The following is a 55,064-nucleotide window of genomic DNA, read 5'->3' on the forward strand; positions in this document are numbered from 1 at the left end:
TCGTCCAGTGACAGCTCCCCCGCGTCGGCGCCGCGGTGAGTGAGCACCGGCAGAACGCGGCCGCTCCGCAGCTCGAGCTCGTCGTCCGGCAGCGTCGCGAGCAGCCGACGTTCCCGGACGGCGAACCACATCAGCCCCTCGACGGGCGGCGCGTCCGGCATCTGGGCCCAGTCGCCCTCGGCCGGCGCATGGATGAGAGGCCGGAACCGCTGGTCGCGCTGGAACCGGCGCCGTCGGATGGTCAGGTCGTCGGTGTCGAGATCGGACCCCGTGGGCGCGAGGATTACGCCCCACCCGGAGCGGCCACAGTGCCGGCAAAATAGCGCGGGCAGTGCCGGCCCCTGTTCGGTGGACGTGGCCTCCTCGATGTCGAGGCTCTCGAGGTCTCCGTCGTCGCTCCAGTGGTAGCGCGGAGTTCCGCTCGCCGTGCGGTCGATGCGGGTCAGCTCCCGCACCCAGAGATGCAGGTCCACGGACGCCGCGTCCCGCCCGACTTCCGACCGAACATGACTGAAGGCGGCCAGCAGCGCGACGACGCATTCCCGCCACCTCTCCGGTTCGGCCCGCTCGGCTCCAGGCCCGGGCTCTGCTTCTCCGGCGAGCGCGCCGGCCAAGTGCTCGACCGACACGGCCGCCGCTGCGGCATCCAGCAGAAGCGGAGTGACCGGGTGCGCCTTCAGCAGGTCGAGAAGAGTCGCGGCATCCACCCCGGCGAGGTCCGGGCTCCCATCGCCCTTGCTGGGTGCGGCGTAGAGGTTCGCCAGTACCGTCTCGGCGATCGCTCGCCCTTCCGCACGCTGGCCTAGGCCCGCGACCGATTCGGTGACGCGGATGACGGCCTCGTCGTCGAGATCGAGAGGCGTGTAACCGAGCGCCGCCACGACGCTGGGGGCGTCGGCGATCCAATCCAGGGGGTCCAGCCGTGTCTCGGTGATGACGCTGCCGGCCGGAAACTCCTCGCCGAAGACGGTGTGAGCAAACTCCAGCATTGCCGCGGGGTCGCCCTTGTCGCCGAGGGTGGCTGACGTGGCAACGGGGGTGATGCGTCCCAGCGGCCGAGTCCAGTCTTCCGGCGTCAGGCCGGGGGCGTCAGCCGCCCAGTGGCTCTTCAGCGCGAGACCGAGACGCCGTAGGAGCATCGACACGTCGGTGCCCTGGGCGCCGTCGTAGGTGTGGAACTCGTCGAGCACCAGGTACTGCAGGCTGCGAGCGCTCTTCTCCCACAGCCCGGCGTCCTCATGCCGTAACAAGAGCTGGTCGAGCATCTTGTAGTTCGTGAGCAGGATGTCCGGCGGGTCGCTGCGGATGACCGCCCGCTCGGTGATCAAGCCCTCCGAAGTCACCTTCGTGCGGCTGGCCCCCTTCTCACCGGTGTAGAGGGCGGCGGTGACGCCGGCCAGGGCATCGACGGACGTCAGCAACTGCGTCAGCCGCTTCGCCTGGTCGTTGGCGAGGGCGTTCATCGGATAGAGGACGATCGCCTTGGTCCCGGTGACGCCGGCGCGCTTAGCGCGCAACACATGGTCAAGGATCGGGTTAAGGAACGCTTCGGTCTTTCCCGAGCCAGTACCCGTGGTGACGAGTGTCGGCAGCGGACGCGACTTGTCCGGCCCGAGGTCGGCGCTGGTGAGCCGGGCGAAGGCTTCGGCCTGATGCCCATACGGCGGGAAGCCCTCGTACCAGTCGAGCGACGACCGCCACCCCGGCTCAGCCGGGCGGAACGGCAGCCTCAGTCGGACGTACGGCCCCTTGAACAAGCCGTTCTTCGGATCGCCGAGGAACTCCGCGAGCGCAGAACGGGCATCGTCGTCGGTGAGGGCGAACGTCGTGGTCAGGTAGTCAAGAAGACTGTCGCGGATGTTCTCCGCCTGCACCGTGGGCAGGAGTTCGCTCACGAACGATCCTTCAGCAGCTGCTCGAAGTGGGCGTACGCCTGCCGCATGTCGGCCTCGCGATCGAGCGTCAGGAACGGCAACTCGTACGTGTAGGTGTTCCCGGCCGGGTTTGTAGCAGTTCGTTCTTCCTCAGAGATGCGCCCACCCTTGGACCGCCAGGTGGTCAGCACAGAGTTCGGGACGAGGCGACCATTCGAATCAAAATAATCACGATTGCGGTCGTACCCGTAGAGAATTGGGAACTGAGTTTTGTAGATGGTTGACAATTCATCAATCGAGAGCCCAAGAACGACAGCCACGATCGCGTCGATCTCCAGAAGCGCTTGACGCCGATCCGCAGCGACACGGAGAGGCGTATTTTCGCTCCACTGCGGAGCAACGTCCCCCAGATGGATCTGATCGGCCCCCGAAGCCGGTTTAGTCCATCCATCCTCATAGAAGTTGGTTGAGAAGCAAGACTCCCAAAGATCGCTATAGGCGCCTGTTACGGCATTAAGCCGCAGGGCGCGCAGCAGAAGCTCGCCCCTTAAGGCCGAGTCGACGTATGCGAGGCGACGGATAGTGGAAGGCGAGATCGTTGACTTAGGCGCCACGCGGACTGCGAAGTCAGAGATCAAGGAGGACAGAAACGCGGAGACCGCCACGACTAGACTCGGGTCAGCCTTACTGGACCCAAGCGATGCAACGCCGTGCACGTGCGCGGCGCCCGGAGGGATTATCGCAGGGATAAGGGACCGACTCCCGCTATTGTCGGTCATATTGCGCCAGGCTACTCGATAGTAGTCACGCGCAGGCTTGGGGTTGCCGCTATCGCCCCACTCGGTGTAACCGCAATCGTAGTCGTATCGGTCGCCCGACGGCTTGTATGCCGTGACCGGGATCGCGTTGGCAGGTAGTGCCTCAAAGTCTGTCGCAGACCAGTCCTGCTTGTTCAGCATGGTCTTATTGGGCGTCTTGTAAAATGGAGTGGCGACAAAAAGGTGTGGCCCTTGCAGAATGACGTCATTCCACGAGTTTGGCGCGCCCCATGCTAGTTCAAAGTAGCCCTTTTTGCGGTCGATGCTTTCATCCCATCCACGCGAGAACTCCAGCCCAAGTTCCGCGATGCGACTGCTTTGCGAAATCTTCTCGAGGACGGAGACAGTCGACCGGTTAACTGCGTACACCATGCGAGTGCGACGCAGGGGGACTTCAGGGCCCTCGAGGACGGCGCGCCAGGTTGCGAGGGTCTCGTCAGTAGCTGTGACTATGCGGTTCCGATGGGGCCGGAGATCCCACTGACCATCAGGGTCCTTGAGACCCGGCTCCGTCCCGGACCCATCCTGCGATAGGGACCGAACCACGGTGTCGGGGTGATAGAGAGAGGACGCAACAATGAACCGCGTGTTCCCAGGGTTGGCGTAGACATGCACTCCGTACGGGACGAGGGTGCCGATGTCGAACAGTCCAAGCCGGTTAATGAAAAGCCAGCACCGCCTCAAACGCTCATACGCGGCGGCCCTCAAGAGGCCTGCCTTTTCGTCAGTGAAATGAGAGTCCGGGTGAATTAGCGCAATGGCCCCATGATTGGAATTGTGCCGCCAGGCCTGCTCCATGAAGCAGCGATAAAGGTCTGGCTGTAGCCCGGCAAGATGGGGGTACTGCTGGGCCGATCCCACAAACGCTGCGGTCGCAGCAACGTCCGCGGTCCCATCTACCACCAGGTCGGCGATGCCAGGCAGGGTGAGAGTCTCTGCCCTCTTCACCGCACGGAGCGTCTCCGAAGGTTTAATCGCGAGCTGCCACCAAGGGTCCCCCTCAGCAAGGAGCGCATCCACGTCCGAGCGCGGACGGACCCACGGAGGGTTACCGACTTGGAGCGAAAAACCGCCTCGAGCGAAAACCGCGGCGAAGTCGAGCTCCCAGTGGAAGAAGCCCTGCTGGGCAGCCACGTATTCGCACACCCGGAGCCATGGGTGCTTGTCCAACACTGCGGACACGGAATACGCGCTGGCGAAGCCAAGGTCGTTCGACTCGAAGTCCCCGAGTTCGTCCCACGTGCTCCCTGCGGCGATGGTCTGCTGACCGGCCGCGACTCGGCCCTTGCCGGCATGCCGGCCGAGCAGCATCTGCAGCGCGTCGATCCATTGATCGAGCGTGGGCGGATGGACGTGCTCACGCCGTCCGTCGACGAGGCGCGTTGTAAGAGTGTCGGTGAGCGGCCAGAACCACAGGGCACACCAGGCGTCCATGACCCGGCGCAGGCGGCGATAGGCGCCGGCGGCGTCAGCGAGTGCTGCCTCGATCTGCTCGCGCTGGACCGCACCGCCTTCGGTCGGCAACTCACTGCCCCACACCGGAATGGCCCGGCGAATTTCGCGCTCGGCGATCTGCAGGCGGCGGAACGCGATCTGCCACAGCGCCTCGACGCGGTAGCCCAGGTCGACCAGGGCGTCGACTTGCTTCGTCGTCGGCTTGGCCTGGATGTCCTTGCGCCAGGTCTTCAGCCGGTCGAGCGCTTCAGGAGCGAGCGCCTTGGCCTCCTTGGCATCCACCGCCGCGCCCCACCCGGCGGACGGCACCAGGAAGTGGTGCACCTGTCCCCCGACGCCGGATGCGAGAGTTTCATCCTCGACGTCCTTCGCCAGCGAGGTGAGAGGCGCGTCCGTCGGCACGTCGTTGAGCCAGGTCTTCTTGGTTACCTGGTCACGACGGAACATCGCTCGTCGCGCACCGATGAGGGAGTTCCCGCGGCGCAGGTGCAGCCCGAACCAGGGAGCGTCGAGCCCCTCGACCATGGTGTCGAGCCACAGCGAGATCTCGGCGAGTTCCACCGCAGTGGCATTGAGGTCAACGCCGTACACCTGGTGCAGGGCGAGGTAGGCCTTGACCTCCTGCAGCCGCCGCGGGTACTCGTCGGGCTCGATGCGCTCGCCGAGCTCCTCCTGCCGTCGTCGCAGGTACTGCTCGGCGAGCTGCCGGACCGCCTCGATCGCAAACGCGCCGGAGCCGAGAGCTGGCTCGCACACGGTTAGCCCGAGAATCTCCTCCGCCGGCGTGGTCGAGCCGTCCTGGTCCAGCAGCTCCTCGAGCGCCTGCGAGACCACGAACCGGGTCAGCACCTCCGGGGTGTAGTAGGAGGCCGACTGCTGGCGCTCACGGCCGGCGAGCCGAAAGACGAACGTGCCCCGCTCGTGCAGCACGGGGCGCAGCTCGCCAGTGACCGGGTCCTCAGCTCGGACGAAATCCGTCGGTGAGATGTCGTCGGCCCGGTCCACGGGCACGACCCACGAGCCCTTGCTCGCGTCGCCGCCCTTGGCGACCTCGAAGAGGTCGGTCTCGGCGAAGAAGCCGGTGTAGCTCATCAGGCCCTCGTACACGGCGCCGAGCTGGTTGATGCCGAGCTCCGCGTACGAGATGAAGCCGCGGTCCTTGCCGCGTGACTCCTTGCTCAGCAGGAGGTGGCGCAGCACCTGTTGAAGTGCAGCGTTGCCGAGGCCGACCTCGTCGATGTGGGCGGTGGCGGCCGGCCGGAAGAGATCGGCCCGCAGGCTGCGGAACTCCAGTCCCTCCGGCGGCCGCCCGTCGTCGGCGATGGTCTTGGTGTCCCGGTCGACCAGCCGAAAGAGCACGGCCAACGAGTCGTACAGGTGAGAGCCGTCCTGCGCGCTGTGGCCGGCGAGCTCGACGAGGGTGAGCTCGCGCAGACGGTCGAGGCTGTAACCACGCTCGTACTCCGGGGAACCGACCGGAAGCACACCGAGCTCGGGCGAGGCCTCGGCGTAGAGCAGGAAGAGGATGCGATAGAGGAACCGCAGAGACTGGATGGCCAGCGGCTGCGCCTGATCCGCCGGCAGCGGCGGCAGGCCCTGACGGGCGCGCCGGCGCACCACCTCGTTGGCCAAGATCTCGATCGAGAGCCGCACGCCTTCGCGGAGGTCCTTCGACACCCCGACGGTGTGCTTGATGGAGTCCCCGAACGTCTGGTCCCACCAGATACCCCCCTCCGCATCGGGAGCCAAGGACTCGGCGCTGACGCAAGTGAGGGCGCGGTCGACCTCTCCGCCGCGGCGGTCGTCGTTGCGCTCGCAGACGAGCTGCAGGTCGACCGCGAGGTACCGGCCCTCCGCCCAGCGGGCCTTCTCGGCGACGAGCAGGAACCGCCCGCCGAGAACCAGCGCGTAGTCGGGGGCCTCGTCGGCGACGAACAGCGCGGAGAGGGTCCGCGCCACCGACGGCAGCTCGGTCTCGTCGTCCAGCCGGAACGGTGCGAGCAACGTGTCGGCGTTCTTGTTGAGCAGCGTCTCGACCGACCCGGTCGCGGCCGCCTCCACGATCGCCAGCGGCGAGCGCTCCGTCATCCCCGGTGCGCTGACCCGAAGCACGGGTCCGGTGCGCTCGATTCGCAGGCCGATGCCGCCGTACCCCAGAACCTCGAGCACGCGCGCGTACACCTGGGGGAGCACTTCGTCGGGGTCGGGGATCAGGTCTGTCTCATCGTCTGCCACACCGAGCCCAGACAGCCGGTCCAGGAGCCAGCGCCGGGCCTCGATGAATCGGGTCCGCGTCGTGCCGGCGTCCTTGGCCTCGTCCCATGCCTTACGCCGAGCAACCACCAAGGCCTGGAACGACTGAGAGGTGGCGTCGGTCGTGAAGAAGTGCTCGGAAATCCAATCCTCACCGATGAGGATGGCGTCGCTGCCGGCCATCAGTTCTCCCCCACCATTGCGCGGATATCGGCGTCTCGTGGGACGACCACCAACAACGGCCGCACGAGCCGACGCTCGGGCAGCATCGTCATGGCCATGTCCCGCTCCTCCTCGACGCGCAGGCGCCGGTCGCGTACCTCGGAGCGCTGGACCAGCACGTCCGCCTCGTCGTCCCATCGATTGGTGCGTTCCGACCACCGCTGGACCCGGTCCCGCGTGGCCGTCTCGGCTGCCTGCACGACGCCACCCATCAGCTGATCGGCAGCCTGCACCGCAGGCCTCACGTATCGCGTCAGCAGGTCGGCGTCCGCGGAGCCGCCGGCATTGATGGCCGGGCCAGTGAAGCCGATGGCCGTGAGCGCGTCTTGCGCCGAGGGGAACGGCTCCACCAGGGCGAAGGAGGGGTTCGCCGGGTTCGGGAACGTCGCGAGCAGGAAAGAGGCCGCGACGACCTGGCCGCGACGGTTGGTGAGGGTGCCGTGAAGCAGCACCGTGAGCTCCGCCGCGTCACTGCGAACCGCGAAGACCTGATTGCGTCCCAGGCTGGCAAGAGCGCGGTCGCTCGCCCATTCGACGACCGGATGGAGGGGAGCCAGAAAATGGGCCTCCGGCCACAGCGAGCTGGACTCGTCCGCGAGGGCCTGGGACAGCTCTGCCTTGCCCCGCTGAACCGTGGTCGCCAGCAGCATCCTCTGGGCCACCCGGCGGGCGGCGAGGTAGGACTGCGGCAACACCTCCAGGCGCTGCCGCAGGTCGGCCGGGGGCACGAACTCGACGATGGAGTGGCCGGGGTGCTCCTTCCAGGAGACGCCATTGGGCGGCGTCGCACCGGGGGTCGGCAGGAACTCCTCCAGGGCCTCGCGGAAGAACTCCAGCTCGTCGGCAAAGACCCCTGCGGGGCCGCTGCCGGTCGAAGTGGTGGGTGCATCGGCGGGCTTCCCGGCGGTGAGCCGGGCGAAAATGCCCGCGATGCCGCCGGACGCAGCCACCTGCTCGACGGTCTGCACCTCGTCGTCGAGGTCGCGTCCTTCGGCGAGCACGCGGCGAATCGCCTCCTCCTCGGCCGCGACGTCGTACTTGCCCATCAGCGAGGCTGAGTCACCGAGTGCGCGATGCGCCTCGTGCTCCTTCTCGACCAGCTTCTTGAGCACCCGGACGTCCCCGGCGAACTGTTCGCTGTCGGGGTTCAGCAGCAGGGTGGTGATCTGCGGCGGGAACTTCTGTCCGTAGCGGTCGATGCGGCCGTTGCGCTGTTCGATGCGGATCAGCGACCACGGGATGTCGAAGTGGATGAGCTCGTGGCACTGGGCGTGCAGGTTCACCCCCTCGGATGCGACGTCACCGGTGACCAGAACCCGGATCGGTGACGACGCCTGCTTGAAGGACTCCACCACCTCCTGCTGCTCGACGTCGCTGAGGCCGCCGTGGAGCAGCCCCACCTGTTCGTCGGCCAGCCCCAGGTCGTCGCGCAGCGCCTTCTGCAGCCATTTCAGCGTCGCGACCCGCTCGGCGAAGACGACGGCCCGCATCTGCTTCCTCGGGCCGACGCCGATCTTCTGCAGGTACTCGACGAGTGCGGCGTACTTCCCGGAGGTCTTCGTGTCCGCCGCGGCCGCCAGACGGTCGAGTTCCTTCAGTGCGTCGATCTCTCGCTGCTGATCCGCCGTCGGGGACGTGCCGAGGCGCCGGATCCGCTCCTTGATCGACTCACGCAGTGCGGCGGGCGAGGAAAGGAACGCCTTGGCGAGGGTCCAGGGGAAAAGACCCGCGTTCGCACCGGAGTAGGGCGAGGACCCGCTAGCCGGATACAGCCAGGTGTCCTCCAGCTCCTGGGCGATCTCGTTCTCTGCCTGGGAGGCGGCCACGAGCAGGTTCTGCGGCTCTTTCCGCTCGGCCCAGTCGCCGCCGACGACGCTGGCGACATCGGGGCTGTGCCGGTGGCGCCGGATGACCAGCCGCCGCACCTCGTCCTCGATCACGGTGCCGTCCGGGCGGACAGCGCTCGGGTCGAGCATCCGGACGAGTTCGGCGAAGGACTCGGCCTTGCCGTTGTGCGGCGTGGCGGAAGCCAGGATCAGCGCGTCGGTGCGCGAGGCGAGCAGGCGGGCCAGTCGGTTGTTCTGCGACGTGGAGTTCGTGACGTTGTGGGACTCATCGATGACGACGGCGTCCCACCGCTGCTTCTGCAGGTGGGCCAGGTACCGGTCGGACTTCAGCGTGTCGATCGAGATGATGACGCGCTTGTAGAAGGTGAACGGGTTGCGGTTGGCCGGCAGCTTCTGGCGAATGCGCTGGATGCCGAGCGAGTCGAGCCGCACGAACGGCAGCGCGAAACGGGTCCAGAGCTCGGACTGCATCTGCTCGAGGACGTGGCGGGGAGTGACCACGAGGATTCGTTCGCCGCGCCCGCGCCGGACCAACTCGGCGAGGATCATGCCGATCTCGAGCGTCTTGCCGAGGCCGACCGCGTCGGCCAGCAGGATCCGCGGTCGCAGGTTCTCGGCGTCGAGGGCCTTGCGGACGGCGGCCTGCTGGTAGCCGAGGGCGTCGGCCAGGCCGCGGGTCGCGACGGTGAGCTCGGGGTCGGTCAGCGGTACCGGCGACTTGCGCAGCATCGCCTCGAGCCAGAGTCGGCTGCGGCGGTAGCCCGGGGAGTCGTCGGCGACGACCTTGGCATCGGCCGGGTCGACGACGTTCACCTTGTCCAGGACCGTGGCGAACGTAGCGGTGGTATCGCGCACCAACTCGGTGAGCCCCTGGACGTCGACCAGCCAGCCGTCGCCGGCCCGCTCGACGTTGGTGACGAGCCACTGCTCGTCGCGGACCTCCACGACCGAACCAGGGGCGGCCGTGAAGTCCTCGGCCGTGCTGGGCATCGTCGCCGTCATGTCTCCCCGTTCCCAGGACTTGGCACTGGGGACGCGGAAGGAACCATCAGGTCGATGGGCTTCCGCCGGTCGCGTCGAAGCCTTCGACCCTTCCGGGAACCAGTGGTTCAGTCCCGCAGGCTGACCTTACATAGGGGAGGCGACCGATCACTAAGGGCACGGGGACGCGTAGCCCAATGGGGCCACTGTGGTCAGTGAGTCGCCGATCCGGGCATCCTCTGCGGCGGCACGATGCGGAGCTAAAGCCGTGGGAAGACGCTCTTCCTCCTCTTGACTTTTCCGCGACCTCATGGCATCTCAGCGCTTGGCGATGAAGAACACGGCGTCTCCGCGACCGCTTGGGCAGACGCTGCATCGGACGCAGGACGCCCCCCCTCTCGATGGACCAGGGAAATATCCGTCGTCTCTTCTCGGAACACGGGTCGGGGCCTGCCGCGCAGGTCCGCTCGCCCGTCGGCGAACGTCTCCGCTGGGTGGGCCGACCGGACCCATGGGCGACACTTCCGGGCCGCCTCCTGGTGCGAGGGATCAACCGGCGCATCAAGGACGACGGCGTCCCCATCAAGCCGGACCTGGTCGTCGCGGACGGCTAGCACGTCCTGGCGGTCGCCGACACGACATACAAGTTGCTCGACGACGACGGCGCCTTTCCGAATGCCAACGTCTACCAGCTGATCACCTACTGCCTTCGGCTCGGACTACCGGCCGGCCATCTGGTCTACGCAGGCGGGTCCCCGACCAGACCGGATACGTACGTCATTCGACAAGCAGGCATCTCGCTGCACGTTCACGCCATTGACCTCACGCAAGACGTGAGCGGCATCGAGACCCAGGTGCAGGTGCTCACCCTTCATGGACATCTCGCAAGTGCCATGGGAGGTCAGGCATCAACCGCCTGAGCAGGCCGCTGGCACCATCTGATACTCCCCAGGAACGGGGAGAACGGCCCTGTCGACTCAAGTCGATCCTACGTCGAACCGAATGTGCCCCTATGTGCCGGCCTTGAGCAGACCCGGCGAGGCTCTGTAAGGGGTGTTCGATGCTCTGGCTCGTCGTAGCGGTCGTCGTGTTGGTGGTCGCCGCCGTGAGCGCGGCCGGCTTGGTTCGGAGGACGCGCGGGTCGTCGATCGGCGAAGTCGTGCCGGGGCGCTTCGCTGCGATGGCGACAACGGCGCTCCGCCCGCAGTCCGAGCTCCTGGACGGGCTCTCGACGTCTGAACCTTCACGGACGGGTCCCGACAGGAGCGCCGACCGGGGACGCTCGGCGAGGCCGGAAGCTGAGTCGAAAAGGGAGCCACGGCCCGCCGGGCGCCGGTCGGCTGTCGACGACGCGATGGTCCCGGGTGCGATCGCGGGCGCCGTCGGCGTCCATGACTGGCTGACCCCGAACCAGAGCGTCCTCGAGGCGGTGCACGCCCTGACCCACGAGCAGGTGTCGAACAGCCTCGATTTATGGGGCACGGTCCAGGAGAACGGCTACAAGCTGTGGACCGAGCAGTCCCTTCTCAAGTGGCGCGGGCACGTCGGCGAGCAGCAGGTCATGGACCAGCTCACCCCGTGGCTCGGTGACCGTGCCCAGCTCGAGTCGCTCAGCAACAACCCCGGTTCCGACCTGTCGATCGACGGGCGCGATTTCAACGTCAAGGTGACGAAGGACTTCGACGGCGGCACGTCCGACCACTTCGCCGAGAACCCAGGCATCCCGGTCATCGTCAACTCCGACGCGGCCGACATCCCACAGGATGCCCTTCACGTCGACCTGTCCGAGCCCTTCGACGTCGCCATGCTCGACGGCCACCACGTCATCGTGGCCGAGGGCCTGACCCTCTCGGGTGCGGAAGACGCTCTTGCGGATGCGTTCGGCCCGGCGGTCGGCCGGATCAACGACGCGGGCGACGTTCTCGATGCCGCATCGTCGGCACTACCCGACGCCACGCTGCCCGTCCTGGGGTCGGCCATCCGAGTTGTGCGCAGCGGCATGAAGGAAAGCGCCCTCCTCAAGCACCACGGAGACACGGGGCGCCTCATCAAGAACGTCACCACCGACGTCGCCGTCACGGGTGGCGGCGTGGCGGCCGGTGGCACCGTGGGCCACATCGTCGGCGGCGGGATCGACGTCCTCACCGGTGGCCTCACCCTCGGCGCCGGTACCGTCCTCGGAGGCATCGTCGGGTCGGCGCTGGGCGGCCTCTTCGGGTCCAAGGCCGCCCAGACCATGAAGTTGGCTCCCTTGCACGAGGCTCGGGCCGACTCGTTGGCCAAGCTGGAGGCGTATTCAGGCAAGGTGGCCGAGGTCGAAGAGCGCACCAACCGGACGTGGCGCGCCCAGATCCTTCCGGCAGCGCGGCGGCGTGCAAATGCCGCGGCCACGGACCTGCAGAAGACGGCCACGACCGCCGTCGCCGCGGCCGACGCCGAGCTCCGCGCAGCGACGACGCTCGACCGCGAGTCGCGGACGCGGCTGCTCGGCGATGCTCGTGGCCGGGTCGAGGCGACCCTCGCTCGGGAGGCGTCCTCGCTGGCCCGCCGGCGCGCGGCGTCCTGGTCGTCCGCGGCAGATGCGGCATGGGAGACGGCGGACGTCTTCGACGTCGTCCTGGCCTCGCCGGGGGGTGAGCGGGTCACCCGAGACTGGCTCGAGGACGCGGCTGCAAGGCACGAACTCGTGCTCGCCGCCGCAGCAGAGACGGCAAGACTGATCGGGGCGACCGCCGTCCGCACACGTGCGGCTCTGGCGTCCTCGCTGGCGGACTCTCGTGCGGACCTGTTCGTCGATGCGCGGCGGCAGCTCGACGGGCCGTTACGCGCGCTGGAGCGGGCGAACGCCAAGGTCCGGCACGAGCTGGTCGCCACCGGGCTCGTGAAGCCGGAGGACGTCGCCAGCGCGCGGTGACCCCACTCGCCGCCGCCGCCGCGCCGGGCATCACCTCTTCGCGATGGAGAACACCACGTCTCCGCGACCGCTCGGGCAGATGCCGCAGCGGATGCAGGCCGACCCCTTCTCGCTGATGAGCGGGATGCGCTTCCCGTTCTCCGGGCAGGGGTAGCGCTTGCCGGGCAGCTCCGCCAGGTCCGCCCGTCCGTCGGCGAACGTCTCAGCCAGGTACGCCCAGTGGACCCACGGATTTCGCTGTTTCGCTGCGCTTGCCGCGGCCAGGTTGTCGGGGTCGACCGACAGGTAGACGGTCAGGTTCGGCAGGCCGGCCAGCACCGGGAGGACGTCCAGGCTCGCCGGGTCGAAACTGCGGGTGTACACCCAGAAGCGGATGTCCGGGCTGGCGCGGACTACGTCCGCCCATGCCTCCGCGTAGGTGAGTGAGAAGAAGTCTCCGTCCCAGTGGATGCGGAAGTCGCGGGGGACGACGGCGCCTCTCTTCTCCGCCCGCTCGCAGTCGGCCCGGAAGCCCGCGATCATGTCGATCAGCAGCGCTGCCATGCCGGCCCGGTCGAGCCCGGTCAGGGTCTCCAGGTTGCCGACCAGGACCTCGCGCAGGCCCCTGTAGAGCTTCTCGAGCTTGCCCGCGTAGCAGACCCGCACGCAGGTCGCCGTGGCTCCTGGGCAGGAGTGGGCACGGCCGGCGGGCAGCCCAAAGCTGTTGGCGATCCTGGGCGTCTTGCCGTTGGGGGACGGCAGGTTGGTGACCTTGCGATCCGCGGACCGGCGCAGCACGCCCGCTGCTCGACCAGCGGGTGCACTCCGGGCAGGTGACCCGCGCCCGTTCCGTACGGACCCCGCGGCAGTGCGCGGCTCCGCTCCGGCCGAGGGCATGGCCGGACCCGGTCACACCGCCGGGGGGCTGTGGCCTCTCCTTCCGGGCGCCCGAACGCTCGGTCGCCGCGCTGCCGCGAGCTGGAGTGCTCGTTCGCTGGCCTGGTGATGACGAACGTCCGCGAGCCCCGTGCCGGCTTCGTCGATGTGAGTGCCGTCCATGGCTGTCCCCTCGACTACGCGAGGAAAACGGTCCCGGCGGCTGGGCAGCAGGACAATGCCGGTCGGCACGCGACACGCCCGCCGGGTTCGGTTGCGGACGGTCTGATCTCACGCCGTGACTCGGTGCGGCGGATGAGCCATGCCATGCGGAGCGGTCGAGAACCGAGCTCACCGGCCCGCTGCCCGCTGCGCTCAAGATCGGCGCCTCGATGGCCGAGAAGTCTTGAGTGCCGGCGCTCCATCTCGTTGATCTGGGCGGCTGACTCGTGCCGCGTCCGCTCGTCGCCCGGGTCCTGCAGCAGCTACTCGCCGAGGAAGCCGGTCAGCACAAGCGCCAGCTGCTCTCCGGGCTGACCCAACGCGGCGTCTCCGGGCTGACCGTCTCGGACGTCAACCGCGTCCTCTACCAGCGGCGCGAGCTGTTCGCACCGGACGGGAGCACGCCGCCCCGCTGGTACCTCGTCGAGGGAACCCACGCCGGTATTCCCTCACCGAGGAAGCCGCCAGCCAGCGAGGCCCTCCCGCGGTGCTACGCGGGCAAGGAGCCCCGGGCCTGGCAGAGGGAGGCTCTTGCCGTCTGGGAGCGCAACGGCCGCCGCGGCGTCGTCGAGGCGGTCACGGGGACGGGCAAGTCGACCGTCGGGGTGCTGGCGGCGGCCGCGGCCCTCGAGGCCGGGGAGAAGGTGCTGATCCTCGTGCCCGGCCTGGAGCTCATGCACCAGTGGCACGGGATCCTGTGCCGCGACCTGCCGGGGATCTCGGTAGGCCGTGGCGGGGACGGCTCCTCGGACGACCTGCGTCGCCATCAGATCGTCGTGTCGACCATGCACCACGCCGGCCGCAACTACATGCTGCCGCTGGGGACGCGAGGTCTGCTCATCGCCGACGAGGTGCACCGCTGCGGAGCCGAATCGTTCGCTTTGGCGCTCGAACCGGAGTTCAGCGGCCGGCTGGGCCTGACGGCCACCTTCGAGCGCAACGACGACGGTCTCGCCGTCCACGTCGAGCCCTACTTCGGCGACGTCATCGCCGGGTGCGACTACCGGCGCGCGCTGGACGACGAGATCCTCGCTCGCTTCCGTGTCGGGCTGCTGGGCGTCGACTTCTCCGCCGAGGAACGCGAACGGCACGACGAATACGACGAGAAGGCCAGGACTCTCCGGCGCCGGCTCGTCAACGACCACGGCTGCGTCGACGAACCGTTCGGTGAGTTCATGATGGAGGTCAGCACCCTCAGCACGGGACGTCACGAGGACATGCGCGCGACCAAGGACGCGCGCGCCTACCTCAACGCCTTCAGCAAACGTCGTCAGCTGCTGGCCGACTGCCGTCCCAAGATGCAGGCCCTGGCCGATCTCGCGCCGGTGCTGGCTGCCGCCGAGCGTGGCCTCGTCTTCAGCGAGACCAAGGACAGCGCTGTCGCAGCCGCCACGGTCCTGCGAGCACACGGCGTCGCGGCACTGGAGTTCACCAGCGGCCTCAGACGCTGGCAACGGACGCAGCGGCTGGCGGACTTCAAGAGCGGACGGGTGCGGGTCCTGGCGGCGCCGCGGGTCCTCGACGAGGGCATCGACGTCCCTCAGGCCGATGTCGGCGTCATCCTCGCGACCACCAAGACCCGGCGGCAGATGATCCAGCGCATGGGCCGGGTGATCCGCCCGAAGGCGGACGGGCGCCCGGCGACCTTCATCGTCATGTACGTGCGTGACACAGCAGAGGACCCGGCCACCGGCGCACACGAGGCCTTCCTCGACCAGCTCACCGGCATCGCCGACGAGCAGATCGACTTCCCCCGTGGGACGACCGGCGCCGAGCTGTTCGCGTGGCACCTGGGCTGGCAGGCGTAGGGCTGCTCCACGGCGGGTGACGGTGCCGGCTGTCGCGGTCGAGCCCTACTCCGCCGTCCGGCCCGACCGGACAGCTGCTTGCCACTGGCCCCGGACCCCGGCGAGGGCTTCCGCGGCGGACACGCGGACGACGCCCTGATGACCGAGGGCGGTCTGCCAGGCCTCCTCACCGGGAGCCCGATCGAACATCCACGGCGCGACCTGGCCGCCGGTGGGTCCCAGGCGGGCGAGCAGGTCGGCGGCCTCGGCGTCGATGTACCCGTGCTCGCTGAGCGCCCAGAGGTCGTAGAGGTCGCGCTCTGCGTGCCGATCGATCCAGCCGACGGTCTTCGCCGCGGCGAACGCGGCGGCGGTGAGGGTGCTCAACGTCGCGGCGGGTGCGTCGGAGTAGCGCTGGACCAGCTCACGCCGCTCGGTCGGCCAGGGGCGGGTAGCGGTCCGCGCTCAACAGCTGCACGCGGATCTGGATGCGCTCCTCGATACCGAGGACCGCCGCCTCGGATCCGGCGGTGTCGGCCGGACGAGGCATCCACGTCACCTCCCCGTGCGATCGGCGCAGGCCACGCGCGACCGCACGCTCGATCCGGCCCGCCACGTCCGACCGACGACCGTGGAACTGCAGATCGATGTCCTCGCTCAGCCGCAGGGTCGGCAGTAACGTGCGCGACAGCGCGGTTCCACCGAAGAAGACGAGGTCATCGGCGCCGTCCATGCCGGCGAGCGCGCCGAGCACGTGGCTGACGGCGTGATCGCGCAGGACCTGCTCGGTGGCGACGCCGAACGCCGACGCCACCCGCGCGACCTCGCCGGGTTCCAGGCTGCGCCGGCCGGGCCTTCCCTGCCGGCGTGCTGCTTCGTCCTCCGCGATCCGCTGCGCTTCACCGCGCAGCAGTGCGGTGCGCAGCCGCGCGGCTGCCGCGACATCGCCGGTGGCCGCCGCCTCGTCGGCCTCGGCGCTGAGTCGCTCTCGTCCCTCGGGTGTGCTCGCGTACGCGCTGGCGGCGGCCAGCCAGCCCGGATCCGAGAGCTCGAGCGCCTCGTAGCGCGTGCGGAGGGGTGCCTCGCTGCCGTCGTCCACCGCGTGCGCCCTACGCGTTCTCGGCGCGCAGCCGGTCGAGCGTGCGCAGCATCCGCTGCGCCTTCGCGATCTCCTCGAGCCGCTCCGGGTCGCAGCGCGGCAGCAGCACCCGTGCGGCGGCCCGGCAGTCGTCGGGCATGCCGCCCAGCCGTGGGCGCCTGGTCAGGTCGAGCGCCGTCTGCTCCGGGGTCGTGACCAGGGCACGGCCGAGATCGGTGGGGTGCAGGACCGCGTCGAGCGCGTCGACGTCGCGGGCGACGAAGGTGACCGTGGCGGCGGGCCGGTCGGTGAGGTGCAGCGGCGCACGCTGCCGCGGGACGGCGACGAACGCCTGCCCGATGGCTCGCGGCAGCGCGCCGAGCAGCCGGGCAGCGGTCAGGTGCATCAGCACCGGGACCCGCTCCCCGAAGATGGCGGTGCCGACCCCCGCGGCGACCGCCTCGAGGGTCGGCATCCAGGTGGGGTCCTGGTCGTCGGGGACGGTGTAGTAGAGGCCGTGCGCGGCCTTGCGCACCCGGGGATCCCGGATGAGCCGGTGCAGCTGCACGCTCGGCTGGCTGTAGACCTCGGCGAGGTCCTGCGGGCGGAAGGTCCGCAGGGGCGCGCGCGTCATCTCCCCGGGCAGTCCGGCCACGTCGCCTCCCCTCTCGCTACGCGGAAACTTATCTCACCGATAAGGATTCGGCTAGTGAAGACCGGAGCTCGAGAGACCCGGGGTCAGCGTTGCCCGGGCGCCGCCATCTAGCCGCAGGTCGGAAGCCGAGTGCGCCGCCGTACCGCCGGGTCACCAGCCGGGGCGGTTCCGTTCGAGCCCGTCGAGCACGAGGTCGAGCCCGATGAGGAACTCCTCGGCGTAGGCGTAGCCCGGCTGCAGCGCGTGCTGCTGGATCAGCTCGGTCAGGTGCGGGTACTCCTCCCGCATCGCCTGCATCACCGCGTCGGCGACCTCCTCCATACCGCCGCCGGCGGGGTCGAACGGCAGGTTCGTCTCCTGCAGCACGAAGCCGTAGACGTAGCTGTCGACCGCCGAGATCGCGTGCGCGGCGCCGGCCAGGCTGAAACCGCCGGCCCGCAGGCACCCGAGCACCGCGTCGTGGTGCCGCAGCGTCGCCGGACCGGGCGCGGTGCGGGAGTCCATCAGGCCGACCGCCCACGGGTGGCGCCGCAGCACCTCCCGGGCCGACTCGGTGCGCCGGCGCATCGCGCCGCGCCAGCCCTCCCCGGCGGCGGGCAGCTCGATCTCGGCGAAGACGAGGTCGACCATCCCGTCGAGGATCGCCTCCTTTCCGGCGACGTGGTGGTACAGCGACATCGCCTCCACGCCCAGCTCACCGGCGAGCCGGCGCATTGACAGCGTCGCGACCCCCTCCCGGTCGGCGAGCTGCACCGCCGCCGTCAGGACGGCGTCGCGGGTGAGCGCCGCGTGCTGCCCGGCTCCGCGGGCGGCGCGTCGAGGCATGTCGTCGTCCTCCTCAGGTCTTGACCTGCCTTACAGCGTAAGCCATCCTTACGGTGTAAGGCAGCCGACGGACGGAGAGAGCGATGCAGTACTCGAGCACGACCGGGTCGACGAGGAGGCGGGTCTGCGTCGTCGGCGCCTCCGGCAAGCTGGGCCGCCACCTGGTCCAGCTGTCCCTGGACCGCGGCTTCGAGGTCGTGGCCGTGTGCCGCGCGCAGAGCGTGGGCAAGCTGGCCGACCTCGCCGACCGGATCACCGTCGTCCCCGGCGCCACCGACGACCGCGACGTCATCGCGCGGGCGGTGGCCGGCTGCGACGCCGTGCTGACCGTCCTCGTGCCGTGGGGCATGCAGCACTACGCCTCCGGCACCGCGCAGGCGGTGCTCGACGCCGCCCCCCGGCACGCCCGCCTCGTCTTCTCCTGCGGCTGGCACATCACCCGGGACGGCCGCGACGTCTACCCGCTGCGGCTGCGGGTGTTCGTGGCGGTGTTCGGCCGGCTGGCCCGCCTGGCCCGGGTGGTGGACGTGAACGACCAGGTCGAGGCCTGCCGGCGGGTCTTCGCCAGCGACACCCGGTGGACCGTCGTCCGCGGCAGCGACCTGGAGGACGGCGAGAGCCAGGGCCTGCCGCGCTGGAGCCGCCACGTCGGCGACCCGGTGCTGGCCAGCAACCTCACCCGCCGGGTCGACTTCGCGCTGTTCATGGTCGAGGCGATCGGGGACGACGCCCTCGTGCAGGAGGCCCCGGCCATCGTCGGCCGGCTCACCCCCTCCGCACTGGCCCACGCCGAGGAGGTACCGGCATGACCACGACGCTGACGGACGCCGCCCCACCGCGGGAGTTGTCCCCGCAGCGGCTGGCCCGGCTCACCGGCGTCCTCTACCTGCTGCTCGTCGGCCTCGGGATGGCCGGCCCGCTCACCCTCGAGGCGCTGCTCGTCCCCGGGGACGCGGCCGGCACCGCCGCGGCCGTGGCCGGGTCCGCGACGGCGTTCACGCTCAGCATCGGCGCCTGGGTGGCCGTCGTCGCGGTCGACGTCGCCATCTCGCTGACCCTCTACCTGCTGCTCGCGCGCTTCGGCCGGGGGCTGGCGATGGCCGCGGCCGCCTTCCGGCTGCTGTACTCGGCCACGGTGGCGGCGCTCCTGGTCGAGCTGTTCACCGCTCACCGGCTGCTCGTGCTCCCCGGCGGCGCCGTCGCCGACCCCGGGGCGGCGCAGCGCGGCCTCGACGCCCTGCAGACCTTCAGCGACGGGTTCCTCGTCGCGCTGGTCTTCTTCGGCGGCCACCTGGTGCTGCTCGGCGCCGCGCTGCAGCGGTCGGGGTACGTGCCGCGGGTGCTGTGCTGGTTCGTGGCCGCCGCCGGCGCGGGGTACGTCGTCGACAGCCTGGCCAGCCTGCTCGTCGACTCCTACGGCGGAGCGGCCGCCGTCGTCGCGCTGACCCCCACCCTGATCGGGGAGGTCGGCCTCGCGCTCTGGTTCCTCATCCGGGGCGTCCGGCGGACGGCGTTGACGCCCACCCCGCGTGCCTGACGTTCGGGAAGCGCCGCACGCGGTCGGGCTGGCCCGACACCCGATCGGCCTGCTGGCGGGATCGGCGAGGGCGCCGCCGGCCAGCAGGGTGGTGCCATGACCGCAGACACCGCCGTCCTCCCCACCGTCCCCGCCCATCCGGCCCCGGCCGCCGCCCGCCCCCGGCGGCTCCGGCAGCTGCTGGTCGACTCCGGCTACACGCTGGCCGCCTTCCCGCTGGCCGTCGCCGCCCTCACCGTCGTGGTCACCGGGCTGGCCGCCGGCGCCGGGCTGGCCGTCGTCTGGATCGGCGTCGCCGTCCTCGCCGCCACCCTGGGCGCCGCCCGCGGGCTGGCCGAGGTCGAACGGGCCTGGCTGCCCGCCGTGCTCGGCCGCGCGCTGCCCCGCCCGGTCTACCGGCCCGTCCCGGCTGGCGGTCTCGCCCGGCTGACCGCGCCGCTGCGCGACCGGCGGTACTGGCTCGACGCGCTGTACGCCCTCGTCCGCTTCCCGGTCGCCGTGCTCGGCTTCGCCGTCACCGTCACCTTCTGGGCCGGCGCGCTCGGCGGCCTGACCTACGGCGCCTGGGACTGGGCGCTGCCGCACCGGGCCGGCGACGAGGACCTGCTGCAGATGCTCGGCCTCTCCACCGGCGCCGGCGCGCGGATCGCCCTGTACACCGGCCTCGGCCTCGTCTTCGCGCTGCTGCTGCCCGTCGCCGTCCGCGCCGTCGCCACGCTGCAGGCCCGCCTCGGCGAGGCCCTGCTCGCCGGCCGCCCCGGAGCGCGGTGACCCCCCGCGGGGGCCGGTGCGGCTCCCGGCGAGCCGACCGGAGAGTGTGAACAGCGGCGGCCAGGCCTGGTCCGGCCGGACGGGGAACAGGCTGCCGGGTGCCTCGCCGCGGCGGCCCAGCGTGCCTCGTCGGGCAGGCCGCGGCGCCCTACGCTGCCCGCCGTGGCCGCTGACCGGCGCGCGCGGGTGGAGGACGTGCACGAGATCGCGCTCGGCCTGCCGCACGTGACCGTCGTCCGCGGCGGGCGTGGCAACCCGGTCTACCAGGTGGGCGGTAAGTCCTTCGTCTTCTTCCGCACCCCGCGGCCGGACGCCGTCGACCCCGGGACCGGGGAGCGGCTGCCCGACGTGATCGTCCTCTGGGTCGAGTCGGACGCCGACAAGCAGGCGCTCGTCCAGGACCCGACGACGCCGTTCTTCACCACCCCGCACTTCGACGGACACGACTCGGTGCTCGTGCAGGCGAGCCGGCTCGGCGAGCTCACCCGGCAGGAGCTGGCCGAGGTGGTGCAGGACGCCTGGCTCGCCCGGGCCTCCGCCCGCCGCCGGGCCGCCTGGCTCGCGGCGCACGGCTCCCCACCGGCGAGCAAGCCGAACCGCGGCGCGCGGACCGCCCGCTGAGCGCAGGCCCGGTTCAGGCCGGGGCCGCCCTCCGCTGCGCGTCCTGCTCGTGGATGCGGTGGGTCAGCGGCGAGGTGTCGAGGACGACGATCCCCACCCGCACGACCACCACGCCGACGCCGGCGACCGCCAGCCGCCACCCGCCGGCCAGCTCCTCCCCGGAGAGGAACAGTCCGATCAGGATGCCCACCCCGGGCTCGACGGCGTCCATCACCGGCGTGCACGCCGACAGCGGGATGGTCTGGCCGGACGCCGTCCCGGGCGCCGGGACGACTCCCGGGACGGCCTCTCGGTCAGGAACGCCGGCTCCGAGGACGGACCCGGCGTCCGTCATCCATGGCCTACTGCTGCTCGTTGTAGTCCACGGCGGCCTGCAGGACGGCGGCCCCCTGCTCGATGTCCAGGACCGGGTACAGCTCGAAGTCCAGGAACGGGCTGAAGATCGCGCAATCCTTGGCCAGGGCAGCCGGGTCGTCGGTCTCGGCGACGGCGAATCCGCCGCGCCCGTCGACCCGGCCGACGAACTGCAGCATGTTCGCACTCGGCGTCCACTTGCTGAACACCTCGAGCGAGCGCTTCATGGACGCCAGGTTCTCCTGCCCCGATCCGCGGGGCCGGGTGGTCCACTGGAGCACGTACTTCATGTCGGCCTCCCCTCGTTCCGGTTGGGCTCGGGGCACCGCTCGAACCGCGTTCGTCACGGACGCCGGCGCGGGGCCGGGAGCGGTGGCGGCGAGCACCGCCAGGTTCCCAGCGCGGTCACGGCCCCTCAAGGTCGCTCCGCGCCGGATCCGGCACGCCCCGGCGATCCTCCGTCCTCGTCGAGCAGCTGCTACGGACGGTAGGACGCCGCACCGCGCCCATGGTGTGCCGCTCCCGCGCCCCCCGTGCGGCGCCGTGGCGTCAGTCGTTCCAGTGCACGAACTGGGCACCGCCGTCCTCGGGGCCGAGTTCCGGGGCCTCGACCACGACGCGGAAGCCGCCGTCCCTCCGCGCTTCGAACGACGGCAGGAACTCCTCCAGCAGGCCGCCGACGTCCGCCGCCATGACCACCGCGCACTCACACACGTACATGCCCGATCGCTCGCACGCTCGTGTTGAGATTGCGGCATGCGGACGACGGTGGAGTTCGACGACGACACCGCCCGGGCCATCGCGGCCCTGCGCCGCGATCGCGGCCTGGGCGTCTCCGAGGCGGTGAACGAGCTGATCCGCCGGGGCCTGCTCGCCCAGTCGACCCCGCCGCCGTTTCGGCAGCGCACCGCCCCCCTCGGGGTGACCATCGACGTCTCCAGCGTCGCCGACGCCCTCGAGGTGCTCGACGGCGCAGCGACCCCCTGATGCTCGTCGACGCCAACGTCCTGCTCTGCGCCGTCGACGAGCGGTCCCGCGCGCACGCCGCCGCCGCCCGGAGCCGGCTCGAGGAGCGCTCAACGGCTCGCCCCGGGTCGGGCTGCCGTGGCAGTCGCTCCTGGCCTTCGTGCGCATCGCCACCCACCCGCGGGCCATGTCGGCTCCGCTGCTCCCCGCCGACGCGTGGTCGTTCGTCACCGACTGGTTCGATGCCCCCGCCGCGTGGGTGCCGCAACCGGGCCGCGGGTACGGCGACATCCTCGGCAGGCTGGTGCGCGACCTCGACCTGCGCGGCAACCTGGTCAGTGACGCGGCGCTCGCCGCCCTCGCCCTCGAGCACGGGCTGGCCGTCGTCAGCGCCGACTCTGATTTCGCCCGGTTCCCCGGGCTCACCTGGCTCAACCCCGTCGCGCCCTGACCTGGCACCGGATCGGCGCCTCCGTCGTCCGCGTCCGGTCACGAGGGCTGCCTCCCACCGTTTCCCCGCTGGCAGCGCGGAGCGCGGCTCACCGTCCCCCGCCGAGGAGGGCCGACAGCCGCTCGCCCACCGGGGCGACGGTGGGCAGCGGAGCCCGCGCGACGTGGTCGGGCTTGAGCGAGCGCAGCAGCTCCTCCCCGTCCCTGGCCCAGTCGAACCGCGGTCGCTTCATGAGCCGGCGGACGACGGTGCTCGCGGTCTCCGGGTCCCGGTCGGCCAGCCGGCGCAGCACCATCGGCGCGACGGTGTCGTCGTGCAGGTACGACAGCACCGTCTCCCGGTGCCGCCGGCGGCGCAGCAGGTCGGGGTTCGCGAACGCGTCGGCGACCAGGCCGAACTCGGCGAGGAAGTCCATCCCGTCGTCCTCGTCGTAGATGAACGCCACGGTCTCGCACTCGACCAGGTCCGGCGGGAGCTCGATGACGGGGGCGGGAGCCCCGCCCGCCCGGCGCGCCGCCTCCGGGTGCTCTCGCAGGATCTCCTCCTGCCGAGCCCGGTAGAACTCGTCGAGGCGCTGCTGCGCCTGCTCCCCGGGCACGACCACCAGGTCGGTGCCGAAGAACCGGATGAATCGCTGCCGCTCCTCGCGCTGCAGCTCCCACGCCTGTGCCAGCTTCTCCGGGTTGCGCAGCGCCACCTCCGGTGAGCGCAGCGACATGTCCAGCGCCACGTGCGCGGCGAGCGCCCGCTCGGCGGGTCGCAGCACGTCCACCGGCCCGCTGAACACCCACTCGTCGCCGACCGCGACCAGGCGGGCGAGCAGGAACGACCGCTTCGGCGTCCGGCGGAACACCGACGGGCCGCTGGTCGACCGCACCCGGTAGGTCAGGTCGTCGACGAGGTTGACCACGGTCAGCGCGTCCCGGTCACGGAGCTCCACCTCGAACACGCCGGGGACCACGTCGCGCCAGCCGAGCAGCATCTGCCGTTCCCCCGGCGGGAGGTCGGGGTGGGCGTCGACGAAGTGCTCGACCACGGTGCGGCCGTCCTGCAGCCGGTGCTCGAGCAGGAAGGAGTCCCACAGCAGGACCAGGCCGTTCTCGTCCCCGGCCACGACGGGCTCGTCCTGCTCGGCGATCATGGCGCTGAACGCCCGGGCGTAGCGCGGCCGCTCCGAGAACTCCACCAGCTGCCGCTTGAGCTCACCGGCGCGCTCGACGAGGTCTTCCACCATGAGCAGCCTCCGCGCAGGTGGACGTCCGCGGTCGCGCCCACCGCAGGCCCGACCGCCCCCGCTTCCCGCCGCCCTCCCGCGCGATCATGAAGTCCGGGAACCGACATCCCGAGCGGGCCCGGCGTGTCGCCTCACGAGGTTCATGATCGAAGCGCGGTCGTGCCGCGACGTCGACCGGGCGCGAATCGACGTGGTCCTCCCCCGACCAGCGACCCGGCGGCCTCTCCCACCACCTCACCTGCCGGGAAACTCAGCGCAGCAGCTCACGGACCCTGGCGCGCAAGGATGTCGGCCGAACTGCGGTCATCCGCCATACCGCGTCCTCGTCGATGTCGGGAAGCCGCTGGTGGGCGAGCTCGTTGCGCAATCTTGGCAGGGCGCTCCATGTCTGGTCGTGCGTCGACTGCTCGAGAACGGCGGCCTCGTTGCCGGCAGCGATCCACAGCCGGTGGATCACCCAGCGGTACCGCTCGTCCGCGTCGTAGAGCTCCCGATCACCTTCGGCGGCCAACTGTTCGAGCTTCTCGAGCAGTGCATCGAGCTCGAGCAGCGTCCGTCGCTCAGGCCGGATCGGGCCCGTCACAAGGAGCGAGCGTTGAGCAGGTCAGCAGAGACGTTCGGCTTGCTCAGCACGGCGTCGGACAGCAGCGACACCTCGGCGCCGAGCAGGTGCCCGGCCGCGACCGCGAACTCGGCCATGTCCAGGGCGTCGCGGTCGGGATCGACCCGGCCGAGCAGGCGACCGGGCGAGGCGAACCGCAGGTCGTGGATGCCGTGCTCGGCGGCCAGGGCGACGAGCTCCTGAGCATGGGCGCGCACCAGTTGCTCATCGGCGCCGACCGGCTCGGGCGCAGGGGTGCCCATGGGGGGATCGTACGTGTCACCTCAGCGGGAGAAGGGTGAGAACCTCGCCGACTCCCCCCGGCTGACGCCCGCGGCGCCCGCGTGGGTGCACCACCCGGGATCAGGCCGCTTCGAGCCGGTACAGCGCGGTGTGGTGGACCTGCAGCACCGGCTCGTCGCCGGCCAGCACCAGCGCGTCGTAGCGGACCTCGTCGTGGCTACCTCGGCGGCCGACGGTGGTGACCCGCCCGTGCGCGGTCAGCTCCGCCGGCAGCCGGGCGAGGCCGAGGAAACGGCAGTCGCTGGAGGTGTGGATCCACGGCCCCAGGGCGACGTTCTGCATGAGCAGCTCGTTGACCAGCCGCAGCAGCAGCCCGGGGTGGGCCAGCGCCTCCTCCCGGTACAGGTCCAGGGGCTCGCCGATCGCCTCGATGTACCACTCGTTGTGCTCGACGGTGCCCGCCTCGGAGACGCTGCCCAGCGGGCCGACGACCGGGTCGGCCACCACCTCGGCCGGCGCGGGCACCGGCCGGTACCCGCTGAGGTCGGGACGGTCGACCTTCGGATCGGCCGAACCGACGCAGCGCACCTCGCCGGCCGGGTCGCTGACCGTGAGCCGGCCGTCCGCCAGGTCGACCAGCAGCTCGTCGCCGTCGTAGGTGGGCCGCCGGAAGCGCAGGTCGATCCGGCCCCGGGAGAGCCAGTCGGCTCCCCAGGCCGCCACCAGCGGCGTGGTCGTCCGGGCGAACAGCTCGACGCCGGGGACCAGCGCCCCCGAGAACCCGTACCGCCGGGCGACGTCGTCCTCGTGGATCTTGTTGGGTGATTCGTCGACGACGTGGGCGACGAAGCGGTGCGGCGCGGGAGCGGTCACGTCGCCGGATGCTGCCCTGCCGCTCCCCCGCTGTCGACGCCGCGCCGATCCGGACGCGCTTCGAGCCTCCTCATGGCGTCGCCGGGCAGGCCGGGTGGGCGTCCACGGCGCCCCGCCGTCCTACTCTCGGGCCGTGCCCGTCGCCGACTCCCTGGAACGACTGCGTGCCGCCGCCGACGACGGCCGGCTCGACGAGCTCGCACGCCGGTACGGCATCGGGCTGATCACGGTGTTCGGCAGCGCCGTCCGCAGCCCGGAGCTCGCCCGGGACCTCGACGTCGCCGTGTCCCTGCCCGGTGGCACGCGGGAACTGCTCGCCCTCGTCGGTGACCTCGCGGACCTGACCGCCAGTGATGACGTCGACCTGCTGGTGCTCGACGGTGCCTCCCCGACGGCGCGGTTCGCCGGGCTCGTCGGCGCGCAGCCGCTGTACGAGGCGTCGCCCGGCGTGTTCGCGCGCACCCAGATGGCCGCGGCGCTGGAGTTCTACGAGACGGCCTGGCTGCGCGACCTGGAGCTGCAACGGATGGCGGAGTCGTGACCCCGCGTCCCTTCGACGCCGCCTCGGTGCAGGCGAAGCTCCGCTCCCTCGACGAACTCGGTGGCGCGCTCCGCCTGGTCGGAGAGGTCGAGGGAGACCGGCTGCGGCAGGACCTGCTCCTCCGCCTGGCCGTGGAGCGGGCCCTCACCCAAGCCGTGGACCTCGTCGTGGCGGTGTGCAGCCACGTCCTGGGCGCCGAGACGGCGGCGGTTCCGACGACCTACCGCGATGCTGTTCGCGGTGCGGCCGAGCACGGCCTGATCACCGCCGATCTGGCCGGGTCTCTGGTGGCCGCCGTCGGCCTGCGCAACATCCTCGTGCACGAGTACACCCGTGCAGACCTCTCGATCGTCGCTTCGGCCGTGCCGGTGGCACGGCGGGACGTGGAGCAGTTCATCCGGCAGGTCGCGGACTGGGTTCAGCACCGGAGGTGATCGCAGGATCGGAAAGCCACGTGCTCCCGTAGGGCGGGCCCGGCACCATCCCGGCATGACCATCGAGCCCCGCCCTCGGCAGTGGTCGCCGCCGACACCCGAGCAGCGGGCCGCTGCCCAGGCGTCGGCCGCGGCGTTCCGTGCCGAGCAGGCGGCGCGCCGTGCGACCGAGCGACCGCTGCGGGAGGCGATGGCCGCCGCGCTGGCCGAGCACGGCATCGTGCTGCGCGATCCGGTGGCCGCGCTCGACTGCGTGTGCGGCTGCCATCCGCGGCTGGACCTCGCCGTGCACGGCGGTGCGGGGCAGGCCGGCTGCGGCTGCCAGCAGACGCCGGAGGAGCGGCAGGCGGCGGTGCAGCGGCTGTTCGCCTCGCCGGCCGAGACCCGCCCCGAGCTGGAGCAGCTACGGGCCGAGGAAGAGCAGGCGCTGGCCGCCCGGGCGGCGGAGCTGGGGGTGCAGGTCCGGATCGCGGTCGGCGCCGCCCCGTTCGTGCTGGCCGGACGGTCGACGGGCGCGGCTTCTACCTGCGGGAGCGGCACGACGTGTGGCGCGTGACGGTCGCGCCGGACGACGACCCCGGCATCGACCCGTGGACGGCCGACCCCCCGGTGCCGGTCCTCGACATCGCAGACGGCGACTCCGACCGGCTGGTCGCCGACGGGAAGTTCGGCGTGGTGCAGGCACTGGACGTGGCGATCGGCGCGGTGCGGTCGTTTCTGCGGCAGCGGGCGTGCGACCACGCGCGGGCCCAGGCCGGCGACCGGTTCTGGCCGGCCTGCGGGGCGGCCCTCATCCCCCCGGAGTCGCCCTCGAGGTCGACACCCTGACCGCCATGTCGAGCCCGGCGACCGGAGGCCGCAGCGCCACACGCGACGAGGTCAGCCGCCGGTCCGGGTCCTCGACCGGCCGGCGTGGAACAGCGTCGAGGCTGCATCCGTGGCCGCCCTTGCCGCCGCGGTGGTGATCGGCTGGGCGTTGCAGCGCTGCCGATTGCGCTCCCGACGCATCTGGTCGACGTGCCGGGACGCGGCGTTCTCCGGCGGGGTGTCGAAGACGGCGGCCAGGAAACGACCGAGGGCGTCGTGCTGGCCAGGACCGTGCCTGGTGCGGTAGCCGTACGCCGCGAGCATGGCCTCGCCGACGTCGTGCGTGGCGTCGTAGGCGAGGTTGTACCTGTTCTGCGCGTGAGTGACGTTGGGCGGGTCGCTCAGCGCCGTCTCCGCCTGGCCCAGGAACGCGGCGCAGCGCTGCTCGTCGACCGGGACCCGTTCGAGCCGGCGCGCCGCCACCAGTTCCTCGACGGCGCGCTGCTGCGCGGTCGTCAAGGGCGTCACCGCCACGGCAGGTCCCCGATGATCGGCACGGTCGGGCTGCGCCGGACCTGGGTGAGGAAGCCGCTGGGCTCCTCGATCTCGTCGGGGGTCATGATCGTCGCGTTGACCTCCCGGCCGACCTGGTCGCCGACCCGCCGGCAGGCGTCGTAGACCGCCATCGGGTCGGGGTCGCCCACCACCATGACGTCGATGTCATCGGGCGCCGGCCCGGGTTCGCCACGCATCCGGGCGGCGAACGAGCCGTAGAGGAACGCGGCCCGCACGCCGGCGATGTCCCGCAGCTCGGCGGCCAGCAGCGGGACCGGCCCCGCGGCGACCAGCAGCAGGTCCCGGACCGGCCGGGTCAGCGGGGACGCGGGGTCGGGCCGGACGAGCCGGGCCTGGCCGACCCGCCGCTCGCTGAGCAGCCCCGCCTCGAGCAGCCGACCCACCTCCCGGTGCACGGTGGCATAGGCCAGCCCGGCCCGCGCCGCGAGCTCGTTCAGGTTGAGCTCGTCGACTCCGGACAGGAACAGTTCCGCCAGGAGACGGGCCTGCCCCTCCGAGCGGAAGAGACAATGGTGGAAACTACTATCCATTGTAGGGATAGCAAGGTGGTGGCCGCATTGCAGGCACGGGCGGCACCGCGCCGGACGGTTGGGAGCTTGCCTCGCCCGCGCCCGGACCCGTTGACCGCCCTGCGACCAGCGACGAGCCTGCCGACGTGGACGCCGATCCACGGACGACGATCGCCGCGCAGGCCCGCTCCATCGCGGCGGCCTGGTCCCCGCCGGGCGCGCCGCCGAGCTGGTGGCTGACCGCCGCCACCTTCACCGCGATCGCCGAGGACGACGCCCTGCTCGACCTCGCCGCGGCCATCCCGCCCGACCGGCTGCCGCCGCTGCTGCTCAGCGCCGCGATCCGGTACCACCTCGACGACCGCGGTCCGCCGGAGCTCACCAAGTACCACCCGAGCCCCGGCGACGCCCAGCCCCTGCCGGACGGCGGCTTCCGCCCCGCGCTGCACGCCTTCGCGACCGGCGAGGCCGAGGCCCTGAGAGGCCTGTGCCGGCAGCACCGCTACCAGATGAACGAGGTCGCCCGCTGCCTCGACCTGCTCCCCGCCCTGAGCACGATCGCAGAGGACGATCCGCGGCCGATCGCCCTCGTCGACCTCGGCACCGGCGCCGGCCTCGGCCTGCACCCCGACCGCTACCGCTACACCTACCGCCTCCCCGACGGCACCGAGCTCACCGCCGGCGACGAGCGCTCCCCCGTCCACCTCTCCTGCGACGTGCGCGGCGAGCTGCCCCGGCCACGGATCCCCGCCATCGCCGCCCGGCTCGGCGTCGACGTCGAGCCGCTCGACCTCGCCGACGAGGGCACCGCCCGGTGGCTGGCCGCCTGCGTGCCGCCCGAGGTGGACGCCGTCACCCGGTTCGCCGCCGCCGTCGACATCGCCAGGCAGAACCCCGCAACCACCCTGCGCGGCGACCTGGTCGACGTCCTGCCCGCCGTGGTCGAGCGGACCCCGCCCGACGCGCTGCTCGTCCTCGTCGACACCTACGTGCACGTCTTCCTGCCGCCCGACCGGCTCGCCGCCTTCCGTGCCGGGGTCGACGAGGCCGGCCGCAGCCGAGACCTCGAGTGGCTGTCGGTCGACCCGCTCGTCCTCCTCGGCCCGGCCCCCACCGGCACCGTGCAGGGCCTCGACGTCCCGCCGTCGTGGCTCGAGGAGGAGCGCGTCTTCGGCGTGCTCGGCCGGGTCGGCTTCCGCGCCGGCGAGCGCCAAGAGCAACTGCTGGGCCGCGCCCACCCCGGCGCCGCCTGGCTCGAGTGGACCCCCGACGGGAGGCAGCGATGACCGAGGGCACGCGGGAAGCGGTCGAGCGCTTCAACGAGGCGTTCGCCCGGCACGACGTCGACGCGGTCATGGCCGCCATGACCGACGACTGCGTCTTCGAGTCCACCTCGCCACCCGACGGCGAGCGCCACGAGGGCCGGGCCGCGGTCCGCACGGCGTGGGAGGAGCTGTTCACGAGCACCCCCGGCGGCCGGATCGACGCCGAGGAGGTGGTCGTGCTCGGCGACCGCGCCGCCGTCCGCTGGGTCTACCGGTGGCCGGCCGGCGACGGCGGGGAGGGGCACGTGCGCGGCATCGACCTGTTCCGCGTCCGCGACGGCCGGATCGCCGAGAAGCTGTCCTACGTCAAAGGTTGACCGGGCCCGACCGTTGTCCCCCGAGGGGCACCCGAGGACCCTGGACCGTGCGGCGGGGCCGCAGGGGCGTCGCCGCCGACAGGAGAGGAGCGGTGGTATGCACGCCCGATCCACCACCATCCGGGGCAACCCGTCGGCCATGGACGACGGCATCGCCTACATGCGCGACGAGGCCATGCCCGCCATCCAGGGGATGGACGGCTGCATCGGCCTGTCGATGCTCGTCGAGCGCGGCACCGGCCGCTGCATCGCGACGTCGGCCTGGCGCGACGAGGAGGCCATGCGCGCCAGCGCCGAGCGCATCCACCCGATGCGCGAGCGCCTGGTGCAGACCTTCGGCGGCGAGCCGGAGGTGCAGGAGTGGGAGATCGCCGTCCTGCACCGGATGCGCCCCACCGGGGACGGCGGCGGCGCGCGCCTCACCTGGGTGCTCATGGACCCGTCGCGGATGGACGAGCTCGTCGACGGGTTCCGGATGAGCCTGATGCCGAGGCTGGAGGAGATGCCCGGCTTCCGCGGGACCAGCCTGATGGTCGACCGGCGGAACGGCCAGGCGGTCGGCACCGTCGCGTTCGAGAGCCCGGCGGCCATGGAGGCGGCCCGCGAGCAGGCCCGCGGCCTGCGCGGGGAGTTCACCGCGGCGATGCGCGCGGAGGTCGCCGACGTCGCCGAGATGGAGGTGGCGCTGGCCCACCTGCGGGTGCCGGAAACGGTCTGACGGACGGCGGCGGCCCGCCGGACCCGGCCTGGGTGCCGGCGGGCCGGACCTCCTACGCCGGCAGGTCCGCGGGCTCCACCACGTGCAGGACGCCGCGGCCGCGCTCCTTGGCGCCGTACATGGCCCGGTCCGCCGCCGAGAGGGCCTCCTCCAGCGTTCTCCCGGCCGGGGCCATGGCCAGCCCGATGGACGCCGACACCCGCACGGTCCGCCGCCCCACCTCGACCTCCTCGACGAGCGCGACGGCCAGCCGGGTCCCGAGCGCCTCGGCCGAAGCGGTGTCCACCCCGGGCAGGACGGCGGCGAACTCGTCGCCGCCCAGCCGGCCCACGACCGCCCCGGGGACGGCGTCCACCACGCACCTCCGCAGCCGGCCGGCCAGGCGGGTGAGCAGCTGGTCCCCCACCGCGTGCCCGCCGCGGTCGTTGACCTCCTTGAACCGGTCGACGTCGACGAACAGCACCGCGCCCCCGACCGACAGCGCGGCACGCCCGGCGTCGAGGAGGTGACCGCGGTTGGCCAGCCCGGTCAGCGGGTCCTGCCGGGCCGCCCGGAGCAGCGCCTGCCGCGAGCCGTCGGCCTGGGTGGCGACCGCGGTCAGCCGGTCCACCGCCTCCTGCAGGCGCAGCTGCTGCTCGTCGGAGGCCTCCGCCGCCAGCCCGCGCACCGACTCCGCGAGCACGTCCAGGACGTCCTCGAGCGGCAGCCCGGTCGCGACCGCCTCCAGCGTCCTCCCCTGCGCGGCCAGCAGCCCGACGTCCCAGCGGTGCGCGGCCACCTGCCGGCGCAGGGAGAGCACGCTGCGCACCAGCCGGACCTGGACCTCCAGCACCTCCTGGTCGGCGGGGGTGAACTCCCGCGGGGCATCGTCGAAGACCCCGAGGGACCCGAGGACGAAACCGTCCTCGTCGATCAGCGGCACCCCGAGGTAGGACCGGATCGCGCCGGCCACCACGGCCGGGTTGTCGCGGAAGACCGGGTGGTCGGCGGCGTCGGGCACCTGGAGCGGCGCTCGCAGGGCCACCACGTAGGCGCAGAAGGAGAGCTCGTCGGGGACTGTCGAGTACGGCGCTCCCACGCCGCGCTCGGCGGGGAAGCACTGCTCGTCCGGCCCGACGAGGTTGATCACCGCGATGGGGGCGCCGACGGCGCGGGCCATGTGGACGACCACGGCGTCGAGGTCGGAGAGGCCGGCGTGGCCGCCGAGCCGGTAGCTGCCGATCGCCGCGAGCCGAGCCGGCTCGGCGACGGCGGGTCGGGGGTCGGGCAGGAGGGGCGTCGGGACGGCGCTCACACGGGCGGACGCTAGCTGCCCTATGTCACGAACGGAACACGCAGCGACACAAGCGGGATCGACGACGGATCGGGACCGGACGTGTTGATCCTCGGGCCGGGTGCGAGGACGCTTCGAGTCGGCCGGGCGACGTCGCCCGACGCCGCAGGGCTTTCCCGCCGTTCGGGGGCGTGGCCCGGTCACCTCGGGTTCTGCGTTGGAGAGCGAGGGAGGACCAGCGATGGCCGGCATCGAGAGCAAGAACGTGGACCGTCCCGACGAGTCCCGGACCCCGGAGAAGACCCGGATGGACGTCGTCCAGCTGGGCGACGCCACCGTCGGCCGCATCACCCTGCAGCCGGGCTGGCGGTGGTCGGACTGCATCAAGCCGGTGGTCGGCACGGAGAGCTGCCAGGCCGCCCACCTCGGCTACGTGATGTCGGGCCGCATCCACATCAGGGCCGACGACGGCACCGAGACCGACCTCGGTGCCGGCGACGTCTACCGGCTGGAGCCGGGCCACGACGCCTGGGTCCTGGGCGACGAGCCGGTCGTGGCGCTGGAGTTCGAGAGCAAGACGGCCGAGACGTACGCCCGCGCCTGACGCCGCACCCCGGCCGTGAGCGGCCGGCACCGGGCCGGGGCGGCGGGCCCCGGCCCGGACGGCGTCAACCCTGAGCGGAGCGGCGCATCGACCACATCTGCGCCGGGCGCTCGAACTGGGAGGCGACCTCCCAGCTCACCGCGCCGTTGACCGTCTCCCTGCGGAAGTTGCCCACCGCCACCCGTGCCAGCTCCGGGTCCGCGGCGGCGCGGGCGGCCAGCTCCACGGCGCGGTCCTCGACGGCGGCGTCGTCCACGGCCTCCCACGCCAGCCCCAGCTCGGCGGCGCGGGTCCCGTCGACCTCCTCGCCGAAGATCGCCATCGCCGCGGCGGCCTCCCGGCCGATCAGCCGGGAGAGGATCACGAAGTGCCCGCCGCCCGGGTGCATGCCGCGCTTGAGGAACCCGCACAGCAGCCGGGCGTCGCGGGCCACGATCCGCAGGTCGGTCGCCAGCAGCATGTTCATCCCGGCACCGACCGCCGAGCCGCGCACCGCCGCGACCGTCGGCACCCGCACCTGCCCCAGCCGGTAGAAGGAGTCGTAGATCGACGACATCCCCTCGTAGGCGGCCGGCTCGGCCGGGTCCTTGCCGGCGGAGGTGAGCGTCCCGATGTCCCCGCCGGCGCAGAACGACCTCCCGACCGCCCTCACCACGAGCGCGCCGACGTCGGACCGCGCGTCGACCTCGTCGAAGAGCCCGATCAGCTCGCGGGCCATCCCCGGCGTCAGCGCGTTGCGGCGGTCCGGCGCGTTGAGCGTCACCACCGCAACGCCGCCGTCCACCTCGAGCAGCACCTCACCGGAACCGGAACCAGCAGCCACGCGCCCACCTCACGTCGAGCGGCCGGCGCCGTCGCCGGCCGGCGGAGAACCATCCGCAGGCATTCCACCACGGCCCCCGGAAGTCCCACTCCCCGGTAGCCTGTTTCCCAGCCGTTCCGGTTCCGTTTACCCGCCGGTCGGATGGGGGAGAGTGGGCCCGTGTTCCGCGGTCTGCGCAGCGCTGCGCGGGACGCCGTACTCCTGGGGGTCGGCGCCGCGTCCCTCGCCGCTGCGCCCGTCGTCTCCGGCGCCGGCCTGCTGACCGGGACCACCACGCGGGCGGCCCGGGGGACCCTCCACGTCGCGCACCGGGCGACCGTCGCCGGCACCCGCGCCGTCGGCACGCTGGTCACCGGCGCGGACCCGCTGCCGAACGGCCACCTGCACGACCTGCTCGACGCGGCCCGGGGCATGGTCGAGTCGCCGACGACCCGGCACACCCGCCGGGTCTGGGCCGACCGCGACCGCGTCCAGGTCGAGATCGCGGAACCCGCCGACGAGCAGCCGGACGAGGCCCGCCGCTCCCTGCTCCGCCACCTCGAGCGGCTCGAGGGCGTCCAGTGGGCCACCGTCAACGACGTCGTCGGCCGGGTCCTGGTCGCCGTCGACACCAAGCGGGTCGGCCTCGAGGACGTCGTCGGCGTCGTCACCGAGATCGAGCAGGCCCGCGGCGGCACCGGCGTCTTCCCCCAGCGCCCCGACCACCCCGCCGACCTCGAGCCGCTGCTGGCCGCGCTCGTCGCCGCCGGCATCGACCTGGCCTCCGTCGGCGTCTCGCTGGCCGGCCGCTACCTGCCGATCCCGCCGCTGCCCCGGCACGTCACGCTGCTCACCGCGCTGCTCGACACCCAGCAGTGGCTCAAGCGGGGGCTGGCCCACCGCATCGGCCCGATCGGCACCGACCTCGTCTTCGCCGGCACCAGCGCCCTGCTGCACGCGCTCACCCAGAGCCCCACCGTGCCGGCGCTCAACGCCGTGTCGGCGGTGCAGCAGGCCCTCGAGGTGCGCGAGCGCCGCCGGGTCTGGGGCCGCCGCGAGCGCGAGCTGTGCCTTCCCGAGCCGGACGACGACGCCGCCGAGCCGCTCCCGCCGCCCCGGTCGCGGCCGGTCCCGATGTCCCCCGGGCCCGTCGAGCGCTACCGCGACCGCCTCGACCCCACCGAGCTCGCCCTGGCGCTGGCCCTGCTGCCGCTGACCCGCAGCCCCGGCCGCTCGGCCGACCTGCTCAAGGCGCTCACCCCGCGGGCGGCCGTCCAGGGCCGGGAGTCCTTCGCCGCCACGCTGGACCTGCTGCTCTCCCGGCGGGGCGTCCTGCCCATGGAGGGCTCGGCCTACCGCCGGCTCGACCGCATCGACGCCGTGGTCGTCGACGCCGCCGCGCTGTGCACCGGCCCGCCCGCGGTCGTCGAGGCCACCGCCGAGGCCGACGGGTGGGACGACGCCGCCGTCTGGACCGCCGCCACCTCCCTCCTCTCCACCGGCGACCGGTCCACCGGCGACCGGTCCACCGGCGACCGGGACGACGGCCTCCGGCTCGGCCCGCCCCGGACGTCGGACGGCGCACCCGGCGCCGAGGTCCGCTCGCTGCTGCAGGGCCGCCGCCGCGTCGGTACCGCGATCATCGCCCAGGGGCTCGACCCGCACGCCGAGGCGCTGCTCACCACCGCGGCGGACGTCGGCGCCCGGCTGGTCCTCACCCGGCACGCCGGCGCGGCCGACCTCGCCGGGCTCGCCGACGAGGTCACCGACGACCCGCTCGTCGAGACCGTCCGGCGGCTGCAGACCGAGGGCCGCGGCGTCCTGCTGGTCTCGGCGACCGACGGCCCCGCGCTGATCGCCGCCGACGTCGCCGTCGCCCCGGTCATCGAGGGCCGCGCGCCGGCGTGGGGCGCCGACCTGGTGACCGCGCCGGGCCTGGCCGACGCCTGCCGGATCGTGGCCGCGACCGCCGACGCGAAGGCGGCCAGCCGGCGTTCGGTCGCCACCGCGCTCACCGGCAACGTGCTCGGCGGCCTGCTCGCCGCCGTCGGCAGCCCGACCTACGGCCAGGAGCGGGCCACCACCCCCAGCAAGTGGGCGACCCTCACGACGATGGTCACCGGCACCTGGGCGGGCGCCCGCGCCGGCCGCCGCCCCGCTCCCCCGCCGACCGTGCACACCCCCTGGCACGCCCTCGAGCCCGACGAGGTGCTGCGCCGGCTGCCCGCGGCACCGGGACCCGACCACCGCGACTCGCGCCTCCGGCACGCCGGGGCCCGGGTGGCCGCGCTGCCCGTCGTCCGCCTGCCGGCCCGCTTCGGCCGGACCGTCGCCGCCGAGCTCGCCGATCCCCTCACCCCCGTGCTCGGCACCGGTGCGGCGGCGACCGCGGTGCTCGGCGAGAGCGTCGACGCCCTGCTCGTCGGCGGCGTCACGGTGGTCAACGCCCTGGTCAGCGGGCTGCAGCGGCTGCGCGCGGAGACGTCGCTGGAGGCGCTGCTGCTCGAGCAGGACCGCTGCGTGCGCCGCGAGGTCCGCGGCGGGGCGCAGGACGGCGGGGTCGAGGAGGTGCCCGCGACCGCGCTGCGGGTCGGGGACGTCGTCCACCTCGAGCCCGGGGACGTCGTCGCCGCCGACGCCCGCCTGCTGGAGGCGGTGGACCTGGAGGTCGACGAGTCCGGGCTGACCGGGGAGTCGCTGGCGGTCGCCAAGTCGGTCGAGCCGACGCCGGGCGCCCCGGTCGCCGACCGCACCTGCATGGTCTTCGACGGCACGACCGTGGTGGCCGGCTCCGGCCGGGCGGTCGTCGTCGCGGTCGGGGACGCCACCCAGGCCGGGCGCGCGGCCCGCGCCGCCGGGGGCGCCGCCCCGCCGGCCGGCGTCCAGGCGCGGCTGGCCGAGCTGACCCGCTCGGTCCTGCCGCTCACCCTCGCCGGCGGCGCGGCCGTCACCGGGCTCGGCGTGCTGTGGGGCCGCCCGCTGCGGGAGGCGGTCGCCTCCGGGGTCGCCGTCGCCGTCGCCGCGGTGCCCGAGGGGCTGCCGCTGGTCGCCACCGTCGCCCAGCAGGCCGCGGCCCGGCGGCTGTCCCGGCACGGTGCCGTGGTGCGCAGCGCGCGGGTGCTGGAGGCGCTCGGCCGGGTCGACACCGTCTGCTTCGACAAGACCGGCACGCTGACGGAGAACCGGCTGCAGGTCACCCGGCTGGTCCCGCTGGACGGCGGCGGCGAGGAGGACCTGCTCCGCCTGGCCGCCGCCGGCATGGGCAACGGCCACGACGACGCGCACGAGACCGACCGCGCCGTGCTGGAGGCCGCCGGCGACGCCTGGACCGGCCCGCCCGACGCCGGCCTGGCCTTCGCCACCGGGCGCGGCTTCTCCGCGGCGGTGCGGGACGGCCGGCTCATGGTCAAGGGGGCGCCCGAGGTGGTGCTGCGCCGCTGCGAGGGCGCCCCGGACGACGTCCGCGACCGGGTGCGGGAGCTGGCCGCCGACGGGCTGCGGGTGCTGGCCGTGGCCGACCGCGACGTGGACGGCGTGCCCGACGACCTGGAGGAGGTCGCCGGCGGGCTGACCCTGCGCGGGCTGGTCGGGCTGTCGGACACGCTGCGGGAGTCCTCGGTGCGCGCGATCGAGCAGCTGCGGGCCGCCGGGATCCGCGTCGTCGTGGCGACCGGCGACCACCCCGAGACCGCCGGCGCCATCGCCGCGCGGGCCGGGGTGCCGGACGCCGACCGGGTGGTCACCGGCGCCCAGCTGGCCCGGGCCTCGGAGTCCGAGCGGGCCGGGATGGTGCGCGACGCCGCCGTCTTCGCCCGGCTCTCCCCCGAGCAGAAGGTCACGCTGGTCTCCGCGCTGAGGCGGGCCGGGGCGACGCTGGCGATGACCGGCGACGGGGTCAACGACGCCGCCGCGATCCGGCTGGCCGACGTCGGCGTCGGTGTCGAGGGCGCCGAGTCCCCGGCCGCGCGCACCGCCGCCGACCTGGTGCTCACCGACCTGGACCTCACCCGGCTCGTCGACGCGGTCGCCGAGGGCCGCGCCATGTGGTCGCGGGTCCGCGACGCGGTGTCGGTGCTGGTCGGGGGCAACGCCGGCGAGGTGGCGTTCACCGTGCTCGGCGCGGCCGTCGGCGGCCGGTCGCCGGTGAACACCCGCCAGCTGCTGCTGGTCAACCTGCTCACCGACATGTTCCCGGCGCTGGCCGTCGCGGTCGCCGCCCCGCGTCGGACCGCCAACGGCAACGGGCGCGGCGGCAACGGCAACGGCTCCGACGACGGCCCGCTCGCCGACCACCCGCTCGCCGCCGTGCTGCGCGCCGGGCCGCACCGCGGGTTCACCGGCGCCGTGCGCCGCATGGTGCTCGTGCGTGGCGCCGCCACCGCGTTCGGCGCCACGGGGGCGTGGGTCGTCGGCCGGGCGACCGGTCTGGTGCTGCCCCGGCGGGCGAGCACGATGGGCCTGGCCGCGCTGATCACCACCCAGCTGGCGCAGACGGCGTGGTCGGGACGCCGCAGCCCGCTGGTGCTGGCCACGGTCGCCGGGTCGCTGGCCGTGCTCGGGGTCGTCGTCCAGACCCCAGGCCTGAGCCGGTTCTTCGGCTGCACCCCGCTGGACCCGGTGTCGTGGGGGGTCGTGCTCGTCTTCGCGCTGGCCGTCGCGGCCGGCGCCGAGCTGCTGCCCCGGCTGGTGGCCCGCTGGACGTCCGCGGCCGCGGTGTCCTGACCCGCCGGGCGCGCGGCTGCAGGGCAGCGGAACCGTGATGGTCGCGGCATCCCCCTGTACGGCTACAGATGTGCTACGGTCGTAGCCGTGAAGGTCGCGTCACGGGAGCTGCGGAACGACACCGCCGGCGTGCTGCGCCGCGCGGCGGCGGGTGAGTCCGTGCAGATCACGGTCAACGGCGAGCCGGTCGCAGAACTCGGGCCGCTCCGCGCGCACCGTCCACACTGGACGAGGAGTTCCCTCCTCGTCGAACGGCTCAGCACCATCCAGGCCGATCCCGCGCTCGGCGACGAGCTGCGCGCGCTCTCCGGCGGAACGGACGAGCTCGGGCCCATCGAGTGACCCGCGGCCTGCTGGACACCAGCGTGTTCATCGCCCGTGAGGACCGGGGGCTCGACGTCGCACGACTGCCCGACGAGGTCGCCGTCTCGGTGATCACCTACGGGGAACTTCGCGCGGGCGTCCTGGCCGCCGCCGACCTGTCGGCGCGGTCGCGCCGCCTCACCACCCTGCAGACCGTCGCCGACCTGAATCCCCTGCCGATCGACGCAGCCGTTGCCGACGCATGGGCGGAGCTCCGTCTTCGCCTTGCCCGATCGGGCCGGCGGGTGGACGTCAACGACACGTGGATCGCCGCCACCGCGCTCGCCCACGACGTGCCGGTCGTCAGCCAGGACGCCGACTTCGACGTGCTCGCCGACCTCAGCGAGCTCCACGTCGTCCGGGTCTGAGGCACACACCCCTCTGCTCCGTGCCTCGCGAGCCCGGCGCGGTCACCTGCAGAGGGCCGCCGGCAGGTTCAGGCGAACAGCCCGCGGATGTCCTCGGCGGTCAGCGCACCGGACATCGCGCCGTCCTCGTCGTCCATCACCCGGGTGAACAGGTCGCGCTTGCGCTCCTGCAGGGCCAGGACCTTCTGCTCGATGGTGTCCGCGGCCACCAGCCGGTAGACCATCACCGTCCTGTCCTGGCCGATCCGGTGCGTGCGGTCGACGGCCTGCGCCTCGGCCGCCGGGTTCCACCACGGGTCGAGCACGAACACGCAGTCGGCCTCGGTGAGGTTGAGCCCGAACCCGCCGGCCTTGAGGCCGATGAGGAAGACGGGGGCGCGCCCGTCGCGGAACCCGTCGACCACCCGCTGCCGGTCGCGAGTGCGGCCGTCGAGGTAGGCGTAGGGCAGCCCCGCCGCGTCCAGCCGGCCGCGCACCGTGCCCAGGAAACCGGTGAAGGAGCTGAACACCAGCGCGCGGTGCCCCTCGGCGACCACCTCCTGCAGGTGCTCGAGGAAGGCGTCGGCCTTGCTCGACCGGATCCCGGCGTAGGCCTCGTCGACCAGCGACGCGTCGAGGGCGAGCTGCCGCAGCAGGGTGAGCGACCGGAAGACGGTGAACCGGTTGCGCGGCAGGTCGTCGACGAGGCCGAGCACCTCGCGCCGCTCCCGCTGCAGGTGGGTGTCGTAGACCTTGCGGTGCCTGGGGTCGAGCACCACCTCGAGCACCTGCTCCTGCTCGGGCGGCAGCTCGGCGGCGACCTGCTCGTCGGTGCGGCGGCGCATCAGCGGCCGGACGCGGCGGCGCAGCGCGGCCAGCCGCTCCTGGTCCCCGCCCCGCTCGATCGGCGTCCGGTAGTGCTCGGTGAACCGCTGCGGGCTCGGGAACAGCCCGGGCCGTCGCGCTGTCCACAGCCGGCAGACCGGCGGGGTCGGCGGGCCGCAGTAGCGTCCGCCCGGTGCCGAGGAGCAGGAAGCGAGCCGTGCCCCGCCGACCGCAGCAGAAGCAGGCGTCGACCGGGACGGACCTGCTGGCCGTCCTGCGCGAGGGCGTCGACTCGCCCACGCCCGGACTGCTCCTGGGCTCCGTCGGTCGGCTGCTCGCGGTAGCGGCCGGTGCCGACGACCCGGCCGCCTCGCTCGACGAGATGGTCCGCGGCCTCTCCGCGGCCGACCGGGTCGAGACGTCCGCCGCGCTGCTGGCGATCGCCACGCTGACCGTCGACATCGACCTGCGCCGGCGGGTGCGTCGCGAGATCGCCGACCGAGGGCACGTGCTGCCGCGGTGGCTCGCGGAGCTCGACCGCACCGAGCCGGTAGACCGGGCCATCGAGATCGGCACGGTGTTCCGGGGCGCCGACGACCTCCTGATCGGCGCCACCGTGCCCGGCGGTCACCCCCTCACCGCCGTCGTCCGCATCAGCGACGACCTCGGCGCCGTCGCGACGGGTTCATCGCCCGGCGCAGCCCGCATCGGTGGTCCCGATGCTGGTCGAGGACGAGGACCCGGACGCCCGCGTACGCGACATCCCTCCCGCCGACGCCCGTGCCCGCATCACCGCGGCCCTCGCCGCGCTGGACCGTGGCCTCGTCCCGGTCGGGTCCGAAGCCCTCGCCGGATCGCGCCCACTGGTCGAGTGGATGCTGTCGCTGCTGCCCGCGGGCGGTCAGGACCGCGTGCTCCGCGACCTCTCGGAGGAGGCGCTCGACGAGATCGCGACCGCTTTCCTCGCCGTCCCCTTCGGGGCCGCCTGGACGGACGGCGACCTGCGCCCGCTCCTCGACGAGGTCCTCGCGGCAGGCATCGCGAACGGCGCCGGAGACCCGCTGGTCTGGAGTCGCCGCAACGTCCGCCGGCTGCTCGATCCGCGCCTGCGGTTCGTCCACGACGCGACGCCGCACCTCGACCGCGCGCCGGACCTGCTGCGCGACCTCATCCGCCACGGGCACGCCGAACGCGGTCTCCGCAGGGAGCTCACGGATGACGCGCTGGCCGCGGTCGACGCGTGCGCCGATGCCTTCCGCGCGGCCGTGCGCGCGGTGGACGACGTCTGACCCGGGACCGCGCTGACCTGCGGGAACTGTCGGTGGTGCCGGTTAGCGTGCGGGCATGGAGGACGGAGGGCTGCCGCGGCCGCCGGTGGAGGGCGAGCCGGTGCCCGTCCTGCCCGCGGACGTGGTGTCGCGGCAGTCGGCCGAGCTGGAGCTGGTCTGCGACATCTGGTCGGCCGACGCCCACGTGGCCCGCGAGCACGCCCGGCAGGCGGCCACGATCGCGGAGCTGGCGCGCCGGCGCTCGGTCGAGCGCGACACCGCCTTCGGGCCGCGGGGCGGGCCGGGGCCGGACTCCCGGGCGATGCGCCCGGCCGCGCTCGCCGACGTGTCCGACGACTTCGTCACCGAACTGGCGCTCATCCGGCACTGCTCGGAGGCCGAGGCCGGCCGGCTCGCCGCCGAGTCGCTGCTGCTCACCACCAAGCTCACCGCGACCTGGTCGGAGCTGTACGCGGGGCGGCTGACCGTGCGCAAGGCGCGCATCCTGCTCGACCTGCTGGAGGACGCCGACGACGAGGTCGCCGCCGGGGTCCAGGCCCGGGTGCTGCCGGGAGCCGAGCAGTGCCCGCCGGGCCGGCTGGCCGACCGCGCCCGCTACCACCTGTACCGGCTGGACGCCGACGCCAAGGAACGCCGCCGGAAGGAGGCCGAGCGTCGGGCCGACGTGCACGTCGAGCGCACCGCCGACGACCTCGGGCGGCTGGTCGTCGAGGGTCCGCTGCCCGCCGTGCACGCGGCCCGCGACGCGGTCGACCAGTACGCCCGGTGGATGCGCGCCGACGGGGACGACCGGCCGATGGGCGTGCTCCGCTCGGCAGCCGCGCTCGACCTCGTCCTGCGGCCCTGGGACACCAGCCGGCCGCCCGTGACCGCGCAACTGCACATCCACGCCGCGCTGCCCTCGCTGCGGGCCGACGCGCCGCCCGGCGCGGCGCCCGCGGAGCTGGACGGGCAGTGGATCTCGGCGGCCCAGTGCCGCGAGCTGCTCGCACAGCTGGACGTGCTCGGCCTCGGCTCCGCCCCGGCCGGCGGCGCCGTGCACGTCGCGATCGACCACCCGGCCACCGGGGAGACGCTCGCCGTGGCCACCCGCGCCGAGCTCCGGCGCGCAGCCGGGCGGGGTCGCCGCTTCCGCCGCCGGGACCGGCGGAGCGGCGGGGGCTGCCCGGGCCGGGGTCAGGAGGAGCGCACCCGCCCGGAGGGGGCGGGCGGGAAGACGGGCACCGACGACGGGACGCGCACAGCAGGCAGAGCAGGCGGAGCGGGCGACGGGCCGGGCCTGCGCCGTCCGCCACCGACCCGCGGCTACCGGCCGACCGCCGCCCAGCGCCGCCTCGTCACGGCCCGCGACCGGCACTGCCGCATGCCCGGCTGCCACCGCCGGCCCGGCCGCCACGACATCGACCACGGCCAGGCCCACTCCGCCGGCGGGCCGACCGACTGCTGGAACCTGTGCTGCCTCTGCCGTCGGCACCACCGGATCAAGACCTTCGCCCGCGGCTGGTCCTTCACCCTGCTGCCGGACGGCCGGCTCGTCGTCCGCACGCCGTCGGGGGTCTCCCGGACCACCCGCCCGCCCGGCTGGTACCACGACCCCGAACCCGACCCGCCGTGGCTCGACGGGCTCGCGCCACCGGATCCGCTGCGCAGCTGAGGGCTCGCCCGCCCGACCAGCAGGACGGCGGCGCGCCCGCCCGGCGCACCGCGGGGAACGCGCCACGAGCGCGCCGACGGGCCGCCGTCCCTGGTTGCGGCTAGGTTGCCGGGGAAGTGACCGGCGTCACCCCCGACGAGCCGACAGGCAGGACGATGCTCTACACCGCCTACGAGATCAACCGCCGGGTCGGCGCGCCCGTCGTCGCGGCGTCCGGGCTGACCGCCCGGGCGCTGCACGCCCTGCCCGCCCCGCTGTCCCGCACGCCGGCCGTGCGGCACGCGCGCGCGGCCTGCGAGATCCTCGCCAAGGCCCGCCCCACGCACGACCGCCCGGCCTTCGGCATCGGGACGGTGCCGGTCGGCGGCCGCGACGCCGAGGTCGTCGAGCGCCCGGGCCGGACGACGCCGTTCGGGACGCTGCTGCACTTCGCCAAGCCGTCGGTGACCGGTCAGCCCCGCGTGCTCGTCGTCGGCCCCATGTCCGGCCACTTCACCACGCTGATCCGGCCGACGATCCGCACGCTGCTCTCCGAGCACGACGTGCACGTCATCGACTGGCACAACGCCCGCGACGTCCCCGCAGACCACGGGCCCTTCGGCCTGGACGAGTACATCGAGCACGTCGTGGACGCGCTGCGCCACCTCGGCACCGGCACCCACGTCGTGGCCGTGTGCCAGCCCGCCGTCCCGGTCCTGGCCGCCGTCGCGCTGCTCGCCGCGGAGGGCGACCCGGCCGAGCCGGCCAGCGTCACCCTCATGGCCGGCCCGGTCGACACCCGGGTCAACCCCAACCGGGTCAACACCTCGGCCGCCGGCAAGCCGCTGACCTGGTTCGAGCGCCGGGTCGTCGACACCGTGCCGCGCTGGTACCCCGGCGCCGGCCGGCGGGTCTACCCGGGCGTCGTGCAGCTGACCGCGTTCATGTCGATGAACCCGAAGCGGCACGTGGGCGCGCACGCGCAGATGTACCGCGACCTGGTCACCGGCAACGAGGCCGCGGCGGCGACCACCCGGGCCTTCTACGACGAGTACGGCGCGGTCATGGACGTCCCCGCCGAGTTCTACCTGGAGACGGTCGGCCGCATCTTCCAGGAGCACCACTTCGCCACCGGGCGCTTCACCTGGCGGGGACGGCGCGTCGACCCCGGCGCGATCCGCAGCGCCGCGCTGCTCACCGTCGAGGGCGCCAACGACGACATCTGCTCCCCCGGCCAGACCGAGGCCGCCCACGCGCTCTGCACCGGGATCCCCGACGAGCGCAAGCGGCACCACCTGCAGCACGGCGTGGGCCACTACGGCGTCTTCAGCGGCTCGCGCTGGGAGGCCGAGGTCTACCCCGTCGTCCGGGCGCACATCGAGGAGGCCGCCGCGGCCGAGCGGACGGCGTAGCGAGCGGGCCCGCATCCTCCGTCCCGGCCCTCGACCTCGGCCCCGGTCGAGGGCCGGACGACCCTGGCGTGCGGCGGTGCCCCGAGGACCATCGGGGACGCCACGGGCACCTGAGGTGAGGAGGCGCGCCATGACCGGGACCACCAGCGCAGCGATCACGAAGGACCGGGCGCACGAGGCGATGACCCGCTTCGTCGCCGCCTGGGAGCAGGGCGACCTGTCGGCCGTCGACGAGGTCTTCGCCGAGGACGTCGTCTACCACGCGCCCCCGTTCCCGGACATGGGCCGCGGCGAGCTGCGGGAGTTCATCGCCGCCTTCAGGGCCGGCTTCTCCGAGATGCACGTCCAGGTGCAGGAGGACCTCGTCGACGGGAGCACCTCGGTGCACCGGTGGACGGTCGGGGCGGTCCTCTCCGGGGCGACGCAGCTGCTGCCGGGGGTGGAGCCGACGGGGAAGGCCACCTCCGCCGAGGGCGCCCACGTCCTGCACTGGTCCGGCGACCGGGTGTCCGAGGCCTGGCACCTCGGGGACTGGCTGGGCTGGCTGACGAAGGCCGGCGTCCTGCCCCCGATGCCGGGCACGGCCGCCTGAGGACGGCGCGCACCGGGCCGGACGGGGAGCGCCGCGGGACGACGAGGCCGTCCCGCGGCGCTACCGTCCGCCGCATGGCCCCCGAGGACGCCGGCCGCCCGTCGCGCAGCCGGATCGCCCGCACCGCCCGGCTGGCCGCGCTCCCGGCCACCTTCGCCGGCCGCACCGCCGTCGGCCTCGGCCGGCGGATCGGCGGCCGCCCCGCCGAGGTCGTCGCGGCCCAGGTGCAGCAGCGCACCGCCGAGCAGCTGTTCGCCACCCTCGGCGAGCTCAAGGGCGGCGCCATGAAGGTCGGCCAGGCGATGTCGGCGATGGAGGCCGCCCTGCCCGAGGCCCTGGCCGGCCCGTACCGCGAGGCGCTCGTGCAGCTGCAGGAGGCCGCGCCCCCGATGCCGGCGGCGCTGGTGCACCAGCAGCTCGCGGCCGCCCTCGGCCCGGGCTGGCGGCAGCGGTTCCGCGAGTTCGGCGACCGGCCCGTCGCCGCGGCCAGCGTCGGCCAGGTGCACCGGGCGGTGTGGGACGACGGCACCGACCCGGGCACCCCGGTCGCGGTCAAGGTCCAGTACCCCGGCGCCGGGGACGCCCTGGTCGCCGACCTCGGCATGCTGCAGACGGTGGTGCCGCTCATGCGCGCGGCCGCGCCCGGCATGGACGCCCGCGCGCTGGTCGCCGAGCTCCGGGCGCGGGTGGTCGAGGAGGTCGACTACCCGCACGAGGCCGCCGCCCAGACCGCCTTCGCCGACGCCTACGCGGGGGACCCGGACATCGCCGTCCCGGAGGTGCTGGCCGTCGAGGCCGGCGTGCTGGTGACGCGATGGTTCGGTGGGACGCCGCTGTCCCGGGTCATCGCCGAGGGCAGCACCGCCGACCGGGACCGCGCCGGGCTGCTCCTGCTCCGGCTGTTCGCCTCGGCGCCGGTGCGCGCGCGGAAGCTGCACGGCGACCCGCACCCGGGCAACTTCCGGCTGCTGGACGACGGCCGGCTCGCCGTCCTCGACTTCGGCGCCACCGAGGACCTGCCCGCCGGCTGGCCCGCACGGCTCGGCCCGCTGCTCGCCGCCGGGCGGGACGGCGACGCCGCCACGCTGCACCACCTGGCCGGGGCGGCCGGTCTCCTCCGGCCGGGCGCCGTCCCCCCCGATGCGCTGGCGGCGCTGCTCGACCCCTACCTCGAGCCGCTGCGGACCCCGGCCTACCGCTTCACGCGGGGCTGGATGCAGGAGCAGACCCGGCGTGCCTCCGACCCGCTGGGCGCGGCGTCCCGCACCCAGCGCCGCATGTCCATCCCGCCGCGGCACCTGCTGCTGCAGCGGGTGGCCGTCGGGCTGGTCGGCGTCCTCTGCTCGCTGGGCGCGACCGTCGCCGTGGACGCCGAGGTCCGCCGCTGGCTGCCGGGCTACCGCTGACGCCGTGCGGCCCGGCTCACGGAGGGTCAGGGAGCGCGGTCCCCGGCCGCCGGACCTCCGAACGGTCTGGCGCGAGGGTCCGTGCCCCCGCGCCGCTCACTGCCGTCGCCTTCCCTCCCACTCCCGGAGGAGGTCGCCATGACGCAGACCGTCACCAGCAACGTCGACACGATGCAAGCCCTCTACGAGGCCTTCGGGCGGGGGGAGGTCGAGACCGTGGTCGCCGGGATGACCGAGGACGTCGAGTGGCACGAGGCCGAGAGCCACCCGCGCCACCCCGGGCGCGCCTTCACCGGCCCGCAGGAGGTCGTCGAGAACGTCTTCGCGCCCCTCGCCGCGGACTTCGAGGACTTCCGCGTGAACCCGCGGCGCTTCCTCGGCGACGGCGACACCGTGGTCGTCGAGGGCCGCTACACCGCCACCCGGGGCACCGCGACGGGCCTCCCGCTGGACATCCCGTTCGCCCACGTGTGGGACCTCCGCGACGGCCGGATCGCCCGCTTCCAGCAGTACACCGACACCCGCCGCCTCGCCGAGGTGATGGGCGCCTGAGATGGCACCGGCCCGGCGGGGTGCTCGGCTGCACCCCGGCCGGGCCGGTGAGCTGGGCGGACGGCTCAGACCGCGACGCGGCCGGGCGGCCGGCGGCGGACGGTCCGCACGGTGCGGACGGCGGCGTTGCGGGCCGCGGTGAGGATCGGGCCGGTGTCCCAGGGCTGCCGCGGCTCGGGCATGTCCGCGGCGGCCGGCGCCGGGACGGCGGCCGGGGCCTGGGCGGGGGCGGCCACCGGGGCCGGGGCCGGCGGGGTCGGGGCGGGTGCCGGGCGGCGGCGGGCCAGGATGGCCTCCTTGCGCCGCTCGATGCGGTCCTTCTCGGCGAGCACCAGCAGCTCCTCGGTGGCGCGGGCCACCTCCAGCCGGGACTCCTTCTGCAGCTCCTCGATCTCCACGTCCCCGGAGTCGCGCAGCGCGGCCAGCCGGTCGTAGGTGCTCGGCGGCCCGAAGTTGAGCAGCAGCTTCATGAGGACCGGCAGGATCTCCACGCACATGAACAGCAGCGAGAGCATCGTCTTGGCCGCCCAGAGCGTGGTGTTGCGGTCGCTGAGCCGGTCCAGCGCCTCCAGCCGCAGGAGGATCCCGCCCGACCCCTCGTTGGTGGCGTCGAAGGCCGCCTGCAACCGGTCCTGCTCGGCGGTCAGCCGGGCCAGCTCGGCCTGGTCGGTCTCCAGCGAGGAGGCGGCCTGCGCGGCGCTGCGCGCCTCGGCGGCCGAGGTGGCGGCGAGCGCGGCGTCGAGCTCGGTGCGGGCGCCGGCCACGGCCGCGGCGGCGCCGTCCGCGGCAGCGCGGGCCTGCTGGTACGCCGTCCCGGTGCCGGCGTCGCCGGTGCCGCAGGTGCCGTCCAGCTCGCACTGCGCCTTGGCCTCGAGCTCGCGGGCGGAGGCGACGGCGGCGTCGTAGGCGGCCTGCGCGGCGGCGGCCTGCGCGTGGACGTCGGCCAGCCCCTCGTCGCTGCGCCCGCCGGAGGCCACGACCTCCTGGTCGGCGGCGATCCGCGCCCGCAGCTCGGGCAGGCCGGTGAAGCGCGCGTCGGACTCCAGCGACGTCCGGTAGGCGTCGGCGGCCTCGGCCTGCATCGTGACGATCTCGGTGTCGATCTCCTTGTGGAACACCTGCAGCGTCAGCGGTGTCGCCACCACCACGCCCAGGATCAGCGCCAGCCCCACCCGCGGCACGGCCATGACCAGGTTCCGCTTCCACGACGCGTCGTGCGCCATCCCGACCAGCAGCATCCGGTCGAGGTTGACGATCACCGCGCCCCAGAACAGGCCCACCAGCAGCGCGAACGGCCACCACAGCCCGATGGCCATGGCGGCCGCGAACGCCGCGGACAGCACCGCCAGCCCGCCGGTGCTCAGCAGCACCCCGCCGAGCGCGACGAACTTCGGCCGCGCCCCGGGCGCGGCCGCCAGCAGGTCGGGACGCGCCCCGCCGAGCACGGCCAGGCCGTCCCCGATCCGCTGTCGAGCCATGTCGCACGCACCCCCGGGCGACGGGGGTCGTGGGTGTCTCCGCCGCCTCGCCCCCTCTCATCGGCAGTCCCCGGCGGTCACGGCACGGTCTCGGGCGTGATCGGCGTCGCGTCCCCGGCTTGCCCCCGCCGGCCGGACGGCGGGAGGCTCGACCTCCCCTGCCCGGGAGCCGACATGCCCGCCGCCCGCCGCACCGCCGCGGCCCTGCTCGCCGCGGTGCCCCTCGGGCTGGCGCTGGCGGCCGGCTGCACGGACACCGGTGGGGACGGCGACCCCGCGCCCGCCCCGCCGTCGTGGACGCGCGCCGGCACGATCGACCTGGACACGACCGTCAACGCCGACGTCCGCCCGCACGACCTCGCGGCCGACCCCACCGGCGGTGTCGTCGCCCTCGTCGGCACCGCCGACCGCAGCTGGCTGGTGCACCTCGGCGACGACGGGTCGACCGTCCGCCGGGAGATCCCCGCCGCCGGCCCGGACGCCGAGGTCGCCGTGCAACCCGACGGCACCGTGCTCGTCGCCGGCATCCGGGACGGCGCGCTCACCGTGCTCGCCGTGCCGCCCGGGGACGCCGAGCCCGTCGCCACCGCCGTCCCGACCGCGGCGGCCCGCAGCACGCTCGCCCTCTCCCCCGACGGCGGCACCCTGGTCGCCGCGCTCACCGCGGACGCCGGCCCGGCGGAGCTGGTCGCCCTGGACCTCGCGGGCGGGGAGGTCGCCCGCGCCGCGACCGAGCTCTCCCCCACCCACCTCGCGGCCGGCGCCGACGGCCTCACCGCGCTGGCGGTGCGCGACGGCCGGCCGGTGCTGGCCCGGTTCACCGCCGACCTGCGCCCCGCCGGCGACCCCGTCGTCCTCACCGGGGCCTCGGCCGCCCCGGCCACCCCCGCCGCGCTGGCGCTCACCGCGGACGGCCGCGCGGTCGCCAGCGTCGCGGGACCGGCCTCCGGCCGGCTGGTCGTCGTCGACGGCGCGGAGGTGACCACGGAGGTGGAGCTGCGCGGCACCGAGGACTCCGGGCTCGACGTGGCCGTCGACCCCGACGGCCGGTACGCCTACCTGCCGCTGGCCGCCTACCAGGTCGAGCCCGGCATCGTCACCGTCGACCTGGCCAGCGGCGAGCACCTGGGCCGCACGGTGCTGTGCCCCGGCGCCGGCAGCCTCGGCGCGATCGCCGCGTCCGGCGACACCCTGGTCGCCACCGGGGTCTGCCTCGGCAGCGGCCTGACGACGACGGCGTTCGTGCTGCGCTGACCGGGTCAGCGCATGCTGTCGATCACGCCGCGGAAGGCCTCGTCCATGTCGTAGACCGGCACGATCGTGATGTCGACGACGTGGGCGTAGGTCGTCAGGTGGTGGGCCTGGTAGCGGGCGAGCGCGGCCGGGTCGTCGGCCTCCACGAGGATGAACCCGCCCTTCGTGTCACCCCAGGTCCCGTGGTGGGTGATCCCGCTCTCGACGCCGCCCCAGTTGCCGGACCTGGCGAACGCGCGGAACGCCTCGGTCCACGCGGCGTCCACCTCGGCCTTGCTGACGCCGTCCCGCGTGGTGAAGCGGTGGAGGTACATCTGGCCCATGAGGACCTCCTGCGGCCGGGGAGGGCCCACCTCACCGGGCCCTCCTGAGGAGCCGTGGCCACGGCGCGTCGCAGCGTCCCACCGGCGGGTGGGCGGGAGCCGGCCGCGGGACACGTGGCATCCGGGACCCGGCGCGTCGTCGTCCCCCGCCACCGCCCCCTACGCCGTGTAGCCGGCCACGGGGTCAGCCGGCGGCGACGCTGGAGTTCCAGACGTCGATGCCCCATCTCCAGCTGCCGTCCCCCAGCCGCCGGTGGACGACGACGTACTTCCCGCGGTCGATCGTCTCGTCCCCGGCCCGCAGCTCGTACCGGCCCTCCTCGACGGCGAGGTCGCCGGACTCCTCGAGCGACACGGTCTCCAGGGTGCCGCCGGTGACGCCCTGGTCGATCGCGGCGCGCCAGAAGCGCTCGATGCCGGCTCCGGTCTGCGGCTCGGCGCCCGGGGGCAGCAGCCTGGCGTCCGGCGTGTAGACCGACGCCATCGTCGCGGCGTCCCCCCTCTCCAGCGCCTGCACGAAGGTGGCGACGGTGGCGTCGACGTCACCGCGGGCCGTACCACTGCGAACCGTGTCACTGCGGGTCATGGCGACCTCCCCTGGTCGGTGGCGCCCAGGGTCGGGCGGCGCCGGACGTCGGGCAACGTGCTGGGCCGCGGCAACGCGCCGGGCAGCCCGCACCCGCACGCTCCGCGACCGGTGGCTCACGAGGTGGCCCCCGGGCGGGGAGGATCGGTTCCGTGACGGGGACGACGGCGGGCACGCCGCTGCGCAACTGGGCCGGCAACCACACCTACGCCGCGCGGGTGGTGCACCGGCCGGCCGCGCTCGAGCAGGTGCAGGAGCTGGTGGCCGGCGCGGAGCGGATCGGCGTCCTGGGTTCCCGGCACTCGTTCACCGCGATCGCGGACTCCGCCGAGCTGCTCTCCCTGGAGCCGCTCGCCGACGGGACCGGCTACCCGGCCGACGTCGTCGTCGACCCCGGCGCCGGCACCGTCTCGCTGGGCGGCGGGGTCACCTACGGGCGGCTGGTCGAGGCGCTGGCGCCCCACGGCGTGGCGCTGCACAACCTCGCCTCGCTGCCGCACATCTCCGTCGCGGGCGCGGTCGCCACGGCCACGCACGGCTCCGGTGTCGGCAACGGCAACCTGGCCACCGCGGTGGCCGCGCTGGAGCTGGTCACCTCCGACGGCGCGGTCCGGCACGCCCGGCGTGGGGACGCCGACTTCGACGGCCTGGTCGTCGGCCTCGGCGCGCTCGGGGTGGTCACCCGGCTCACGCTCGACGTCGAGCCCGCCTACGAGATCCGCCAGCGGGTGCACGAGGGCCTGGCGTGGGAGACGCTGCAGGCCGACCCGGACGCCGTCCTGTCCTGCGGCTACAGCGTCAGCCTGTTCACCACCTGGGGCCGCGACGTCGACCTGCTGTGGGTCAAGTCCCGCACCGACGAGCCCGACCCCGGGGACGGCGAGCTGTTCGGGGCCACCCCCGCCCCCGTCGACCGGCACCCCATCCCCGCGCTGGACCCCGCTCCGTGCACCCCGCAGCTCGGCGTGCCCGGCCCCTGGTCGGACCGGCTGCCGCACTTCCGGATGGGCTTCACCCCCAGCGCCGGGGACGAGCTGCAGTCGGAGTACCTCGTGCCGCGGCGGCACGCCGCGGCCGCGTTGGAGGCGGTGCGCTCGCTGGCCTCCCGCATCCGGCCGCTGCTGCAGGTCTGCGAGATCCGCGCGGTGGCCGCCGACCGGCTGTGGCTGAGCACCGCCCACGGCGAGCCGGCGCTCGCCCTGCACTTCACCTGGCGACCCCGGGAGGACGACGTCCGCGCGCTGCTGGCGGACCTGGAGGCGGCCCTCGAGCCGTTCGGGCCGCGCCCGCACTGGGGGAAGCTCTTCCGCGCCGGCGCGGCCGAGCTCGCCGCCCGCTACCCGCGGCACGCCGACTTCGTCGCCCTCGCCGACCGGCTCGACCCGCGCGGCGCCTTCCGCAACGACTGGCTGGAGGAGCACGTCCTGGGCTGATCGCCCTTGCCGGGAGGGCGCCGGCCGGCCCCTGCCGGCGGTGATCACGGGGATGCGCTCGACCGTCGCGGCGTGTCGGCCCGTGTCGCCGGTCAGAACCCCATGATCACCGCTGGGGCCGCGGGGGGCGGGAGGCCGGGCGGGGGGCGGGCGGCGAGCCGGTGCTGCGGCCCTGCGCCGCCGCCCCTTCCGCCGGGCCCGGCCACCCGCCAGGCTGGGCACGTGCCGGACGCCCCGGCCGTGGACCGCACGGCCCTCGACCGCACGGCCCTGGACGGCCTGGCCCTCGCACTGCGCCTGGCCACGGCGGCCTCGTCGGCGGCGACGCCCGAGACCGCCGCCGGCGACGTGCTGGCCGAGCTGTGCGGCCTGCCGGAGGTCGTCGCCGCCGCGCTGGCCGCCCGCGAGCCGCTCTCCGGCCGGTCCACCGCGCTGGCCTGCTCCGGCTACCCGGCGCCGGTGCTGGCGCACCTCACCGGTCCGGGGTTCCTGGTGGCCGACGTCGGCTACCGCCTGCTGGTCACCGACCCCGGCCGCCGCGCGCGCGGATGGCGGGACGTCGACGGCTACACCGCCACCCCGTCGGTCCGGGAGGTGTTCTCCCCCGCCGGCTACTGCGGCGGCGCGACCGCCCGGCTGGTCACCACCGACGGCCGCTGGACCGGCGACCTGCACGTCAGCACGACCACCGACGGAGCGCCCGGCCCCGACGTCGTCGCGGCGCTGCACCACGCGGCGCCCGCGCTGGCGGCCGCGGTGGACGCCACCCGCCGGCTCGGCGCGCTCGCCGCCGCCCTCGCGCCGGACGAGGCGGCGTCCGTGGTCACCCCCGACGGGCGGCTGGTGCCCCTCCCGGGCCGTCCGCCGCTGCTGCCCGACGACCCCGCCCTGCTCGCCGCCATCGCGAGCCGGCGCGGCGAGGGAGCCTGGTGCTGGCACGGCCCGGCGGGCTGGTGCCGCATCCGGCTGGTGGCGGTCGCCGGCGGGACCCTCGTCGTCGGCCGGCCCTGCGACCCGCCGCACGGTCTGTCGGCCCGGGAGCTGGAGGTCCTCACGCTGCTCGCCGAGGGGTTGTCCAACCACGCCCTCGCCCGCCGGCTGGGCATCAGCGAGCGGACCGCCGCCCACCACGTCGAACACGTGCTGGCCAAGTGCGCCGCTCCCAGCCGCGCCGCGGCGGCGGTACGGGCGGTCCAGGAGGGCTGGCGGCTGCTGCCGGGGCGGTGACCCGACGGGCGGTGACTCGACGGACGGTGACCGGCCGGCCGCGGTGCACGGCCGGCCGGTCACCGGCGCCGTCGGTCAGGCCCCGGGCACCCCGTCGACGAGCGGGCGCAGCGCGTCCACGACGTCCTTCTGGTGCGGCTGCAGGTCCATGCCGCCGATCGCGGACAGGAAGTCCAGGAACGGGTCCTCGACCTCGGTGCGGACGCCGCTGAGCTGCTCGATCGTGGCCAGCCCGCAGAAGGGCACGTAGGCCGCGCTGTAGCCGCCCTCGTGCACGATGAGCAGCCGGCCGCCGGCCGTCTCGGCCGCCACGTCGCCGATCATCCGGGTCATCTCGCGGTAGGCGCCGGAGTGCAGCATCTGCCGGCCCAGCGGGTCCAGCGCGCTGCTGTCGAAGCCGGAGGCCACGAACACGAACTCGGGGGCGAAGCGCCGCAGCGCCGGGAGCACGACCGTCTCCATGGCGTAGAGGTAGCCGCCGACGCCGGTCCCCGGGGGCAGCGGGACGTTGATGTTCGCGCCTGCCCCCGCTCCCTCCCCGGTCTCGTCGGCGGCGCCGCTCTCGTGCGGGTAGTAGGAGTCCTGGTGCAGGGAGACGGTGAGGACGTCGGCGTCCCCGTAGAACGCCTGCTGCGTCCCGTTGCCGTGGTGGACGTCCCAGTCCACGACCGCGATCCGCCGGACGCCGTGCGCCGCCTGCAGGTGGCGGGCGGCGATGGCCACGTTGCCGAACATGCAGAAGCCGCGACCGCGGTCGCGCTCGGCGTGGTGGCCGGGTGGGCGGGTCAGCGCGTAGGCGTTGTCGACCGCGCGGCTGTGCACCGCCTCGGCCGCGACGATGGCGCCGCCCGCGGCCAGCACGGCGATCTCGTACCCGCCCGGCCCGAAGGGCACCAGCTCCCCGGCGTCCCCGCCCCCGGCGTCGGACATCGCCTTCATGGCGTGCACGTACGCCTCGTCGTGCACCCGGCAGAGCTCCTCGACCGTGGCCGGGCGGGCGTCGAGCCACTGCAGCTGCTTGGACAGCCCGGAGGCGTCGAGCAGGTTCTTCAGCCGGCGCTTGGTGCGCGGGTTCTCCGCGTGCTCGTCGGGCTCGATCCAGCCGCCGGCGGGGATGAACGCCCCGGCCGAACGCGTGTCCCACCACATGTACCGCTCGTCCCACAGTGCCCCGGTCGTCATCGCCGTCCTCCCTCGCGGATGCCTGGTGCCCGGTAGGCAACCGCGCGGCGGCCCCCGCGCTCAATGGGCGCTTCTGCCCATCGGCGCGGACGGCGGCCCGCCCCTCCCGGCGGGTGTCCCGGGGTCAGCGCCGGCGGCTCACGACCGGCGGCGGAGCAGGCCGCGGCGGTGCACCGGCACCCGCATCGAGCGCACGGCCAGCGCCGCCCCGCCGTAGAGCAGCGAGCTGAGCACCGCGCGCAGCGTCGTGGCCGACCCGGCGCCCTTGGCCGCCCCCAGCGCGGTGAGCACGTCGACGGCGTTCATCCCGGCCACCACCGCCAGGCCCCGGTCGATCTCGCGCTCGGTGTCCGCGGTCAGCGTCAGCGCGGCCACGGCGAGCCCGCGGCTGCCGAACAGCCGCTGCAGCTGCAACCCGGCCGAGCTGACCGGGACGCCGTAGGCGCGGGCGACCGCGCGCGGCGCGACGACGCTGACGGCGCCGAAGGCGGCACCGGTCAGCCCGATCGCCCGTGCCAGCGATTCCTTGGACATCCCTGCGATCTCGGTCGCCACGGCGGACCCCCTCGAGGCTCGACCAGGACGGCTCGGCTCGCCGTCCCCGGCAGTCAACCAGCGCCCCCGGGCGTCCGCACCCGGACCGTTGCTAGCGTGCAACCCGTGGCTGTCGACCCCCGCGGTGCCGATCTCAAGCGCTACCTCCAGGAGGACCCGGGCGGTCCGGTCGTGATGCTCAACCTGCTGCGGTTCGCCGAGGGCGGCCGGGAGTCCTACGCGCAGTACGCGAAGGCCCTCTCCGAGACGTTCCTGCCGCGCTACGGCGGCGAGGTGCTCTACGCCGGGGACGGCGGCACCCCGCTGGTCGCCGAGCAGGGGCAGGACTGGGACGCCGTGCTGCTGGTCCGCTACCCCTCGCGCGAGGCGTTCAGCCGGATGGTGGCCGACCCCGAGTACCAGCAGGTCACCCACCTGCGCACCGAGGCGCTCACCGAGGCCGTGCTGCAGCCGACCCGTTCCTGGTAGGTGCCGCCCGGGGTCGGCCTGGAGACCCGGTCCACGAGCCTCGGGGTCGTGCGCAGCCGGGTGGCCGGCACGCC

General features: G+C 73.8%; 56 protein-coding genes (2 of these 56 only partly in view). 31 read left to right on the forward strand and 25 right to left on the reverse strand.

All coding sequences use genetic code 11. The features are described from left to right. The 3 genes in view from ACI8AC_RS06420 to ACI8AC_RS06430 are tightly spaced (each overlapping or abutting the next) and all read right to left on the reverse strand, a layout consistent with a single transcriptional unit that may run on beyond the window. Nucleotides 1-1,895: the 5' end (the start) of a DEAD/DEAH box helicase gene (locus ACI8AC_RS06420; RefSeq protein ID WP_456896310.1), read on the reverse strand. Its footprint begins 4,495 nt before the window's first position; 1,895 of the gene's 6,390 nt are visible here — the first part of the coding sequence; the start codon lies at nt 1,893-1,895; its stop codon lies beyond the left edge, outside the window. Beyond that, nucleotides 1,892-6,583, reverse strand: coding sequence for a class I SAM-dependent DNA methyltransferase (locus tag ACI8AC_RS06425; RefSeq protein ID WP_456896312.1), 4,692 nt, complete (start codon nt 6,581-6,583; stop codon nt 1,892-1,894). The genes ACI8AC_RS06420 and ACI8AC_RS06425 overlap by 4 nt, the downstream gene beginning before the upstream one ends. Further along, a complete protein-coding gene (locus ACI8AC_RS06430) occupies nt 6,583-9,471 on the reverse strand; it encodes an SNF2-related protein (RefSeq protein WP_456896314.1) in 2,889 nt (962 codons plus the stop codon). Before ACI8AC_RS06430 ends, ACI8AC_RS06425 begins: the two co-directional genes overlap by 1 nt. A 626-nt stretch (nt 9,472-10,097) precedes the next feature. Here ACI8AC_RS06430 and ACI8AC_RS06435 point away from each other — a divergent pair. Further along, a complete protein-coding gene (locus ACI8AC_RS06435) occupies nt 10,098-10,370 on the forward strand; it encodes a hypothetical protein (protein WP_456896316.1) in 273 nt (90 codons plus the stop codon). A gap of 140 nt (nt 10,371-10,510) precedes the next feature. Continuing rightward, the gene (locus ACI8AC_RS06440; protein ID WP_456896318.1) at nt 10,511-12,364 is read left to right on the forward strand and encodes a hypothetical protein; all 1,854 of its coding nucleotides are present in this window, start codon (nt 10,511-10,513) and stop codon (nt 12,362-12,364) included. Between the two features lie 30 nt (nt 12,365-12,394). Here ACI8AC_RS06440 and ACI8AC_RS06445 read toward each other — a convergent pair whose 3' ends face one another. Further along, nucleotides 12,395-13,141, reverse strand: coding sequence for a GP88 family protein (locus tag ACI8AC_RS06445; RefSeq protein WP_456896319.1), 747 nt, complete (start codon nt 13,139-13,141; stop codon nt 12,395-12,397). 527 nt (nt 13,142-13,668) lie between these two features. Here ACI8AC_RS06445 and ACI8AC_RS06450 point away from each other — a divergent pair. After that, nucleotides 13,669-15,249 (forward strand): DEAD/DEAH box helicase, encoded by a 1,581-nt coding sequence (locus tag ACI8AC_RS06450; protein WP_456896321.1) that lies wholly within the window; start codon nt 13,669-13,671, stop codon nt 15,247-15,249. A gap of 45 nt (nt 15,250-15,294) precedes the next feature. On the opposite strand, the gene ACI8AC_RS06455 is transcribed toward ACI8AC_RS06450, so the two are convergent. From ACI8AC_RS06455 to ACI8AC_RS06470, 4 genes are all read right to left on the reverse strand, one after another. Then, entirely contained in the window at nt 15,295-15,651 is a 357-nt protein-coding gene (locus tag ACI8AC_RS06455) for a nucleotidyl transferase AbiEii/AbiGii toxin family protein (RefSeq protein ID WP_456896442.1), read from the reverse strand. Nucleotide 15,652: 1 nt separating this feature from the next. Then, nucleotides 15,653-16,327 carry a nucleotidyl transferase AbiEii/AbiGii toxin family protein gene (locus tag ACI8AC_RS06460; protein WP_456896323.1) on the reverse strand — a complete coding sequence of 225 codons (675 nt, stop codon included), beginning with the start codon at nt 16,325-16,327 and terminating at the stop codon, nt 15,653-15,655. Nucleotides 16,328-16,337: 10 nt separating this feature from the next. Continuing rightward, the gene (locus tag ACI8AC_RS06465; RefSeq protein ID WP_456896325.1) at nt 16,338-16,961 is read right to left on the reverse strand and encodes a type IV toxin-antitoxin system AbiEi family antitoxin domain-containing protein; all 624 of its coding nucleotides are present in this window, start codon (nt 16,959-16,961) and stop codon (nt 16,338-16,340) included. Between the two features lie 150 nt (nt 16,962-17,111). Continuing rightward, entirely contained in the window at nt 17,112-17,786 is a 675-nt protein-coding gene (locus tag ACI8AC_RS06470) for a TetR/AcrR family transcriptional regulator (protein WP_456896327.1), read from the reverse strand. 83 nt (nt 17,787-17,869) lie between these two features. Between ACI8AC_RS06470 and ACI8AC_RS06475 the strand changes: the two genes are divergently transcribed. From ACI8AC_RS06475 to ACI8AC_RS06490, 4 genes are all read left to right on the forward strand, one after another. Next, on the forward strand, nt 17,870-18,595 hold the full coding sequence (locus ACI8AC_RS06475) for an NAD(P)-dependent oxidoreductase (RefSeq protein ID WP_456896329.1): 726 nt from the start codon (nt 17,870-17,872) through the stop codon (nt 18,593-18,595). Next, nucleotides 18,592-19,323 carry a DUF4386 domain-containing protein gene (locus tag ACI8AC_RS06480; RefSeq protein WP_456896331.1) on the forward strand — a complete coding sequence of 244 codons (732 nt, stop codon included), beginning with the start codon at nt 18,592-18,594 and terminating at the stop codon, nt 19,321-19,323. Before ACI8AC_RS06475 ends, ACI8AC_RS06480 begins: the two co-directional genes overlap by 4 nt. Before the next feature lie 96 nt (nt 19,324-19,419). Then, nucleotides 19,420-20,094, forward strand: coding sequence for a sensor domain-containing protein (locus tag ACI8AC_RS06485; RefSeq protein ID WP_456896333.1), 675 nt, complete (start codon nt 19,420-19,422; stop codon nt 20,092-20,094). A gap of 162 nt (nt 20,095-20,256) precedes the next feature. Then, entirely contained in the window at nt 20,257-20,715 is a 459-nt protein-coding gene (locus tag ACI8AC_RS06490; protein WP_456896335.1) for an MmcQ/YjbR family DNA-binding protein, read from the forward strand. A gap of 13 nt (nt 20,716-20,728) precedes the next feature. Here ACI8AC_RS06490 and ACI8AC_RS06495 read toward each other — a convergent pair whose 3' ends face one another. The 3 genes from ACI8AC_RS06495 to ACI8AC_RS06505 all read right to left on the reverse strand — a co-directional run bounded on the left by ACI8AC_RS06495 (nt 20,729) and on the right by ACI8AC_RS06505 (nt 21,789). Continuing rightward, nucleotides 20,729-21,049, reverse strand: coding sequence for a hypothetical protein (locus ACI8AC_RS06495; protein ID WP_456896337.1), 321 nt, complete (start codon nt 21,047-21,049; stop codon nt 20,729-20,731). Between the two features lie 7 nt (nt 21,050-21,056). Continuing rightward, complete coding sequence (locus ACI8AC_RS06500) at nt 21,057-21,359, reverse strand: DUF3303 domain-containing protein (RefSeq protein ID WP_456896339.1); 303 nt, start codon at nt 21,357-21,359, stop codon at nt 21,057-21,059. Nucleotides 21,360-21,618: 259 nt separating this feature from the next. Continuing rightward, complete coding sequence (locus ACI8AC_RS06505) at nt 21,619-21,789, reverse strand: hypothetical protein (protein WP_456896341.1); 171 nt, start codon at nt 21,787-21,789, stop codon at nt 21,619-21,621. Between the two features lie 36 nt (nt 21,790-21,825). Here ACI8AC_RS06505 and ACI8AC_RS06510 point away from each other — a divergent pair, with 36 nt between their 5' ends. Together ACI8AC_RS06510 and ACI8AC_RS06515 are read left to right on the forward strand one after the other, a co-directional pair. Next, nucleotides 21,826-22,056 carry a ribbon-helix-helix protein, CopG family gene (locus ACI8AC_RS06510; RefSeq protein WP_456896343.1) on the forward strand — a complete coding sequence of 77 codons (231 nt, stop codon included), beginning with the start codon at nt 21,826-21,828 and terminating at the stop codon, nt 22,054-22,056. 25 nt (nt 22,057-22,081) lie between these two features. Continuing rightward, the gene (locus ACI8AC_RS06515; RefSeq protein WP_456896444.1) at nt 22,082-22,486 is read left to right on the forward strand and encodes a TA system VapC family ribonuclease toxin; all 405 of its coding nucleotides are present in this window, start codon (nt 22,082-22,084) and stop codon (nt 22,484-22,486) included. 88 nt (nt 22,487-22,574) lie between these two features. Here ACI8AC_RS06515 and ACI8AC_RS06520 read toward each other — a convergent pair whose 3' ends face one another. The 4 genes from ACI8AC_RS06520 to ACI8AC_RS06535 form a co-directional block, all read right to left on the reverse strand. Next, nucleotides 22,575-23,720 (reverse strand): hypothetical protein, encoded by a 1,146-nt coding sequence (locus tag ACI8AC_RS06520; RefSeq protein ID WP_456896344.1) that lies wholly within the window; start codon nt 23,718-23,720, stop codon nt 22,575-22,577. 250 nt (nt 23,721-23,970) lie between these two features. Continuing rightward, nucleotides 23,971-24,303, reverse strand: a complete 333-nt coding sequence (locus tag ACI8AC_RS06525) for a hypothetical protein (RefSeq protein WP_456896346.1) — start codon at nt 24,301-24,303, stop codon at nt 23,971-23,973. Then, on the reverse strand, nt 24,300-24,584 hold the full coding sequence (locus tag ACI8AC_RS06530) for a hypothetical protein (RefSeq protein WP_456896348.1): 285 nt from the start codon (nt 24,582-24,584) through the stop codon (nt 24,300-24,302). Before ACI8AC_RS06530 ends, ACI8AC_RS06525 begins: the two co-directional genes overlap by 4 nt. 100 nt (nt 24,585-24,684) lie before the next feature. Next, nucleotides 24,685-25,437 (reverse strand): hypothetical protein, encoded by a 753-nt coding sequence (locus tag ACI8AC_RS06535; protein WP_456896350.1) that lies wholly within the window; start codon nt 25,435-25,437, stop codon nt 24,685-24,687. 133 nt (nt 25,438-25,570) lie between these two features. Here ACI8AC_RS06535 and ACI8AC_RS06540 point away from each other — a divergent pair, with 133 nt between their 5' ends. From ACI8AC_RS06540 to ACI8AC_RS06555, 4 genes are read left to right on the forward strand one after another with little or no spacing between them, the layout of a single operon-like run. Further along, nucleotides 25,571-25,978 carry a nucleotidyltransferase family protein gene (locus ACI8AC_RS06540; protein ID WP_456896352.1) on the forward strand — a complete coding sequence of 136 codons (408 nt, stop codon included), beginning with the start codon at nt 25,571-25,573 and terminating at the stop codon, nt 25,976-25,978. Next, nucleotides 25,975-26,412 (forward strand): type VII toxin-antitoxin system HepT family RNase toxin, encoded by a 438-nt coding sequence (gene hepT / locus ACI8AC_RS06545; RefSeq protein ID WP_456896354.1) that lies wholly within the window; start codon nt 25,975-25,977, stop codon nt 26,410-26,412. The genes ACI8AC_RS06540 and hepT overlap by 4 nt, the downstream gene beginning before the upstream one ends. Nucleotides 26,413-26,467: 55 nt before the next feature. Continuing rightward, on the forward strand, nt 26,468-26,968 hold the full coding sequence (locus tag ACI8AC_RS06550; protein ID WP_456896356.1) for a hypothetical protein: 501 nt from the start codon (nt 26,468-26,470) through the stop codon (nt 26,966-26,968). After that, a complete protein-coding gene (locus tag ACI8AC_RS06555; protein ID WP_456896358.1) occupies nt 26,965-27,240 on the forward strand; it encodes a hypothetical protein in 276 nt (91 codons plus the stop codon). Before ACI8AC_RS06550 ends, ACI8AC_RS06555 begins: the two co-directional genes overlap by 4 nt. A gap of 51 nt (nt 27,241-27,291) precedes the next feature. On the opposite strand, the gene ACI8AC_RS06560 is transcribed toward ACI8AC_RS06555, so the two are convergent. After that, on the reverse strand, nt 27,292-27,753 hold the full coding sequence (locus tag ACI8AC_RS06560) for a hypothetical protein (protein WP_456896360.1): 462 nt from the start codon (nt 27,751-27,753) through the stop codon (nt 27,292-27,294). After that, the gene (locus ACI8AC_RS06565) at nt 27,744-28,325 is read right to left on the reverse strand and encodes a helix-turn-helix domain-containing protein (RefSeq protein WP_456896362.1); all 582 of its coding nucleotides are present in this window, start codon (nt 28,323-28,325) and stop codon (nt 27,744-27,746) included. Before ACI8AC_RS06565 ends, ACI8AC_RS06560 begins: the two co-directional genes overlap by 10 nt. 125 nt (nt 28,326-28,450) lie before the next feature. Between ACI8AC_RS06565 and ACI8AC_RS06570 the strand changes: the two genes are divergently transcribed. From ACI8AC_RS06570 to ACI8AC_RS06580, 3 genes are all read left to right on the forward strand, one after another. Further along, nucleotides 28,451-29,590 carry a DUF2332 domain-containing protein gene (locus ACI8AC_RS06570; protein WP_456896364.1) on the forward strand — a complete coding sequence of 380 codons (1,140 nt, stop codon included), beginning with the start codon at nt 28,451-28,453 and terminating at the stop codon, nt 29,588-29,590. Continuing rightward, the gene (locus ACI8AC_RS06575; RefSeq protein WP_456896366.1) at nt 29,587-29,946 is read left to right on the forward strand and encodes a nuclear transport factor 2 family protein; all 360 of its coding nucleotides are present in this window, start codon (nt 29,587-29,589) and stop codon (nt 29,944-29,946) included. Before ACI8AC_RS06570 ends, ACI8AC_RS06575 begins: the two co-directional genes overlap by 4 nt. A 97-nt stretch (nt 29,947-30,043) precedes the next feature. Then, entirely contained in the window at nt 30,044-30,664 is a 621-nt protein-coding gene (locus ACI8AC_RS06580; protein WP_456896368.1) for a hypothetical protein, read from the forward strand. Nucleotides 30,665-30,716: 52 nt separating this feature from the next. Here the strand turns inward: ACI8AC_RS06580 and ACI8AC_RS06585 are convergent, their stop codons facing one another. Continuing rightward, nucleotides 30,717-31,958, reverse strand: a complete 1,242-nt coding sequence (locus ACI8AC_RS06585; RefSeq protein ID WP_456896370.1) for a diguanylate cyclase domain-containing protein — start codon at nt 31,956-31,958, stop codon at nt 30,717-30,719. Between the two features lie 220 nt (nt 31,959-32,178). On the opposite strand from ACI8AC_RS06585, the gene ACI8AC_RS06590 reads away from it, so the two are divergent. Then, on the forward strand, nt 32,179-32,541 hold the full coding sequence (locus ACI8AC_RS06590; protein ID WP_456896371.1) for a cupin domain-containing protein: 363 nt from the start codon (nt 32,179-32,181) through the stop codon (nt 32,539-32,541). Between the two features lie 64 nt (nt 32,542-32,605). Here the strand turns inward: ACI8AC_RS06590 and ACI8AC_RS06595 are convergent, their stop codons facing one another. Further along, the gene (locus ACI8AC_RS06595) at nt 32,606-33,364 is read right to left on the reverse strand and encodes an enoyl-CoA hydratase/isomerase family protein (protein ID WP_456896373.1); all 759 of its coding nucleotides are present in this window, start codon (nt 33,362-33,364) and stop codon (nt 32,606-32,608) included. 159 nt (nt 33,365-33,523) lie between these two features. Here ACI8AC_RS06595 and ACI8AC_RS06600 point away from each other — a divergent pair, with 159 nt between their 5' ends. The 3 genes from ACI8AC_RS06600 to ACI8AC_RS06610 all read left to right on the forward strand — a co-directional run bounded on the left by ACI8AC_RS06600 (nt 33,524) and on the right by ACI8AC_RS06610 (nt 38,796). Further along, nucleotides 33,524-38,065, forward strand: a complete 4,542-nt coding sequence (locus tag ACI8AC_RS06600) for an HAD-IC family P-type ATPase (RefSeq protein WP_456896375.1) — start codon at nt 33,524-33,526, stop codon at nt 38,063-38,065. Nucleotides 38,066-38,152: 87 nt separating this feature from the next. Beyond that, complete coding sequence (locus ACI8AC_RS06605) at nt 38,153-38,407, forward strand: type II toxin-antitoxin system Phd/YefM family antitoxin (protein ID WP_456896377.1); 255 nt, start codon at nt 38,153-38,155, stop codon at nt 38,405-38,407. Continuing rightward, the gene (locus tag ACI8AC_RS06610) at nt 38,404-38,796 is read left to right on the forward strand and encodes a PIN domain-containing protein (RefSeq protein ID WP_456896379.1); all 393 of its coding nucleotides are present in this window, start codon (nt 38,404-38,406) and stop codon (nt 38,794-38,796) included. The genes ACI8AC_RS06605 and ACI8AC_RS06610 overlap by 4 nt, the downstream gene beginning before the upstream one ends. Before the next feature lie 68 nt (nt 38,797-38,864). Here ACI8AC_RS06610 and ACI8AC_RS06615 read toward each other — a convergent pair whose 3' ends face one another. Further along, entirely contained in the window at nt 38,865-39,749 is an 885-nt protein-coding gene (locus ACI8AC_RS06615) for a DEAD/DEAH box helicase (protein ID WP_456896446.1), read from the reverse strand. A 570-nt stretch (nt 39,750-40,319) separates the two neighbouring features. On the opposite strand from ACI8AC_RS06615, the gene ACI8AC_RS06620 reads away from it, so the two are divergent. The 6 genes from ACI8AC_RS06620 (at nt 40,320) to ACI8AC_RS06645 (ending at nt 46,484) form a co-directional block, all read left to right on the forward strand. Then, the gene (locus ACI8AC_RS06620; RefSeq protein ID WP_456896381.1) at nt 40,320-40,889 is read left to right on the forward strand and encodes a hypothetical protein; all 570 of its coding nucleotides are present in this window, start codon (nt 40,320-40,322) and stop codon (nt 40,887-40,889) included. Nucleotides 40,890-40,944: 55 nt separating this feature from the next. Further along, entirely contained in the window at nt 40,945-42,543 is a 1,599-nt protein-coding gene (locus ACI8AC_RS06625) for an HNH endonuclease signature motif containing protein (RefSeq protein WP_456896383.1), read from the forward strand. Nucleotides 42,544-42,659: 116 nt separating this feature from the next. Beyond that, entirely contained in the window at nt 42,660-43,934 is a 1,275-nt protein-coding gene (gene phaZ, locus ACI8AC_RS06630; RefSeq protein WP_456896385.1) for a polyhydroxyalkanoate depolymerase, read from the forward strand. A 130-nt stretch (nt 43,935-44,064) separates the two neighbouring features. After that, complete coding sequence (locus ACI8AC_RS06635) at nt 44,065-44,526, forward strand: ester cyclase (RefSeq protein WP_456896387.1); 462 nt, start codon at nt 44,065-44,067, stop codon at nt 44,524-44,526. Between the two features lie 74 nt (nt 44,527-44,600). Continuing rightward, the gene (locus ACI8AC_RS06640; protein WP_456896389.1) at nt 44,601-45,932 is read left to right on the forward strand and encodes an ABC1 kinase family protein; all 1,332 of its coding nucleotides are present in this window, start codon (nt 44,601-44,603) and stop codon (nt 45,930-45,932) included. A 138-nt stretch (nt 45,933-46,070) separates the two neighbouring features. After that, on the forward strand, nt 46,071-46,484 hold the full coding sequence (locus ACI8AC_RS06645; protein ID WP_456896391.1) for a nuclear transport factor 2 family protein: 414 nt from the start codon (nt 46,071-46,073) through the stop codon (nt 46,482-46,484). Between the two features lie 65 nt (nt 46,485-46,549). On the opposite strand, the gene ACI8AC_RS06650 is transcribed toward ACI8AC_RS06645, so the two are convergent. Further along, nucleotides 46,550-47,962 (reverse strand): DUF4407 domain-containing protein, encoded by a 1,413-nt coding sequence (locus ACI8AC_RS06650; protein ID WP_456896393.1) that lies wholly within the window; start codon nt 47,960-47,962, stop codon nt 46,550-46,552. A 174-nt stretch (nt 47,963-48,136) separates the two neighbouring features. On the opposite strand from ACI8AC_RS06650, the gene ACI8AC_RS06655 reads away from it, so the two are divergent. Then, entirely contained in the window at nt 48,137-49,216 is a 1,080-nt protein-coding gene (locus tag ACI8AC_RS06655; RefSeq protein ID WP_456896395.1) for a hypothetical protein, read from the forward strand. A 5-nt stretch (nt 49,217-49,221) separates the two neighbouring features. Here the strand turns inward: ACI8AC_RS06655 and ACI8AC_RS06660 are convergent, their stop codons facing one another. Then, entirely contained in the window at nt 49,222-49,569 is a 348-nt protein-coding gene (locus ACI8AC_RS06660) for a DUF3303 domain-containing protein (RefSeq protein ID WP_456896397.1), read from the reverse strand. A gap of 154 nt (nt 49,570-49,723) precedes the next feature. Continuing rightward, the gene (locus ACI8AC_RS06665) at nt 49,724-50,125 is read right to left on the reverse strand and encodes a YybH family protein (RefSeq protein ID WP_456896399.1); all 402 of its coding nucleotides are present in this window, start codon (nt 50,123-50,125) and stop codon (nt 49,724-49,726) included. Nucleotides 50,126-50,277: 152 nt separating this feature from the next. On the opposite strand from ACI8AC_RS06665, the gene ACI8AC_RS06670 reads away from it, so the two are divergent. Together ACI8AC_RS06670 and ACI8AC_RS06675 are read left to right on the forward strand one after the other, a co-directional pair. After that, the gene (locus tag ACI8AC_RS06670) at nt 50,278-51,558 is read left to right on the forward strand and encodes a D-arabinono-1,4-lactone oxidase (protein ID WP_456896401.1); all 1,281 of its coding nucleotides are present in this window, start codon (nt 50,278-50,280) and stop codon (nt 51,556-51,558) included. A gap of 222 nt (nt 51,559-51,780) precedes the next feature. Beyond that, a complete protein-coding gene (locus ACI8AC_RS06675; RefSeq protein ID WP_456896403.1) occupies nt 51,781-52,785 on the forward strand; it encodes a response regulator transcription factor in 1,005 nt (334 codons plus the stop codon). A 75-nt stretch (nt 52,786-52,860) separates the two neighbouring features. Here the strand turns inward: ACI8AC_RS06675 and ACI8AC_RS06680 are convergent, their stop codons facing one another. Then, nucleotides 52,861-53,967: a class II histone deacetylase gene (locus ACI8AC_RS06680; RefSeq protein WP_456896405.1), complete on the reverse strand. Its 1,107-nt coding sequence runs from the start codon at nt 53,965-53,967 to the stop codon at nt 52,861-52,863. Nucleotides 53,968-54,105: 138 nt separating this feature from the next. Continuing rightward, nucleotides 54,106-54,522, reverse strand: a complete 417-nt coding sequence (locus ACI8AC_RS06685) for a hypothetical protein (RefSeq protein WP_456896406.1) — start codon at nt 54,520-54,522, stop codon at nt 54,106-54,108. A gap of 105 nt (nt 54,523-54,627) precedes the next feature. Here ACI8AC_RS06685 and ACI8AC_RS06690 point away from each other — a divergent pair, with 105 nt between their 5' ends. Both ACI8AC_RS06690 and ACI8AC_RS06695 read left to right on the forward strand, forming a co-directional pair. Beyond that, nucleotides 54,628-54,990, forward strand: a complete 363-nt coding sequence (locus tag ACI8AC_RS06690) for a DUF1330 domain-containing protein (protein ID WP_456896408.1) — start codon at nt 54,628-54,630, stop codon at nt 54,988-54,990. 48 nt (nt 54,991-55,038) lie between these two features. Then, on the forward strand, nt 55,039-55,064 hold the start of the coding sequence (locus ACI8AC_RS06695; RefSeq protein WP_456896410.1) for an alpha/beta fold hydrolase. 706 nt of this gene lie beyond the right edge of the window; the window shows 26 of its 732 coding nt (coding positions 1-26); the start codon lies at nt 55,039-55,041; its stop codon lies off the right edge, out of view.

This window comes from Geodermatophilus sp. SYSU D00758 (assembly GCF_054049955.1).

What these genes read in the sequence shown, in the direction of transcription:
- ACI8AC_RS06640 (WP_456896389.1), top strand. Translation starts at nt 44,601, where the DNA reads ATGGCCCCCGAGGACGCCGGCCGCCCGTCGCGCAGCCGGATCGCCCGC.
- ACI8AC_RS06440 (WP_456896318.1), top strand. Translation starts at nt 10,511, where the DNA reads ATGCTCTGGCTCGTCGTAGCGGTCGTCGTGTTGGTGGTCGCCGCCGTG.
- ACI8AC_RS06505 (WP_456896341.1), bottom strand. Translation starts at nt 21,789, where the DNA reads ATGTACGTGTGTGAGTGCGCGGTGGTCATGGCGGCGGACGTCGGCGGC.
- ACI8AC_RS06645 (WP_456896391.1), top strand. Translation starts at nt 46,071, where the DNA reads ATGACGCAGACCGTCACCAGCAACGTCGACACGATGCAAGCCCTCTAC.
- ACI8AC_RS06590 (WP_456896371.1), top strand. Translation starts at nt 32,179, where the DNA reads ATGGCCGGCATCGAGAGCAAGAACGTGGACCGTCCCGACGAGTCCCGG.
- ACI8AC_RS06650 (WP_456896393.1), bottom strand. Translation starts at nt 47,962, where the DNA reads ATGGCTCGACAGCGGATCGGGGACGGCCTGGCCGTGCTCGGCGGGGCG.
- ACI8AC_RS06680 (WP_456896405.1), bottom strand. Translation starts at nt 53,967, where the DNA reads ATGACGACCGGGGCACTGTGGGACGAGCGGTACATGTGGTGGGACACG.
- ACI8AC_RS06480 (WP_456896331.1), top strand. Translation starts at nt 18,592, where the DNA reads ATGACCACGACGCTGACGGACGCCGCCCCACCGCGGGAGTTGTCCCCG.
- ACI8AC_RS06425 (WP_456896312.1), bottom strand. Translation starts at nt 6,583, where the DNA reads ATGGCCGGCAGCGACGCCATCCTCATCGGTGAGGATTGGATTTCCGAG.
- ACI8AC_RS06620 (WP_456896381.1), top strand. Translation starts at nt 40,320, where the DNA reads ATGCTGGTCGAGGACGAGGACCCGGACGCCCGCGTACGCGACATCCCT.
- ACI8AC_RS06430 (WP_456896314.1), bottom strand. Translation starts at nt 9,471, where the DNA reads ATGACGGCGACGATGCCCAGCACGGCCGAGGACTTCACGGCCGCCCCT.
- ACI8AC_RS06520 (WP_456896344.1), bottom strand. Translation starts at nt 23,720, where the DNA reads ATGGTGGAAGACCTCGTCGAGCGCGCCGGTGAGCTCAAGCGGCAGCTG.
- ACI8AC_RS06635 (WP_456896387.1), top strand. Translation starts at nt 44,065, where the DNA reads ATGACCGGGACCACCAGCGCAGCGATCACGAAGGACCGGGCGCACGAG.
- ACI8AC_RS06500 (WP_456896339.1), bottom strand. Translation starts at nt 21,359, where the DNA reads ATGAAGTACGTGCTCCAGTGGACCACCCGGCCCCGCGGATCGGGGCAG.
- ACI8AC_RS06470 (WP_456896327.1), bottom strand. Translation starts at nt 17,786, where the DNA reads ATGCCTCGACGCGCCGCCCGCGGAGCCGGGCAGCACGCGGCGCTCACC.
- ACI8AC_RS06550 (WP_456896356.1), top strand. Translation starts at nt 26,468, where the DNA reads ATGACCATCGAGCCCCGCCCTCGGCAGTGGTCGCCGCCGACACCCGAG.
- ACI8AC_RS06625 (WP_456896383.1), top strand. Translation starts at nt 40,945, where the DNA reads ATGGAGGACGGAGGGCTGCCGCGGCCGCCGGTGGAGGGCGAGCCGGTG.
- ACI8AC_RS06475 (WP_456896329.1), top strand. Translation starts at nt 17,870, where the DNA reads ATGCAGTACTCGAGCACGACCGGGTCGACGAGGAGGCGGGTCTGCGTC.
- ACI8AC_RS06665 (WP_456896399.1), bottom strand. Translation starts at nt 50,125, where the DNA reads ATGACCCGCAGTGACACGGTTCGCAGTGGTACGGCCCGCGGTGACGTC.
- ACI8AC_RS06530 (WP_456896348.1), bottom strand. Translation starts at nt 24,584, where the DNA reads ATGGGCACCCCTGCGCCCGAGCCGGTCGGCGCCGATGAGCAACTGGTG.
- ACI8AC_RS06580 (WP_456896368.1), top strand. Translation starts at nt 30,044, where the DNA reads ATGCACGCCCGATCCACCACCATCCGGGGCAACCCGTCGGCCATGGAC.
- ACI8AC_RS06510 (WP_456896343.1), top strand. Translation starts at nt 21,826, where the DNA reads ATGCGGACGACGGTGGAGTTCGACGACGACACCGCCCGGGCCATCGCG.
- ACI8AC_RS06485 (WP_456896333.1), top strand. Translation starts at nt 19,420, where the DNA reads ATGACCGCAGACACCGCCGTCCTCCCCACCGTCCCCGCCCATCCGGCC.
- ACI8AC_RS06655 (WP_456896395.1), top strand. Translation starts at nt 48,137, where the DNA reads ATGCCCGCCGCCCGCCGCACCGCCGCGGCCCTGCTCGCCGCGGTGCCC.
- ACI8AC_RS06495 (WP_456896337.1), bottom strand. Translation starts at nt 21,049, where the DNA reads ATGACGGACGCCGGGTCCGTCCTCGGAGCCGGCGTTCCTGACCGAGAG.
- ACI8AC_RS06565 (WP_456896362.1), bottom strand. Translation starts at nt 28,325, where the DNA reads ATGGATAGTAGTTTCCACCATTGTCTCTTCCGCTCGGAGGGGCAGGCC.
- ACI8AC_RS06575 (WP_456896366.1), top strand. Translation starts at nt 29,587, where the DNA reads ATGACCGAGGGCACGCGGGAAGCGGTCGAGCGCTTCAACGAGGCGTTC.